At 38.2% G+C, this 57,671-nt stretch carries 47 protein-coding genes and 1 tRNA gene (2 of these 48 only partly in view); 20 read left to right on the forward strand and 28 right to left on the reverse strand.

The genetic code is table 11. The annotated features are described in order from the left end of the window. The 7 genes from rfbG to KGF34_RS07730 form a co-directional block, all read left to right on the forward strand. On the forward strand, nt 1-831 hold the 3' portion of the coding sequence (rfbG, locus tag KGF34_RS07700; protein ID WP_252558628.1) for a CDP-glucose 4,6-dehydratase. The gene continues 237 nt to the left of window position 1, outside the view; 831 of the gene's 1,068 nt are visible here — the last part of the coding sequence; the start codon falls outside the window, past its left edge; its stop codon occupies nt 829-831. Between the two features lie 28 nt (nt 832-859). After that, on the forward strand, nt 860-1,780 hold the full coding sequence (locus tag KGF34_RS07705) for an NAD(P)-dependent oxidoreductase (RefSeq protein ID WP_195410652.1): 921 nt from the start codon (nt 860-862) through the stop codon (nt 1,778-1,780). A gap of 111 nt (nt 1,781-1,891) precedes the next feature. Further along, entirely contained in the window at nt 1,892-2,464 is a 573-nt protein-coding gene (gene rfbC, locus KGF34_RS07710; RefSeq protein ID WP_117705301.1) for a dTDP-4-dehydrorhamnose 3,5-epimerase, read from the forward strand. A 30-nt stretch (nt 2,465-2,494) separates the two neighbouring features. After that, the gene (locus KGF34_RS07715) at nt 2,495-3,505 is read left to right on the forward strand and encodes a glycosyltransferase family 8 protein (protein WP_252558629.1); all 1,011 of its coding nucleotides are present in this window, start codon (nt 2,495-2,497) and stop codon (nt 3,503-3,505) included. Beyond that, on the forward strand, nt 3,506-4,759 hold the full coding sequence (locus KGF34_RS07720; RefSeq protein ID WP_252558630.1) for a glycosyltransferase family 4 protein: 1,254 nt from the start codon (nt 3,506-3,508) through the stop codon (nt 4,757-4,759). Continuing rightward, a complete protein-coding gene (locus tag KGF34_RS07725) occupies nt 4,756-5,241 on the forward strand; it encodes an acyltransferase (RefSeq protein WP_022234684.1) in 486 nt (161 codons plus the stop codon). The genes KGF34_RS07720 and KGF34_RS07725 overlap by 4 nt, the downstream gene beginning before the upstream one ends. Before the next feature lie 3 nt (nt 5,242-5,244). Continuing rightward, nucleotides 5,245-5,499 carry a hypothetical protein gene (locus KGF34_RS07730; protein ID WP_252558631.1) on the forward strand — a complete coding sequence of 85 codons (255 nt, stop codon included), beginning with the start codon at nt 5,245-5,247 and terminating at the stop codon, nt 5,497-5,499. Between the two features lie 15 nt (nt 5,500-5,514). Here KGF34_RS07730 and KGF34_RS07735 read toward each other — a convergent pair whose 3' ends face one another. Continuing rightward, complete coding sequence (locus tag KGF34_RS07735) at nt 5,515-6,720, reverse strand: ISL3 family transposase (RefSeq protein ID WP_252558632.1); 1,206 nt, start codon at nt 6,718-6,720, stop codon at nt 5,515-5,517. A 116-nt stretch (nt 6,721-6,836) separates the two neighbouring features. Here KGF34_RS07735 and KGF34_RS07740 point away from each other — a divergent pair, with 116 nt between their 5' ends. From KGF34_RS07740 to KGF34_RS07765, 6 genes are read left to right on the forward strand one after another with little or no spacing between them, the layout of a single operon-like run. Continuing rightward, nucleotides 6,837-7,766, forward strand: a complete 930-nt coding sequence (locus KGF34_RS07740) for a polysaccharide pyruvyl transferase family protein (RefSeq protein WP_289780786.1) — start codon at nt 6,837-6,839, stop codon at nt 7,764-7,766. Between the two features lie 2 nt (nt 7,767-7,768). Next, entirely contained in the window at nt 7,769-8,932 is a 1,164-nt protein-coding gene (locus KGF34_RS07745) for a Coenzyme F420 hydrogenase/dehydrogenase, beta subunit C-terminal domain (RefSeq protein WP_022234682.1), read from the forward strand. A 22-nt stretch (nt 8,933-8,954) separates the two neighbouring features. Further along, a complete protein-coding gene (locus KGF34_RS07750; RefSeq protein WP_252558634.1) occupies nt 8,955-10,091 on the forward strand; it encodes a glycosyltransferase in 1,137 nt (378 codons plus the stop codon). A 21-nt stretch (nt 10,092-10,112) separates the two neighbouring features. Then, nucleotides 10,113-12,458 carry a polysaccharide pyruvyl transferase family protein gene (locus tag KGF34_RS07755; protein ID WP_252558635.1) on the forward strand — a complete coding sequence of 782 codons (2,346 nt, stop codon included), beginning with the start codon at nt 10,113-10,115 and terminating at the stop codon, nt 12,456-12,458. Nucleotides 12,459-12,473: 15 nt separating this feature from the next. Then, nucleotides 12,474-13,712: an O-antigen ligase family protein gene (locus tag KGF34_RS07760; RefSeq protein WP_252558636.1), complete on the forward strand. Its 1,239-nt coding sequence runs from the start codon at nt 12,474-12,476 to the stop codon at nt 13,710-13,712. 7 nt (nt 13,713-13,719) lie between these two features. Then, the gene (locus KGF34_RS07765) at nt 13,720-15,120 is read left to right on the forward strand and encodes an oligosaccharide flippase family protein (RefSeq protein WP_252558637.1); all 1,401 of its coding nucleotides are present in this window, start codon (nt 13,720-13,722) and stop codon (nt 15,118-15,120) included. 73 nt (nt 15,121-15,193) lie between these two features. Here the strand turns inward: KGF34_RS07765 and KGF34_RS07770 are convergent, their stop codons facing one another. The 3 genes from KGF34_RS07770 to KGF34_RS07780 all read right to left on the reverse strand — a co-directional run bounded on the left by KGF34_RS07770 (nt 15,194) and on the right by KGF34_RS07780 (nt 18,856). Further along, nucleotides 15,194-15,334 (reverse strand): hypothetical protein, encoded by a 141-nt coding sequence (locus KGF34_RS07770; RefSeq protein WP_252558638.1) that lies wholly within the window; start codon nt 15,332-15,334, stop codon nt 15,194-15,196. A gap of 263 nt (nt 15,335-15,597) precedes the next feature. After that, nucleotides 15,598-17,592 carry a leucine-rich repeat protein gene (locus KGF34_RS07775; protein WP_252558639.1) on the reverse strand — a complete coding sequence of 665 codons (1,995 nt, stop codon included), beginning with the start codon at nt 17,590-17,592 and terminating at the stop codon, nt 15,598-15,600. Nucleotides 17,593-17,605: 13 nt separating this feature from the next. Then, nucleotides 17,606-18,856, reverse strand: coding sequence for a dockerin type I repeat-containing protein (locus tag KGF34_RS07780; protein WP_252558640.1), 1,251 nt, complete (start codon nt 18,854-18,856; stop codon nt 17,606-17,608). A 228-nt stretch (nt 18,857-19,084) separates the two neighbouring features. Between KGF34_RS07780 and KGF34_RS07785 the strand changes: the two genes are divergently transcribed. The 5 genes from KGF34_RS07785 to KGF34_RS07805 all read left to right on the forward strand — a co-directional run bounded on the left by KGF34_RS07785 (nt 19,085) and on the right by KGF34_RS07805 (nt 25,670). Next, entirely contained in the window at nt 19,085-19,240 is a 156-nt protein-coding gene (locus KGF34_RS07785; protein ID WP_252558641.1) for a hypothetical protein, read from the forward strand. A gap of 239 nt (nt 19,241-19,479) precedes the next feature. Further along, nucleotides 19,480-21,147: a biosynthetic-type acetolactate synthase large subunit gene (ilvB, locus tag KGF34_RS07790; protein ID WP_195410641.1), complete on the forward strand. Its 1,668-nt coding sequence runs from the start codon at nt 19,480-19,482 to the stop codon at nt 21,145-21,147. A gap of 147 nt (nt 21,148-21,294) precedes the next feature. After that, nucleotides 21,295-22,308, forward strand: a complete 1,014-nt coding sequence (fliB, locus tag KGF34_RS07795) for a flagellin lysine-N-methylase (RefSeq protein ID WP_022234302.1) — start codon at nt 21,295-21,297, stop codon at nt 22,306-22,308. A 150-nt stretch (nt 22,309-22,458) separates the two neighbouring features. Then, on the forward strand, nt 22,459-23,916 hold the full coding sequence (gene gltX, locus KGF34_RS07800) for a glutamate--tRNA ligase (protein ID WP_022234303.1): 1,458 nt from the start codon (nt 22,459-22,461) through the stop codon (nt 23,914-23,916). A 62-nt stretch (nt 23,917-23,978) separates the two neighbouring features. After that, a complete protein-coding gene (locus KGF34_RS07805; protein ID WP_252558642.1) occupies nt 23,979-25,670 on the forward strand; it encodes a glutamine--tRNA ligase/YqeY domain fusion protein in 1,692 nt (563 codons plus the stop codon). 182 nt (nt 25,671-25,852) lie between these two features. Here the strand turns inward: KGF34_RS07805 and KGF34_RS07810 are convergent, their stop codons facing one another. Both KGF34_RS07810 and metG read right to left on the reverse strand, forming a co-directional pair. Then, nucleotides 25,853-26,083, reverse strand: a complete 231-nt coding sequence (locus KGF34_RS07810; RefSeq protein ID WP_252558643.1) for a hypothetical protein — start codon at nt 26,081-26,083, stop codon at nt 25,853-25,855. Nucleotides 26,084-26,304: 221 nt separating this feature from the next. Continuing rightward, complete coding sequence (gene metG / locus KGF34_RS07815; RefSeq protein ID WP_186935599.1) at nt 26,305-28,251, reverse strand: methionine--tRNA ligase; 1,947 nt, start codon at nt 28,249-28,251, stop codon at nt 26,305-26,307. Nucleotides 28,252-28,492: 241 nt separating this feature from the next. On the opposite strand from metG, the gene KGF34_RS07820 reads away from it, so the two are divergent. Together KGF34_RS07820 and KGF34_RS07825 are read left to right on the forward strand one after the other, a co-directional pair. Then, nucleotides 28,493-28,569: transfer RNA gene (locus KGF34_RS07820), tRNA-Met, on the forward strand. Nucleotides 28,570-28,739: 170 nt separating this feature from the next. Then, nucleotides 28,740-29,054: a hypothetical protein gene (locus tag KGF34_RS07825; RefSeq protein ID WP_252558644.1), complete on the forward strand. Its 315-nt coding sequence runs from the start codon at nt 28,740-28,742 to the stop codon at nt 29,052-29,054. Here KGF34_RS07825 and KGF34_RS07830 read toward each other — a convergent pair. The 22 genes from KGF34_RS07830 to KGF34_RS07930 all read right to left on the reverse strand — a co-directional run. Then, a complete protein-coding gene (locus KGF34_RS07830; RefSeq protein ID WP_252558645.1) occupies nt 29,051-29,359 on the reverse strand; it encodes a hypothetical protein in 309 nt (102 codons plus the stop codon). The genes KGF34_RS07825 and KGF34_RS07830 overlap by 4 nt on opposite strands. Nucleotides 29,360-30,099: 740 nt before the next feature. Then, nucleotides 30,100-30,762, reverse strand: a complete 663-nt coding sequence (locus tag KGF34_RS07835; RefSeq protein ID WP_252558646.1) for a hypothetical protein — start codon at nt 30,760-30,762, stop codon at nt 30,100-30,102. A gap of 144 nt (nt 30,763-30,906) precedes the next feature. Next, the gene (locus KGF34_RS07840) at nt 30,907-31,683 is read right to left on the reverse strand and encodes a hypothetical protein (protein ID WP_252558647.1); all 777 of its coding nucleotides are present in this window, start codon (nt 31,681-31,683) and stop codon (nt 30,907-30,909) included. Between the two features lie 212 nt (nt 31,684-31,895). Then, the gene (locus KGF34_RS07845; RefSeq protein WP_252558648.1) at nt 31,896-33,476 is read right to left on the reverse strand and encodes a DUF3991 domain-containing protein; all 1,581 of its coding nucleotides are present in this window, start codon (nt 33,474-33,476) and stop codon (nt 31,896-31,898) included. 2 nt (nt 33,477-33,478) lie between these two features. Then, the gene (locus KGF34_RS07850) at nt 33,479-33,691 is read right to left on the reverse strand and encodes a hypothetical protein (protein ID WP_252558649.1); all 213 of its coding nucleotides are present in this window, start codon (nt 33,689-33,691) and stop codon (nt 33,479-33,481) included. 494 nt (nt 33,692-34,185) lie between these two features. Continuing rightward, nucleotides 34,186-35,085 carry a helix-turn-helix domain-containing protein gene (locus tag KGF34_RS07855; protein WP_252558650.1) on the reverse strand — a complete coding sequence of 300 codons (900 nt, stop codon included), beginning with the start codon at nt 35,083-35,085 and terminating at the stop codon, nt 34,186-34,188. A gap of 128 nt (nt 35,086-35,213) precedes the next feature. Beyond that, nucleotides 35,214-36,632 carry an Ig-like domain-containing protein gene (locus KGF34_RS07860; protein WP_252558651.1) on the reverse strand — a complete coding sequence of 473 codons (1,419 nt, stop codon included), beginning with the start codon at nt 36,630-36,632 and terminating at the stop codon, nt 35,214-35,216. 7 nt (nt 36,633-36,639) lie between these two features. After that, nucleotides 36,640-39,069: a VirB4-like conjugal transfer ATPase, CD1110 family gene (locus KGF34_RS07865; RefSeq protein ID WP_252558652.1), complete on the reverse strand. Its 2,430-nt coding sequence runs from the start codon at nt 39,067-39,069 to the stop codon at nt 36,640-36,642. Then, complete coding sequence (locus KGF34_RS07870) at nt 39,050-39,373, reverse strand: PrgI family mobile element protein (RefSeq protein WP_249377079.1); 324 nt, start codon at nt 39,371-39,373, stop codon at nt 39,050-39,052. Before KGF34_RS07870 ends, KGF34_RS07865 begins: the two co-directional genes overlap by 20 nt. Nucleotides 39,374-39,385: 12 nt before the next feature. Beyond that, nucleotides 39,386-40,822, reverse strand: a complete 1,437-nt coding sequence (locus KGF34_RS07875; RefSeq protein WP_252558653.1) for a type IV secretion system protein — start codon at nt 40,820-40,822, stop codon at nt 39,386-39,388. 59 nt (nt 40,823-40,881) lie between these two features. Next, nucleotides 40,882-41,220, reverse strand: a complete 339-nt coding sequence (locus tag KGF34_RS07880; protein ID WP_249377081.1) for a hypothetical protein — start codon at nt 41,218-41,220, stop codon at nt 40,882-40,884. Between the two features lie 82 nt (nt 41,221-41,302). Beyond that, a complete protein-coding gene (locus KGF34_RS07885; protein WP_252558654.1) occupies nt 41,303-42,280 on the reverse strand; it encodes a hypothetical protein in 978 nt (325 codons plus the stop codon). Next, on the reverse strand, nt 42,273-44,399 hold the full coding sequence (locus tag KGF34_RS07890) for a VirD4-like conjugal transfer protein, CD1115 family (RefSeq protein ID WP_252558655.1): 2,127 nt from the start codon (nt 44,397-44,399) through the stop codon (nt 42,273-42,275). Before KGF34_RS07890 ends, KGF34_RS07885 begins: the two co-directional genes overlap by 8 nt. A 58-nt stretch (nt 44,400-44,457) precedes the next feature. Next, nucleotides 44,458-45,213, reverse strand: coding sequence for a septation protein SpoVG family protein (locus KGF34_RS07895; protein ID WP_252558656.1), 756 nt, complete (start codon nt 45,211-45,213; stop codon nt 44,458-44,460). Between the two features lie 12 nt (nt 45,214-45,225). Next, nucleotides 45,226-45,549 carry a hypothetical protein gene (locus KGF34_RS07900; RefSeq protein WP_252558657.1) on the reverse strand — a complete coding sequence of 108 codons (324 nt, stop codon included), beginning with the start codon at nt 45,547-45,549 and terminating at the stop codon, nt 45,226-45,228. Nucleotides 45,550-45,559: 10 nt separating this feature from the next. Next, nucleotides 45,560-46,378, reverse strand: a complete 819-nt coding sequence (locus KGF34_RS07905) for a DUF6674 family protein (protein ID WP_252558658.1) — start codon at nt 46,376-46,378, stop codon at nt 45,560-45,562. A gap of 16 nt (nt 46,379-46,394) precedes the next feature. Further along, complete coding sequence (locus KGF34_RS07910; protein WP_354667458.1) at nt 46,395-52,604, reverse strand: LPD25 domain-containing protein; 6,210 nt, start codon at nt 52,602-52,604, stop codon at nt 46,395-46,397. A 575-nt stretch (nt 52,605-53,179) separates the two neighbouring features. Continuing rightward, complete coding sequence (locus tag KGF34_RS11830) at nt 53,180-53,596, reverse strand: TnpV protein (RefSeq protein WP_354667444.1); 417 nt, start codon at nt 53,594-53,596, stop codon at nt 53,180-53,182. Between the two features lie 880 nt (nt 53,597-54,476). Next, nucleotides 54,477-56,261: a relaxase/mobilization nuclease domain-containing protein gene (locus tag KGF34_RS07915; RefSeq protein ID WP_252558660.1), complete on the reverse strand. Its 1,785-nt coding sequence runs from the start codon at nt 56,259-56,261 to the stop codon at nt 54,477-54,479. A 3-nt stretch (nt 56,262-56,264) separates the two neighbouring features. Further along, entirely contained in the window at nt 56,265-56,702 is a 438-nt protein-coding gene (gene mobC / locus KGF34_RS07920) for a plasmid mobilization relaxosome protein MobC (protein WP_252558661.1), read from the reverse strand. Between the two features lie 257 nt (nt 56,703-56,959). Beyond that, complete coding sequence (locus tag KGF34_RS07925; RefSeq protein ID WP_252558662.1) at nt 56,960-57,226, reverse strand: hypothetical protein; 267 nt, start codon at nt 57,224-57,226, stop codon at nt 56,960-56,962. Nucleotides 57,227-57,295: 69 nt separating this feature from the next. Continuing rightward, nucleotides 57,296-57,671, reverse strand: the 3' portion of a protein-coding gene (locus tag KGF34_RS07930; RefSeq protein ID WP_249377091.1) for a hypothetical protein. Its footprint extends 26 nt past the window's final position; only the last 376 of its 402 coding nucleotides appear in the window; its start codon lies beyond the right edge, outside the window — the gene reads right to left on this strand; it ends in the stop codon at nt 57,296-57,298.

Below are 57,671 nucleotides of genomic sequence, written 5' to 3' on the forward strand. Positions count from 1 at the left end.
GAGGCACAGCCCGAAATTGTACTTCACCTTGCGGCACAGCCGATTGTGCGTGACAGCTACAAGATGCCTGCCTATACATACGAAACAAATGTAATGGGCACTGTAAACATTCTTGAATGTGTAAGACAGTCGGACTGCGTAAAATCATTTTTGAATGTTACCACAGACAAGGTTTACGAAAATAAGGAGTGGCAATGGGGCTACCGTGAGAATGAACCGCTTGACGGCTTTGACCCGTATTCAAACAGCAAGAGCTGTTCGGAGCTTGTAACTCACAGCTACAAAAATTCATTTTTTGCCGACGGCAGAGTGGCAATTTCGACTGCAAGAGCCGGCAATGTAATCGGCGGCGGCGATTTTGCAAACGACAGAATTATTCCCGACTGCGTTCGTGCACTTGAAAAAGGCGAAGATATAATCGTTCGTAATCCTCATTCAACAAGACCGTATCAGCATGTGCTTGAGCCGTTGTTTGCGTATCTTATGATTGCAAAGGCTCAGTATGAGGACATAAAATTTGCGGACTACTACAATGTAGGTCCCGACGAATGTGACTGCGTTACTACAGGCGAGCTTGTTGACTTGTTTGTAAAGTATGCCGACGGCAAAATCAATTGGATAAACAAAAGCGAGAAAAATGCCGTACACGAAGCGAATTTCTTAAAACTCGACTGCTCAAAACTCAAGGCTGTATTTGACTGGAAACCGCATTGGCATGTAACCGAGGCCGTTGAAAAAACTGTTGAATGGTCACGCTGTTATATGGAAAAAGGCGATGTCAGAAAATGTATGGACAAACAGATTGAGGAATTTTTAGCAAGCAGAATTTAAATATATCATCAACAAAAGAGGTTTAGTGATGAAAAAGGCGATTGTAACAGGCTCAAACGGCTTTGTCGGCTCAAATGTATGCAAAAGACTTTGCGCTGACGGAGTTAAGGTTTATGCCGTTGTAAAAGATAAAAACGAAAAAATCGACAACATAGAAAAACTTGACGGTATTGAAATTGTGTACTGCGAGCTTGATGAAATTGAAACTCTCTTTGATAAAATTTCAGACAGAGATGTTGATGTTTTCTACCACTTTGCATGGGTTGGCTCAGCAGGCCCGCTCAGATGCGACGAGAACATTCAGCTGCAAAACGCACTTTGGACAGCTCGTGCGCTCAGAACAGCCGACAAAATGCAGTGCAAAAAGTTTGTAAACGCAGGTTCGATTATGGAAAAGGAAACCTATACGGCCGTTTACACACAGGAAAGCAAACCCGGCTTGCCGTACATTTACGGTGCAGGCAAGCTCATTGCCCGTTCTATCTGCAAGCCGATTGCAAACAGCCTTGACATAGACCTTTGCTGGGCGGTAATTACCAACGCTTACGGCGCAGGAGAGTTTTCGCCGAGATTTGTTAATTCAACAATTCGCAAAATTATTGCAGGCGAGCCTTTACAGTTTACAGCCGCTACACAAAATTACGATTTCATTTATATAGACGATGTTGCAAGAGCCTTTGAGGCAATCGGCGAATACGGCATTGCAAACAAAGAGTACACAATAGGCAGTGGCAACGCAAGACCACTCAAGGAGTTCATTCTCGAAATGCAGAACGAGCTTGCACCTGAAGCAAAACCGATTTTCGGTGATGTGCCGTTTACAGGTGTAAATATGCCGCTTGAGGCATTTGATACAACCGACATAGAAACAGACTGCCACTTCAAACCTGAGATTTCCTTTGCAGAGGGCACAAGGCTTACTATGGAGTGGATTAAGTCCGTAGACTAAAAATCAGGGCGAAATTTATCTTTCGCCCTTTATATTCGTAATGCAAACTGCGTTTTTCTGAAAATTATGGGTTAATTTTCAGAATAGAAACATTTTAAGGAGATTATTTATATGATTCAGAAGTTTGAATTTTGCAATACCGATTTTGAGGGTGCATATCTTATTAAACCGTTTTGCGCAACAGATGTAAGAGGCGCATTTATTAAGGATTACTCAAAAGAGGTTTTCGAGGCTAACGGTCTTGAGCACAACCTTGCGGAAGTTTTCTATACAGTATCTCACAAGGGCGTTATTCGTGCGCTCCATTTTCAGCGTGTACACGAGCAGGCAAAGCTTGTAAGATGCATTAAAGGCAAGGTTTTTGATGTTATCGTTGACCTTCGTCCCGACTCCCCTACCTTTAAAAAGTGGCAGGGTTTCTACCTTTCCGAAGAAAATATGAACGAACTTTATGTTCCCGAACATTTTGCTCATGGCTACCTTGTGCTTGAGCCGTCCGTTGTTTCTTACAAATGCGGCGAAAAGTTCTACGGCGAGTATGATGACGGCATTATGTATAACGACCCAGACTTTGGCGTTGAGTGGCCGTTTGACGAAATCGGCGGTATTGAAAATCTTATTTTAGCCGATAAAGACAAAAATCTCCAGTCGTTTAAGGAATTTGAAGAAAAGTATCTTAAATAATGACTTAAAAATATTTTTACGGAGGGTAAAATGAACATAGTTTATTCAAGTTCTGACAGCTATGCACCGATTGCGGGTGTGTCGATAATGTCTTTACTTCATAACAATACAGACTCTGAAAGCATCAATATTTATATGATAGACAACAGTATTTCTGCCGAGAACAAACATCGCTTTGAAGAAATGGTCGGCAAATACGGACGCACCATTCACTTTATACCTCAGCCCGACCTCAACAAAAAGGCAGGCGTGGAAATTGAGGTTGGCAGATGGAATATCAGTACCTTTTTCAGACTTTTTCTTTGCACCATTTTGCCTGACGATATAGACAGATGTATTTATCTTGACTGCGACACAGTTATTCGCCACTCGCTAAAGGAATTTTGGGAAACAGACCTCGGTGACAAGGTTGTGGCGGCTGTTGACGACTGCCGAAGTGACCGCTACAAAACCGAGCTTAACCTTGACAGCAACAGCACCTACACAAACAACGGCGTACTGCTCATTGACCTTAAAAGCTGGCGTGAGATGAATGTTGAAAAGGAATTTCTCGACTTTATCATTGCGCACAACGGCGACATAACCTATGTTGACCAAGGTGTGCTCAACGGTGTTCTCTCCAAAAAGGGACTTGTAAAGGTAGTACATACAAAATATGACGCAATGACTGTATTCTTCGACTTTAATTTTAAAGACCTGATGAAGGTCAGAAAGCCTGAGCACCATCTAAGCGAACAGGAGTACAGCGAAACGGTAACAGACCCGTATATTATTCACTATACTTCGTGCTTTTTGTCGGGTACACGACCATGGAACGAAAACAACAACCACCCGTTTGTCGGCGATTACCTAAAGTACAAGACTATGTCGCCATGGAAAGACTTTCCGCAGTACCCCGATGACAGAAAAAAATCTAAAAAACTGATGACAAGTGTGTGCAATGCCATGCCAAAGGGTATGATGATTGCCGTAATCTCGCTTGTTCACTCAAAGCTCTACCCTATGGCACGAGCATTAAAACAAAAAGGCAGGGCCGAATAAATGAAAATTCTGCTTGTAAATAAATACCACTATGTAAAAGGCGGCAGTGAAACCTATCACTTCGGACTTGCAAAATTGCTTGAAGAACATGGCAACGAAGTAATATATTTTGCTATGCAGGACGAAAAAAATTACGATTGCGCACAGGCAAAGTATTTTTCAAAAAATGTTGATTTCAACAAGAGTATGTCGCCGTTTGAGAAACTCACAGCAGGTATGCACGCCCTGTATTCGTTTGATGCTAAAAAGAAAATCGAACAGCTTATTGAGGCAGAAAAGCCCGATATTGTGCATATAAATTTGGTTCACAGACACATTACGCTTTCTATTTTGAACGCAATACAAAAGTATAATATTCCTGTTGTGTTTACGGCACACGACCTCAACTGCGTGTGCCCTACACACACTATGCTTTGCGGCGACAAGGTGTGCGACCGCTGCGTGGCTGAGCACAGCTACAAGCCTGCACTTGAGCAGAAATGCGTAAAAAACTCCGCACTTCAAACCTACCTTGCTGTTATTGAGGCTAAGAACTACGAGAGAATGAAGATGTACGATAAAATCGACTTCTACATTTGTCCGTCTGATTTTTACAGAAAGCAGTTTGTAAAATCGGGCATCACAAAAAATCCCGTTGTGCATTGGGTGAACTTTTTGCCTGTCGGCACAGAATACAAGCTATGCAGCAACGCAAAGGACTATTTCCTTTTCTTTGGCAGACTTTCGGTTGAAAAGGGACTTATGTCACTTGTAAAGGCATACCACAAGGGCAACTTTAAAAACAAACTTTACCTTGTGGGTGACGGTCCTCTGCGTGAGGAGCTTGAAAACTATGTTAAAGAAAACAACCTTACAGAAAAGGTTATTTTTACAGGTTTTCAGAGCGGTGACGCACTGAAAAAATATGTTGAAGAGGCAAAGTGCGTTATTCTGCCGAGCGAATGGTACGAAAACGGGCCTTACTCTATTCTTGAGGCTATTGCACTCGGCAAGCCTGCCATTGTAAGCAACAACGGCGGTCTGCCCGAAATTGTTGATGACGGAAAAACAGGCTTTATTTGCGAGCCGAATAATCCCGACAGCCTTTGTGCTTGCCTTGAAAAGATGAACAATCTTACCGAGGACGAGTACCTTGCAATGTCAAAGGCGGCGCTTGAAAAGGCAAGGGATAACTGCGACTGCGAAAAATACTATGAAAAGCTGATGAACTGCTACAAAGATTTGATTAAAGCAAAGGGTGGCAAAAAGATATGACATTATTAAAAATATATTGGCGCTTAAAAGCCGTTTTTAAAAAGCTATGTTTTAAAATTATGTTCGGAAAAAGATTTTCTATCGGCAAAAACACAACTTTCCGCAAAAATTTTGGACTTTACCTTGAAAAGGGTGCGTCAATCAAAATCGGTAACGATTGCTTTTTCAATCGTGGCTGTTCTATCAACTGCCTTGAAAGCGTAGAAATCGGCGACCATACAATTTTCGGCGAAAATGTAAAAATTTATGACCAAAACCATAAATTCAGAGATAGAACAAAGCTCATTCGTGAGCAGGGTTACTCGGTGGGCAAGGTGAAAATCGGCAGTAACTGCTGGATTTGCACCAATGCCGTTATTCTTAAAGGCGTAGAAATCGGCGACAACTGCGTTATAGGCGCAGGCTGTGTAATTTATCGTGACATTCCCGCAAACTCTGTTGTGAAAAGCAACGGCGGAATCACTATTGAAACTTTGGAGTAACATATGGAAAAGAAGAAAACCGTTGCATATCTTACAAGACACGCCGTATCTAACTACGGCTCTGTACTTCAGGCATATGCAACACAAACCGCTCTTGAAAAGCTCGGCGCAAATGCCGTATGTATAGATTATTACAGAACAGACGAAAAAACCGAAAATCTTGTTGACACAAGGCTCAAAAGTGTGAGTGCAAAGTGGAATAAAAATGGGTTCTATGTCAATAGTTGGGGTAAACCCAAAAAAGAAGAATTGAAATGAACAAGCGATAGTAAATCAAGCTATCGCTTGTTTTTGCATTTGGTGAGAAAACATATGTAAAATACGGTTACGGAAACGCTTAAAATTTCTGTAACCATAAGCATTACGCTTAAGTACCTTAATCTTGTTGTTGCAGCCTTCGGTAAAGCCGTTGGTGATAGTGGAAGAAAAAGAATTCAGAATACCCGGAAGCCAATTAATCATAGTATTAGCACATTTTTTAAATTGAGGAATACCACAGTCTAAAGCAGAATTTATCCAATTAGAAAAAGCTGTTTTTGCAGACTGTCGGTCTTTGCAATCAAGGATTTTAAGGAAATCCTCTTTGTAAAAATGAGCAGTAGAAAGAGTTGGAGAAGTAAAAAGCATAACATTTACCTGTTGTTTTTGTTCGTCAGAAAGGAGGTCAAATCTTTTTAGTAAAAGCTGTCTTGATTGCTTGAAGTATCTGCGATGAGATTTGCTGAATTTCTTTTGTTCTTGTTTGCGAACAGCCTCAAAAGCCCAGATAACTTGCCGTATCCAATGGTATTTATCAACAATCTGTGAGGCATTTTTAAACCACACAGAAGAAATATTAGAGTAGGGTTTCCACATATCACTGACAAAAAACTGAACCTTGTCACGCTGTGACTTATCAAAATGGTTAAAATACTCAGTTAGGAAATGCGCATATCTTTTTGGAAGAATGTCCAAAACGACCTTGTTGACAGGATCGGTGAGAATACATTGATACTTTTCACTGTTCGTATTGCCTTTAAATTCATCAATAGAAATAGCAGATGGGAGCTTTTTAGGAGCGTAGGAAACTAAATCAAAAACCCTGATTACGGAGCTTACAGAGAGGTTAACCTCTCTTGCAACGCTTGAAAAAGAAACTTCATTTCTCAATTTGTCAATGATATACAAAGACAATCTGTTAGTCATACGATGATAACGAGGGAGGAAATCGACATTTTCAGGGAAACGCTTGCCACAGGAGCAACGATATCGACGCTTATAAAGATGAATAAAGATGTGCTTGCCAAAGGCAGGAATATCCTTTATAGGCTGTTCACGATAATCGTGAACCTTATCAGTTAAATTGCCACAGCAAGGACATTTGTGAGGTTTTCGTTTTAACCGGCAGTTAATATAGATTGAATTATCAATTTCTTCAATTTTTTCTATATCAACATCTTGCAATCCTAAGAGTTTTTCGGTAAAATATTTGTAGAGCATATTTGTTCCTCCGTTTCTGGTTTCTAGTCAATTCCATTTTAACGGATTTTAGACAAATATGCTCTACTTTTTTAAAATTATTTTTGTAGGATCTATTTGTTACCCCAACATTTATTATAGAGCCTAAAAATGCACTCACTCGTCTTGTTTTTAAAGCAACTCAAAATCCCGTATATAAATTTGCGGATAAGCGATTTGCAGAGTACAGAAAAATCGTTAAGGTGACCGACAAGGAATACAACAGCGAACAGGAGCTTGCCGCCGATATTCCTCAGGCAGATATTTATATGACAGGCAGTGATCAGGTGTGGAATACCGTTGTGTGCGGTGAGATTGACCCTGTATATTTTCTGTCGTTTTTGCCCGACAGTGCAAAGAAGATTGCATATGCCGCAAGTTTTGGCGGCAGTGAAGTTTTGCCAAATGACAAAGAAAACATTAAAAAGTGGCTTAAACGCTACGATAAAATTACAATTCGTGAAAACAGCGGTGTAAAAATCGCAAACGAACTCGGAGTGCCTGCCGAGCAGGTGCTTGACCCTACCTTTTTGCTTGAAAAATCGGAGTGGGAAAAGCTCATACCTCAGCGAGAGTGCATCGAAAAATATGTGCTTGTGTATCAGCTCCACCCAAACAAACAATTTGACGAATACGCAAAGCAGTACGCAAAGAAAAAGGGACTTAAACTCTACCGACTGAGCCACTGTTTCCACCATATTGTGAGGAGCGGCAAATTTGTTTGCTGTCCTCCAATCGGTGAATTTTTGTGGTACATAAAAAATGCCGAGCATTTCCTTACCGATTCTTTCCATGGCACTGCCTTTGCAATCGGTCTTAACACACAATTTACCGATGTTCTGCCAAAGAGTTACAGCGAAAGAATCTCAAGTATTCTTCAGCTTATCGGCTATGAAAACAGAATACTCAAAAGCTACAACGACTTTGACATTGACAGCGAAAAAATAGATTTTGAAAAGGTAAACGAAAAAATATCGGCAGAGCGTAAAAAATCGCTTGATATTCTTAAAAATATGATAGGTGATTAATTGTGAACAATATACTTCAGCTTGGCAAAAGCTGCTGCGGCTGCTCAGGCTGTGAGCAGATTTGTCCTAAAAAATGTATAACCATACAACCCGACAGCGAGGGATTTCTCTACCCTGTTGTTGACGAAAGCAAGTGCGTTGACTGCGGTCTGTGCGTAAAGCACTGCCCCATTATGACTGACGCAAAGCGTTGCGATGAGCCAAAGGTGTATGCGGCAAAGTACAAAGACCGCACCTCGGCTTTTAAAAGCACATCGGGCGGACTTTTTATTCCGCTTGCAAAGGAAGTGCTTGCAAAAGGCGGCGTTGTTTTCGGCTGTGCATATGACGAAAATCTTGTTGCAAGGCACATTGCCGTAAGCAATGAAAGCGAGCTTTACAAATTGCAAAGCTCTAAGTATGTGCAGAGCGACACCCGAGGTATTTATAAGCAGGTAAAAACCTTGCTTGCAGACGATAAATATGTTTTGTTCAGCGGTACAGGCTGTCAGGTCGCAGGACTTAAAACATTCCTTAACAAGGACTGCGAAAAACTGCTTACCGTTGACATTGTGTGCCATGGTGTGCCAAGTCCTGCACTCTTTAAAAATTATGTTGACTATATGGGCAGAAAGCTCGGCGGAAAACTCACCTCATACAATTTCAGAAGTAAAGAAAAACGAGGCTGGGACTTGTATTACAAGGCTGAAAACGGCAAAAAAAGCAAGTCGGACTACGGATTTTTTGACCCGTATTACAGCGCCTTTCTCTACTGCAAAACCTACCGAGAGAGCTGTTACGAATGTAAATTTGCCAATAAAAACAGAGTGGGCGATATTTCGCTTGCCGATTTTTGGGGTATTCAAAAATTTCACCCCGATTTTTATGACGAAAACGGAGTATCTCTCGTACTCGTAAATACCGAAAAGGGCAAAGATTATTTTGACCTGATAAAAGACAGGCTCGAAATTATAGAATCGGATTACGAAAAAGCCTCTGCCATGAACTCAAACCTTGTCGTGGCATCAGAAAGACCGGCGTGCAGAGATACAATTTATGACGGCTTTGACGGCTTAGATTTTGACAGCTATGTCAAAACAAAACTTGCGTTCAAGGTAAACCCGAAAACCAAAATCAAAAAAATGATACCTCTCGGCGTAAAGAGGGTACTGAAAAAACTGCATTAAGCAAAACAGGAAGGAAACGAAAATGAAAGTATTACAGATTGCTGTCGGAATCAACGGTGGCGGTGTGGGCGCTGTTTTATTGAACTTTTACACCCATATGAACCACAACGATGTAAAATTTGACATCATAATTGATGATTTGCCGTCAGTTAAAAACGGCAGTCTTAACGAGGACGCATTTAAAAAAATGGGCTGTAATATTTTTCGTGTTACTCCCAAATCGCAAAATATGAGCGAGAACATCAGGCAGGTCAGCGAGATTATGAAAAACGGCAATTACGATATTCTCCACTCAAATATGGAGGAATGGTCGGCGCTGTACTGCAAGCTCGGCAAAAAATACGGCATAAAAACAAGAATTGCCCACGCACACCTTGCGTATGTAAACAATCCGAGCTTTGTAAAAAGAATGTATAACAGTGTGCTAAAGGTAGGACTTCGCCGCTACGCAACAGACTTTTTTGCTTGCAGTAAGGACGCAGGCAGGTATCTTTTCGGTGACAAAATTCTTGAAAAAAGCAATTTCAGAGTTTTGCCGAATGCGATTGATACAAAAAGCTACTCCTACAATCCGAGCACAAGAAAAAGAATGAGAAACGAGTTTGGCATAGCCGACACCACCTTTGCGGTAGGCTTTGTAGGCAGACTTTATTATCAGAAAAATCCCGAAAGAATGTTGAGCATATTCAATGAAATTTGCAAGCTCCACCCCGATTCTCACCTTGTTATAGTCGGCGACTACAAAAGCTATGCAAAATTTGACGGACTTAAAAAATATGCCGAAGAGAACGGATTTTCCGATAAAATTACCTATACGGGACTTAGAAAAGATGTGCCCGATGTTATGCAGGCATTTGACGCATTTGTTCTTCCGTCAAGATACGAGGGCTTTGGCATTGTGTATATTGAGGCTCAGGCGGCAGGTCTTATGACCTTTGGTACGGCAAAGGTTGTGCCTGAGGAGGTTGACTGCACACCGCTTATGCACTTTATTGATTCTCAGTCAGAGGATAAACTCTGGGCAAAGCAAATTCTTGAAAACAGCCTTGACTACGAGCGAAAAGATACGGCTAAGGAAATAGAAAACTGCGGCTTTGAAATTTCTGTTGAGGCTAAAAAGCTGCAGCAATTTTATGAAGATAAAACAAAAGGCAACTAAACTTCGGAGGTTCAGAAATTTATGTTAGGTCTGGCAACCCCATTTAAAACTCAAAATTACGGTACAAAATTGCAGGCATATGCTATGCAGTCCATATTTACCGAAATGGGATATGATACCGAAATTATCAACTTTACATATACATCGAGCAAAAAAGACAAGCTCGCCACACTGCTCTCGCCCAAAAAACTTGCGGCAAAAATCAAATATAAAAAGTCGCAAAAGGGTACGGCAGGCAATGCGGAATACTCAAAGTGTATGGCTCAGAGGAACGCAGGCTTTGACAATTTTGTAAATCAAAATCTGCGCATAACCCGTAATTTTCTCAGCCTTGCAGCTCTAAAAGAATACAGCAAAAGATACGATGCCGTAATTTGCGGAAGCGACCAAATTTGGCTGCCTGTTCATATTCAACAGCAGTATTACACGCTTTCTTTCGTTCCAAAGAGAACTCGCAGAATTGCGTATGCGCCGAGTTTTGGCATAAGCTCGGTTGAGAAAGCCGATGAAAGCCTTTATAAATCAGCTATCAACGGCTTTGACAGCCTTTCCTGCCGAGAGATGAGCGGCTGCGACATAATAAAAAACCTCACAAACAAAGAGGCTCAGCTTGTTCTTGACCCAACCCTTATGGTTGACAAGAAAATATGGGACAAAATGAGCGGAAGTACACCGAAAGTTGACGGCGAGTACATATTCTGCTACTTCCTCGGCAAAAATCCTGAGCATAGAAAAAAGGTTAGAAAGCTCGCCGAAAAAACAGGCTTAAAGGTTGTGTGCCTGCCGTATATTGACGGCTATACGGAGTCGGACAACGGATATGCTGACCTTGCGCTTTACGATATTGCGCCCGACGGCTTTGTAAACCTTATTAAAAACGCAAAGTATGTTTGCACCGATTCTTTCCATGGCAGTGCGTTCTCTACCATTTTTGAAAGGCAATACTTTGTGTTCGAGCGCTTTGCTCCGGGCACTAAGGGTTCAACCAACACAAGGCTTGAGTCGCTTTTAAAAAGCCTTGGTCTTGAATACAGACAGATAAAAGACAGCGAGCTTGCCGACGAATGGGACGGCAAACTAAACAAAACTATTGATTATACACAGGTGCAGGCAAGGCTTGAAAAATTAAAGGCTCATTCTGCCGAATACATTACCGCTGCGCTTGACGGAATTTTGCCTGCCCATGAAAAACATATAAAGCTGTATGACAAGCACGATTGCTGCGGCTGTTCGGCGTGTGCCGACAAATGCCCTGTCAAAGCTATAAGTATGAAACCCGACAGCGAGGGATTTGTGTATGCAAATGTTGACGAATCGGCGTGCATAGGCTGCGGTGCGTGCATTAAAGCCTGCCCGATAAAGCAGTTTAAAAAGGGTACAGCTGAATTTTCGGCTGTTGCGGCATACAGCAAAGATGAGAATATTCGCCACGAGAGCACTTCGGGCGGAATTTTTACCCACCTTGCAAAAGCAATAATAAGCAACGGCGGCGTTGTTATAGGCGCTGCGTTTGATGAAAACTTCGGTGTAAGACACATTGCCGTTGATAATATAGATGACCTTAAAAAATTCAGAAGTTCAAAATATGTTCAGAGTAACACTCAGGGCATTTATAAGAAAACCAAAGCCTTGCTCGATAATAAGAAAACGGTTCTTTTCTCAGGCACTCCCTGTCAGATAAGGGCGCTAAAGAGCTTTTTGGGCAAGAATTACGAAAATCTTATAACGGTTGATTTGTTCTGCCATGGTGCTCCGTCACCGAAAATTTGGAATAAGTACCTTGAATTTGCAAATGCGAATAACGAACATATCGACTCGATTTCTTTCCGTGACAAAAGGATAAGCTGGGAAAATTATTCCCTCACCATTAAGTATAAAGACCACGAAAAATCGGCTTTTTGGAAAGACGATGCCTTCGCAAGAGGATTTGGTTTTTCACTTTTCAACCGTCCTGCTTGCAGCACCTGCCGACTAAAGTCTTTCCCACGAATCAGCGATATTACACTCGGAGATTTGTGGCTTATTCAGCAGATTTTCCCCGACCTTGACGACCACAAGGGAATTTCTTTTGTACTGCTAAACAACGAAAAAGGCAAAAGGCTCTTTAACAATATTAAAAGCGAAATCTTTTTCAGAGATATTCCAAAAGAAAAGCTCAGGCTCACCTATCCTGTTATGGGCACACCGACAAAGGCGCACCCAAACAGAGAGGCTTTCTTTAATCGGCTTGACACCGTTCCTTTTGACGAACTTGTGTTTAAATATGCAACGGTTGACAAAAAGAGGGAATTTAAAATTAAACGCAACAAAGTTTTAAGCAAACTCGGTATTTTACCCGTCCTTAAAAGGCTTAAAAAGATACTGTAATATAAGGAGGTTATAATGAAAAAGCTAATGAATCAACGCTGGTTTATCGCCCTTGTATTTATGGTGCTTTATAAGCCTGCAATGTTTTCTCAAATGCCTGCGCTGCACACATTCGATACCATATCAAATGTGTTTAAGGTTATGGTAATAGCCGTTCTCGGCGTATGGTTCGTTTACTTTTACCAAAAAGTGTCGCTGTTCTTTGTAGGAATAGTTTTCTTTGAGGTGTGGCGTGTACTTGCAACAATTTATTGCGGAGGTAATTACACCTCACTGTTCATCGCCATACTAAATGCCCTTGCAATCTGCCTTGTTGTGGAAATGGGACTGAAAACAGACCCCGACGCACTGCTTGACGGCGCATCGTTTACGCTCGGACTGTTTGTGCTTATAAATTTTGCAACTGTACTTCTGTTTCCGCAAGGTATGTACGAGTTTAACACATTTACGCAAAACTACTTTCTCGGATACAGAAACAACTCAATTATGCTGTTTTTCCCTGCGATTATCTTCTCAATAGTTCGCTCGCTGAGAAAGTACAACAAGCTGACGCTTTCGTCATTTGTAATTACTGCGGTATCGTTTGCCACTGTAATACTTGCGTTCTCGGCAACAAGTGTAATCGGTATGACTGTATTTACACTCTTCCTCTTGCTTGCACTCATAAACAAAATGCCGAATTTTCTCAATATCATTACCTATCTCGCAATAAATATTGCGTATTTCTTCGGTGTAATCATCCTCAGATTACAGGAGGCATTTGCGTTTATTATTGTAGATATGCTCGGCAGGGACCTTACCTTTACGGGAAGAACTAAGATTTGGGACAGTGCGCTTGCCGCCTTTGCAAAATCACCTGTATTTGGTGTTGGTGAAATTGAAAATCAGGCATCACGAGATCTTATCGGCGCTACCCATGCCCACAACTATTATCTTGACCTTTTATACAAAAGCGGCCTGCCGGGATTTTTAATCTTCTTTGCAATTCTTATCATCTGCGGTGTGGCGCTGTATAGAAACAGAAAAAACGGCAAAATTCCTTTTATTGTATCGGGCGCAATTTGTGCCTTTATGATTATGCTGCAAAGCGAGGCATACTACAACATTTACTACTTCTTCTCAATCCTTACTTTGGCCGCCTTTATTCCTTATGCTCTGCCAAAAAAGGACGAGGACGGAAACTTTATTTTTGAAGAAAAGGGAAAGCATTCGCTGAAGAAAAAACACAGCTATCATTATTATTTAAGGAAGTGACTTTCACTTGGCAAGTAAAGCGGAAAAGGGCAACAAAAGCCTTAAAGCGAGCGCATTTTACCTTGTAGGAAATCTTTTTAACAAAGCGCTTGCTTTCTTTACAATCCCTATATTCACACGACTTCTCACAACCTCTGAGTACGGTATATCGCAAACCTACCTTTCGTGGGTAAGCATACTTACACTCATAGTGGGTATGTCGCTCGGCAACTCAATAAGAACGGCTTACATTGACTTTGGTGACGATATCGAGGGATATATGTCCTCAATCTACGGACTGTCACTTCTCAGCTTTGTGGGTTCTTCGGCGCTCATAATTACAGGAATGCTCATATGGAGCGACATTGACATTGTGCTTGTAATCTGCTGTCTTATGCAGTCGTATTTTCAGTTTGTATCAACCGCAATGACCACCAAATATATGATGAAGGTTGACTACATAAAAAAGACCCTTTTGCTGGCACTGCCGAACCTTACGATACAGGTTGCCGCAATTATAACAATTCTAAATATGCATGGCGACAATAAGTATATGGGTTACATTATCCCATATGCCGCTGTTTACACCATAGTGGGCATATACTTTGTGATTGCGTCATTTATAAGGGGCAAAAAGGTATTTAACAAGTTGTATTGGAAATATGCCCTCACCTACTCATTGCCGCTTATTTTTCACGGACTTTCGCTTGTACTGCTGTCAAGCTCAGACCGAATTATGATTACCAACCTGTATAATTCTTCCGAAACAGGTGTTTACAGCCTGATTTATAATCTAAGTATGGTTGCGATGGCTGTTACCGCATCTCTTGAGGCGGTGTGGGTGCCTTGGTTTACACGAAAGCTGATGACCAATGAAAAGGATATCATCAACAAAAATATTACAAAGTACCTTGAAATCGCCCTTGTTGTAATGCTTTGCCTGATGTTTGTTGCGCCTGAAATTGTAAAAATCATGGCTACAAAGGAGTATTACAGCGGTATATATATGATTCCGCCGCTTGTATTTGCATCTTTTGAAATGTATATGTATACGGTTTATGTAAATGTAGAATATTACTACAAGTCCACAAAATACATAGCATTCAACACCATTGTGGCGGCAGTTACAAACATTGTGCTCAACTTTATTTTTGTGCCGATGTTCGGCGGTATGGCAGCCTGCTTTACAACGGTAGCGTCTTATATGGTTTCTTTTATAATGCACTCCCGTCACTCAAAAAAGCTAGACAAAGACCTCTTCCCTATCAGACAGTTTGCATTGCCGACAATAATATTTATAGTTGCCATCGTGCTTGCGTATCTGCTTATGGATTTGTGGCTTGTCCGCTGGATTATTGTAGTTGCAGGCTTTGGCTGTTATGCTGTATTTGCACTGGTAACAAAGAGATTTGCAACATTCTTAAAATAAAATTAAATGATTAACTCCCCTTGGCTAATGCTCAAGGGGAGTTTTTGTGTGAAATATTCTAAGCTCATTTTGCTTAGCTTAATTCGGGCAACAAAGTAAAGCAACAGCCAAACTTTCCGTTTATTGCAATCTGACGATAGCCAAATAGCAAGCTGTTTGGCGACTTAACGCAACGGCGAATGCCTTTAAATGCGAAAGCAAAAAGAAAAGACATTCACTATATAATGAAAAAAGTTAATTATTTCTTTTATAAAAGGCTGTCGCCTGTTTTTCAAACTATGTGCAAGCACGCAAACAGCGTGGCTGTTTGCGCCTGATAAATTGTTATATCGGAAGATTTTATGGGCGCTGCCCAAACCCGCAATTTTTGAAAAAATTGAGTAAACTTTTTTGTTTTTGGACGGATAATTTAGCGTTAGCTAAATTTCAATCCCTGAGCGACACTCCGCTAAACCATAATCTAATAAAATTATCCGATTACTTATTTGTAAGTATCATCTGCAAAGCTGTAACATCTCTTGAATCAATTGTGCCTTCATCTGTTATATCCGCATAGCCAAGGTCGCTGTCAGGAATAATCGGTGCACCGCTCTCATCGGTAAAGCCTGCAATATATCTCTGCAAATGAGTTACATCGTTTACATCTACTTTGCCGTCATTGTTGATGTCGCCGAATTCTCTCTCATCAAAAATCAACGAATAATTAATGCCGTTTGTTTTTGCGTATTCGTGAGCATATGAATTTTCGTAACATTTGATTGTTACATTATCGCAAAATTCAAACACATCATTGCCGATTGATTCAACGCTTTTCGGAATGTTAATTGATTTAAGATTTTCGCAGTTCATAAATACTGCAGAACCAATCTGTTGAATATTTCCGTTAACGGTTACTTTCTGAAGTAAAGTGCAGTTTAAAAATGCACTGTCGTCAATACCGAATTCCACGCTTTCCGGAATAACGATATTCTTAAGGCTTATACAATGTGCAAAAGCCGACTCACCGATATTTACAACATCGGGTAAAGTGATACTTTCAAGACTTTCGCAGCCGTAAAATGTTTCTTCACAAATTGTATATAAACTCTTCGGCAGTTTTACCTCTCTAAGATTTATACATTCCTCAAAAGCCATACTGCCTATATACTCTACACTGTCGGCTATATCAATGCTTGTCAGTTCCTCGTCACCGTAGAAAAGACCGTCAGCCACAACAACCGTACCGTCTTTTATAGTTTCGTTTGCCTTAAAGTCGCCCTTATATGCACAAGCTGATTTGCCGTGATATACAATACCGTCGGGCTGGCTGTTGTACCAAGCTGTTTCTACAAATGCAGACGGCGCTGTCCATACCGCAGTTTCATTATAATTTATGTCTGTAAGACTTGAACAACCGTAAAATGCCATTGCCTGCACTCCGCAGGAATCCGGGATTGTTACTGTTTTAAGTGCGGAACACCCCTCAAAAGCGGATACACCGATACTTGTAAGGCTGTCGGGCAAATTGATTTTTTTAACATATTCGTTATAAGAAAGGAAATCGTCATTAATTGCGTATGTATCATCTTTAAATGTCAATGTGCTGTCTGTAAAATCACCGATTATCTTGTATGCAAAGTCGCCTGCATAAAGCACACCGTCAGGAGCACTCTGCTCCCAAAGAGTGTATTCAAAGGCAGTTTGCGGAATTGAGTATATAGAGTCGGGAAATTTTATATTAATAAGGCTTTGACATACGAAAAACGCATTTTCGCCTATAAGCGAGCAGTTCGTAAGGTCAATATCATCGAGATTTGAACAATACACAAAGGCGCCTGCGCCAATCTGACTTACATTTTCAAGATTTATACTGTAAAGTGAGTCGCACTCATAAAAAGCACTATCGCCGATTGTTTCTGTATTTTCGGAAAGCGTTACTGAATTTAGGTTTGAACAGCCTTCAAATGCGCTTTCACCGACATAAGTAACCGACTCCGAGAGTTTTATATCTGTAAGCTGAGTACAGCCGCTGAATGTGTAATCATCAATTTCCTCTAATTTGGCAGGAATATTTACCGTTGTTAATTTTGAACAGCCGTAAAATGCAGAAGGTCCGATTTTGGTTACGCCGTCGGGCAGAGTAACCTTTTTGAGGTCAACAGAATCCTCAAAAGCACTTGAGCCGATGCTCTCGACTGACTCCGGCACAACAACACTGTTTAATTTTGCTTTTTTAGATAAAGCATAGTCGCCAATGCGTACGATTTTGCGGCCGTCTATCGTCTGCGGAATTACAAGTGCGTTTGCCGAGCCTGTGTAATCCACAATGGTAGCGACATTGTCCTCTACGGTATAAACAAAGTCACCGCTTGTTATTTTTGTGACAGTGCCAATGCTTTCTTGAGCGCCTGCTGTCAGCGATACTGCGCCGAGTGAGCCTAAGGTAAGAATTGCCGACATAAAGACGGACATTATTTTTAATGATTTTTTCATAACCCGCCCACTTTTATTGATTTATATATTTCCACAGCTTGTCTGCCGAGGTTTTCTGATTGCCGATAAAGTCAAGGTCTGTACCTTGCAACTTATTCATACTGTCGCCGAATACAAGTCCCGTGCCAAAATCGCCGTTGTCGTTTCTTCCGCTGTACAGCACTATATAGTTACCGTTTGTATAAATAAAAGCCGAACGGTACAGTCCGCCGCCGTCCCAATTTGACGGATCGGACGACGGTTTGAGCACAACCTGCGCTTCGCTCCAATCAAAGCCGTTTGACGATGTTGAGTGGTAAAGGCTCATATGCTTGCGGTCTGATTTATTTTGGGTCGAGCAAGCAAGGAGTTCGTATTTTCCGTTAATTTTTTCAACATCAATATGCCATGTATATGTCGTTGTCGGGTAAGTTAATGCAGTCACCGCACTGTCCGACCAAACACCGTCCTTATACTCCTTGTACCAAACCTTGTAGCCGTTTACATACCACAGCTCGTAAGTCCCGTTTTCGTAAACGATTGCAGGACTTACCATATCGTATTTTTTGCGGTTATCGGTTTCATACACAGGTGTACGGCCGCTCCATTTATTGCCGTCATATGAGTAACGCATATAAAGAGCCATATAGTTTTTTTCGTAATCTGTATATCGCCAAAAAAGTTCCAAACGGTTTTTGTCGGGATTATACACAAGCTCGGAGTCGGAATTAAACCTTACCCCTGCCTTGTAATCATCTCGAATACCCTCGCAAAATTTGATTTCCGAATAATTTATAAGGTCGTTTGAACCTACAATTGTCGGATTTTCGTACTTATCGTTTCCGTTCGGATACGGTGTGTATGACAGCCAATAGCGGTATCCGTTCCATTTTTTGCCCATATCCACAACCTTTGGATGGTAAGCATTGTTCGGATACTCACTGTCAGCGCCTATATACACGCTCTTTAAATTAAGTTTGCTCTTTGAATTTGACTGCAAATTAAAGTCAGGCTTTATATAAAAACTGCCGTTAATTATATTTTGGGCATAGGTAACATCGTTTATGTTTATAGAGCCCGAACCGTCAAAGTCTGCTTTGCCGTCAATATTATCGCCGTTTGCAATGGCGTTTTGCAGATAGGTGACATCTCGCACATCAAGAATTCCGTCACTGTTTAAATCGTATTTATTTATGTCATACGCAGACGCACTGATTGCAACAGACGAAACTGCAACAACCGCAAGCAATGCCGATACTGCTTTTTTTAACATCTTATTGTTCATTTGTTAAATACTCCTTTGTAAAATTTTGCATTAATATTTTCTCATATATTTACCATTATGTCAATAATAAACAAAATTGTTTGTGGGCGTTTTTATCAAATTTTGTAATTCATATTATAAAAATGTGGCTAAAAATAACCTTTTAATCTGTTTTTTCGTAAAATACTAATTTGTTTTATTTTGTTTTGTATGATACACTTTTTTTATTATCACTTTTAAAGAGCTTTTATGTTTAAAGAAACAGACTATTATGACCGGAAAATGAATATATGGGACTGCGACAAAAAGATTGACCTTGAAAAACCTGCGCCACAGAATCTCAGATACACAAACACGATTGATACCATTATCGAATTTTATAAACCCGTGCGAAGCCTATTATGAAGCCTATTATTTTTATCGGAATTTTAACATCAAACTTTTTGTCTTTATATTTTTGTCTTTATAAATTAATATTCATTTATCACCTCTTTGCAACAAACATCTTATAATTATAAAAATATTGACTTTTTTGCTGTTATTATGTAAAATAAAAGGTAACGTATATTTAAAGAATTTAAATCTGATGGCATTTTGATATAATAGATTTGTAAGCCATATAAAGAGGATTGGAGAGAGGTTAAATGCAGCTTTCAGGTGCAGAAATTATTTGTGAGTGTTTGTTAGAGCAAGGAGTTGATACCGTATTCGGTTATCCGGGCGGTGCGGCTCTTAATACATATGACGCTCTTTATAAGTACAGCGACAGAATCAACCATATTCTTACCGCTCACGAGCAGGGTGCGTCACACGCTGCCGACGGTTACGCAAGAGCTACAGGCAAAACAGGCGTTGTAATTACAACTTCAGGTCCGGGTGCCACTAATATTGTTACAGGTATTGCTACCGCAAATATCGACAGTATACCTGTTGTTGCAATCACAGGTAATGTTACTACCGACCAGCTTGGCAGGGACAGTTTTCAGGAAGTTGATATTGTAAACATTGTAAAGCCAATCACAAAAGCAAGTTTCCTTGTAGAAAAAGTCGAAGACCTTGCTCCTACTCTCCGTAAGGCTTTTGAAATTGCTCAATCAGGCAGAAAAGGTCCTGTTTTGGTTGATGTACCAAAGGATGTTACCGCAAACAAAACCGAATTTGAGGTTGTAAAGCCTAAAGAAGTTGAAAGAGTAAGCATTAAAAATCCCGAAAAAATCAAAAAAGTTCAGGATATGATAAGAAATGCCAAACAGCCTATTATATATGCAGGCGGCGGTATTATCAGCGCAAACGCAACGGAAATTTTCAAAAAATTTGCAGAGCTTACAGATATTCCCGTTTGCTGTTCGCTTATGGGACTTGGCTGTATTCCTGCCGACCACCCGCTTTGTATGGGTAATATAGGTATGCACGGAGGCTATGAAACAGGTATGGCTACCGACAAGTGCGACCTTATTATTGCGTGCGGTGCAAGATTTTCTGACCGTGTTGCTGGCGACAGAGATAAATTCGGCGCACAGGCTGAAATTGTACAGCTTGAAATTGACGAAAAAGAAATCAATAAAAATGTTAAGGTAAGCGAGTATGTGCTCGGTGACCTTGAATATATACTTGAGGCACTCTGCGACGGTATGGAACAGCAGAATCACGCAGAATGGCTTGAAACTCTCGGCGAATGGAAACATTATCTTGATAATAAAATTCCTGCCGACGACAAGTATCCGCAGCCGAAAGAAATTCTCGGCGCACTCAATGAAATAAAGAGTGACGATGACATTGTTGCTACCGATGTAGGACAGCATCAGATGTGGGTTGCGCAGTTCAATAAAGCACAGACACCACGCACACTCCTTACTTCGGGCGGACTTGGCACAATGGGCTTTGGTATGGGCGCAGCAATCGGCGCACAAACAGCTCATCCCGACAAGCGAGTTGTACTTGTTACGGGCGACGGAAGTTTTCATATGAACTTAAACGAGCTTGTTACTATGAAATCATACGACTTGCCTGTTGTAATCCTTGTTATGAACAACACAGTTCTCGGTATGGTTCGTCAGTGGCAGAAGTTGTTTTACGGCAACCGTTTCTCACAGACCGACCCGCACCGTGCAACCGACTTTGTCGCACTTGCCAATGCCTTTGGTATTGACGGTATGAGAATTAACACAAAAGAAGATATTAAGCCTGTACTTGAAAAGGCATTTGCTCTTAATAAGCCTGTACTCGTTGATTGCAGAATCAGTCCGGACCAGAATGTACTTCCTATGATTCCTCCGGGAAAAACTGTAAATGAGATAATCACAGAGATGTAATTTTTACTCCCGACTTTAACGAAAGTTACAGTCGGGAGTTGTGCTATAAGGAGTAATAATAAAAGGTTGACCAAACTTTTATTATTATCCGATAAAACACTCTGCCAAACTATAAATAAACTGACAATTTACAACGGGGTTGTTTTTATGAAAACCGCTTACCACGAATTTTACAAAGATTTTAAATGCATAGCCGACAAATGTCCCGACAGCTGCTGCAAAGAATGGGATGTTGTGGTTGACGATGACAGCTATATAAAATATAAAAACGCAGACGGGGCATTCGGAGAAAAACTAAGAAGTGTAATGACGATTGACGCTGACGGCGACAGAATTTTTACTCTTAACAACAACCGTTGCCCGTTCTGGAATAAAGATATGCTCTGCGATATTTATATAAATATGGGCGAAAACGCACTTTGCGAAACCTGCAAAAGATTTCCGAGGATAACGCTAGATTATTCGCAATTTCAGGAAAAAATACTCTCGCTTGCCTGTCCCGAAGCACTAAGATTAATGCTGAAAAACGGTGCAATGGATAAAATAATTACCGCAGACAACAGAGAAGATGCCGAGCCGTGCGATTATGATTTTTCGGTAATGCAATTGTTATTGGGTGCAAGGCAAAAAATATTTGCGGTACTGAAAAATACGGATAACGATATATTCGATTGCCTGAACGGCATATATCAAATTTGCTTAAAGGTTCAGTCCGAATTTGACGGAATCTGTTACAAATCCGCTGTGATTACAGAGGATAGTTTTATAAAAGAGTACGGTCAAACTGTAAATTTGCTGTTACAGCTTGACATAATGACCGCCGAATGGAAACATCTGCTTACGGGCGCAAGCAAATATAAGCCGAATAAAGACGATATTCTGAAATTCAGAGAATACATACACAATTACGAATACGAGTATAAAAACCTGATTTATTACTATATTTTCAGATATTTTTTAAACTCAATAGACAGCTATGATGTTACGGAATGTTTTGATTTAACGGCACTTGCGGTTAAATCGGCATATATTTTACAGATGTATAAATTTGCTGAAAAGGGCAGCTTGACTGCTGATGACAGACACAGAATAATCGGCTTGTACTCAAAAGAAGTTGAACATTCGTATGAGAATATTGAGTTTTTGCGAGATATTAAGTAAGGCTGTATAATTTTTAACTGTCAGCGTGCATTGCCTACACACATAACTTTTATGCATCAACCAAAAAAAGCGGTTAAAAATATTGAAAAGTACCGCCATTATTGATATAATAAAGAATAAAGCTAATTTTTATAGAGAGAGGGTAAAACTATGCCTGAGCTTACAGTTCGTACAAGATATGCTCCAAGTCCTACAGGATTTATGCATGTCGGCAACCTGCGTACCGCTCTTTACGAGTACCTTGTTGCAAAATCCCAAAACGGCAAATTTATTTTGAGAATCGAAGATACCGACCGTGAAAGACTTGTTGACGGTGCGGTTGATGTTATTTATAATACTTTAAAACTTGCAGGACTTCAACACGACGAAGGTCCTGACCTCGGCGGCGACTTTGGCCCTTATGTTCAGTCAGAGAGAAAGGATATGTATCTTCCTTACGCCGAACAGCTTATAAAAGAGGGCAAGGCTTACCGTTGCTTCTGCTCAAAAGAGCGCCTTGAAAAAATCCAGAACGAAACAGTCGGCGGCGGCTATGACAGACATTGCCGTGATCTTCCGCAGGAAGAAATCGACAGACTACTCGCCGAGGGCGTTCCTTATGTAATCCGTCAGAAAATGCCGATTGAGGGCAGTACAACCTTTACTGACGCAGTATTCGGTGAAATCACCGTTGAAAATACAGAGTTGCAGGATCAAATTCTTATTAAAACAGACGGCTACCCGACATACAACTTTGCAAATGTAATTGACGACCACACAATGGGCATTACTCATGTTGTCCGTGGCTGTGAGTACCTTAGCTCAACACCTAAGTACAACCTCCTTTACGAGGCATTCGGTTGGGAAATTCCTACTTATATTCACCTCCCGCTCATTATGGGTAAGGACGCTGACGGCAATGTATCCAAACTTTCAAAGCGTCACGGTGCAACAGGCTTTTATGATTTGATTGACGAGGGTTACTTACCGGAAGCTATCATTAACTATATTGCACTTCTCGGTTGGTGCCCGAAAGACAATCAGGAAATTTTCACTCTTAAGGAGCTTGAAAAGGCATTTGACATAAGCGGCATCAGCAAGTCACCCGCTGTATTTGACTACGATAAACTCTCTTGGTTTAACGGTGAATACATCAAGGCTATGACCCCTGAAAAATTCACCGAGGTTGCAATGCCTTACTATAAAAAGGTATTTGGCGACAAACAGATGCCATACGAAAAGTTTGCGGCAATTCTCCAAAAGCGTACAACACAGCTTACACAGATTCCTGAAATGCTCGATTTCTTTGCAGAATTGCCGAGTTACACAAAGGAACTTTTCGTAAATAAAAAGAGCAAGACAAATCTTGAAAATTCACCCGTAGTTTTGAAAGAGGCTTATGACAGATTAAAGGCTATGCCTGAATGGAACGAAACTTCAATTCACGATTGCCTTATTAATATGGCTGTCGAAAAAGAGCTTAAAAACGGCACGGTAATGTGGCCTGTAAGAATTGCGGCCGCAGGCAAAACCGTTACACCGGGCGGTGCTGTTGAAATTCTTGACATTCTCGGCAGAGATGAGTCACTTGCAAGACTTGAAAAAGGTATGGCAATACTTGCAGAATAAAACGACTTTTGCTTCAGATTAATTAAAAATCTTGCAAAATTGAGTAATACAGAGGGATATATATGGCAGACGAGATAAAAAACACAGAGGCTACCGAAACACCAAGCGGTAACTTTATTCATACATTTATTGAAGAGGATATTGCCGAGGGCGGCAGATTTGAGGGCAAAAAGGTACACACCCGTTTTCCTCCCGAGCCAAACGGCTACCTCCACATAGGTCACGCAAAGGCTATTTGCATTGACTTTGGCACAGCCGAGAAATTCGGCGGCATATGCAATCTTCGTATGGACGACACAAACCCTACAAAGGAAGATGTAGAGTATGTTGACGCTATCAAAGAGGACATCAAGTGGCTCGGCTTTGACTGGGAAGACCGTTTCTACTTTGCATCGGAATACTTTGACCAAATGTACGATTACGCTGTTGAACTTATCAAAAAGGGACTTGCATATGTATGCGAACTCACACCCGAACAGATGAGAGAAAACAGAGGCGATACACAAACACCGGCAAAGAGCCCGTATCGTGACAGACCAATTGAAGAAAGCCTTGACCTTTTTGCAAGAATGAAAGCAGGCGAATTTGAGGACGGCAAAATGACGCTCCGTGCAAAAATTGACCTTGCGTCAGGCAACTTTAATATGCGTGACCCTGTTATTTACAGAATTAACCGTCTTACTCACCACCGTACAGGCGACAAGTGGTGCATCTACCCTATGTACGATTTTGCGCACCCGATTGAAGATGCTATCGAGGGTATTACACACAGCCTTTGCTCACTTGAGTTTGAAGCTCACCGTCCGCTTTACGATTGGGTTATCAATAATATTTCCGTTCCTAACAAGCCTCGTCAGATTGAGTTTGCCCGTCTTGGCATTAACAACACAGTTATGTCAAAGCGTAAACTCCGTGAACTTGTTGAAAAGAATTATGTAAGCGGTTGGGATGACCCAAGAATGCCTACGCTCTGCGGACTTAGAAGAAGAGGTTATACCCCTAAGTCTATCCGTTCGTTTACGGAGCAGATCGGCGTATCAAAGGTAAATTCTATCGTTGAGTACGGTTTTCTTGAGCATTGCCTGCGTGACGATTTAAATGAGAACGCAAAGCGTGCAATGTGCGTACTCCACCCTATAAAGCTCGTTATCACAAACTATCCGGAGGGTAAGGTTGAGGAGTTTGAGGTTGAAGACAACCCGAACCGACCGGAGGACGGTACAAGAACGGTTACTTTCTCAAGAGAATGTTTTATTGAGGCAGACGACTTTATGGAAGAGCCGATTAAAAAGTACCAGCGCCTTTATCCGGGCAATGAAGTAAGACTTAAGTCAACTTACATTGTAAAATGCACAGGCTGCAAAAAGGACGAGGACGGCAATGTGGTAGAGGTTTATGCCGAGTATGACCCCGAAACCAGAGGCGGCAACACACCTGACGGCAGAAAAGTAAGAGGTACAATCCATTGGGTTGACGCAAACAACTGCGCAGATGCAGAGGTAAGACTTTACGATAACCTCTTTACAGTACCCGATCCCGATACAGGCGACAGAAACTTCCTTGACTACCTCAATCCGAAGTCACTTGAAGTTCTTACAGGCTGTAAGGCAGAGAAAAACCTTGAAACCGCTGTTGCTCCGCAGAGCTTCCAGTTTATGAGAATAGGCTACTTCTGCGTAGACAATAAGGATTCTTCACCCGAACACCTTGTATTTAACCGTAGTGTGTCACTTAAAGACGGATTTAAAAAGTAATTTTTAATAAGATTATATGATAAAACACCCGATTACACTTTTTCCGTAATCGGGTGTTTTGATTCGTTGAAGTTTAAAATTCGGTTTTATAATAAAAATTCGGGAAATTATGGTTTAGCGGAGTGTCGGTCGGGCATTGAAATTTAGCTAACGCTAAATTATCCTCCAAAAAACAAAAAAGTTTACTCAATTTTTTCAAAAATTGCGGGTTTGGGCAGCGCCCATAAAATCTTCCGATACAACAATTTATCAGGCGCAAACAGCCACGCTGTTTGCGTGCTAAAACTAAGTTTGTTAAAACAGGCGACAGCCATTAAAAAATATATTTTATTAATGAAATAACGAATTTCTTTTCTTGTTGCTATCGCATTTTTAAAGGCTTTCGCCGTTGTGTTCAAGCCGCCAAACAGCAAACTGTTAGGCTATCTGAAAATTGCGTTAGCAAAAAGTATTTGTGGGCTTTGCCCACACCCACGACCTTTGAAAAGGTCGACCAAACTTTTATAATTGCTTGGCTAAACTGTGAGTTAAACCATAATTTGTTAATATTACCCCCAACATTAGAATATAAATGCACAAAAATGCCCGACTACGGAAAATCCGTAATCGGGCAACAATTTTAATTTAAAACAAATCAGCTGATTTTTGAGCCGGGTTCCATATCGTCTACAAAGATTACCTTTATTTCTTCTCCGCAAGTTGCGGCAAGAATCATTCCGCAGCTTTCAACACCGCAGAGCTTTGCAGGCTTGAGGTTTGATACAAGAATAATCTTTCTTCCGATAAGGTCGTCAGGTGTATAGAATTTTGCGATACCCGAAGCAACGGTTCTCTCTTTTACACCGTCAAAAATTGTGAGTTTCAAAAGCTTTTTAGCCTTTTTAATCGGCTCGCAAGCCTTAATTTCGGCAACTCTGAGGTCAACCTTGCAGAAATCGTCAATACCGATTTGAGCAACGCCCTCAATTTCTTCTTTGAGTTTCTCTGTCTTTTCGTCAACCTTTTCGTTATTCTTGATAATTGCGTTGAGTTCTTCGATTTCTTTCTCAACATCAATTCTCGGGAACAGAGCCTCACCTTTCTTGACTGTCACATCAAGCGGAAGAACACCGAATTTATCGGCATTTTCGTAAGTAGCGCACTTCTCGCAAGCGCCAATCTGCTCAAGTGCCTTTGGCATTGTAGTCGGCATAAATGCAGAGAGAAGTGTGGCTGTGATTCTGATAGTTTCAAGCAAATTGTAAAGAACAGTTGCAAGTCTTGCTTTCTTTGTTTCGTCCTTTGCAATCACCCACGGTGCTGTTTCGTCAATGTACTTGTTAGCACGGGAAACTACCTTGAAAATCTCGGCGAGCGCATTGTTAAGCTGGGTTTTATCAATAAAGTCATCAACGCTCGACTTAAGTGCGGTAGCGGTTGCGATGAGGTCATCGTCAAATTCTCCGCCTTCACGCTCTGTAGGAAGTGTGCCACCAAAATATTTTTCAACCATTGCAACGGTTCTTGACACAAGGTTGCCAAAGCCGTTTGCAAGGTCGGAGTTAATACGGTTTATCATAATTTCGTTAGAGAACGAGCTGTCTGCGCCGAGTGCCATTTCACGAAGAATGTGATAACGGATAGCGTCTGCGCCGTATCTCTTGCCAAGTACAAACGGGTCTACAACATTGCCGAGTGATTTACTCATCTTCTGACCGTTAAAAGTAATCCAACCGTGAACCGCAAGGTGCTTTGGAAGCGGCAAATCGAGAGCCATAAGCATTGCAGGCCAAATGATAGCGTGGAAACGCATAATATCCTTTGCAACCATATGCACATCGGCAGGCCAGAATTTATCAAAATCATTATAAGCGTCGTTATAAAAGCCAAGCGCAGAAATATAGTTTGAAAGTGCGTCAATCCACACATATATAACATGCTTATCGTCAAAAGTTACAGGAATACCCCACTTAAAAGAAGTTCTCGACACACAAAGGTCCTCAAGGCCCGGCTTGATAAAGTTGTTTACAAGCTCTGTCGCACGGGTTTTCGGCTGTAAATAGTCGGTTTCCGTAAGTAATTTTTCAATTCTGTCGGCAAAAGGTGCCATTTTGAAGAAATAAGCCTCTTCCTTAGCCTCTGTAACCTCTCTGCCGCAATCCGGACATTTGCCGTCAACAAGCTGGCTTTCTGTCCAGAAGCTCTCACAAGGAGTGCAGTATTTACCCGAATACTCGCCCTTATAAATGTATCCCTTATCGTAAAGTTCTTTAAAAATCTTCTGAACAGTCTTGATGTGGTAATCATCGGTGGTTCTTATATATCTGTCATAGTCAACATTCATAAAGTTCCAAAGGCTCTTGAAGGTTTTTACTACTTCGTCAACATATTCCTTGGGAGTCACACCCTTTTCGGCAGCTTTCTGCTCAATTTTAAGACCATGCTCGTCAGTACCCGTAAGAAACATTACATCATAGCCCTGCATTCGTCTGTAACGAGCGATAGAGTCGCAAGCAACAGTTGTATAGCAATGTCCGATATGCGGATTGCCTGACGGATAGTAAATCGGTGTCGTGATGTAATACGGTTTTTTCTGACACATAAAAAATTCCTCCCTTTTCAGCAAATGAGCTGTATTTTTATTATACCAATATCATACAAAAAATGCAATAATCAAAGTAAAACTAAACAACAAAAAGCCCGAATAATATTGCCGATATTACAAAACATTTACGGCTTGCAAATATATTTTTGATTTTTTAAAAATATATTATAAAAAGGCTTGACAAATTTGATAACAAGGTGTATTATAATATAGCTGTAAAGATACAGGCAATAAATATCGCGGGATAGAGCAGCTCGGTAGCTCGTCGGGCTCATAACCCGAAGGTCGTCGGTTCAAATCCGGCTCCCGCAACCAAATTGAGTAAAGTGATTTAAATAGCCGCAAAGCTACTTAAATCACTTTGCTATATCCATATTATCAGTGCGATGGACTTGTTTACCTAAGATGTACTACAGATGTTTTTTATGCTACCAATCTGATAATTATAATATTTTCATCTTATTATAATTATTAGGGGGAATACTATGTATCAAAAACTCGAACACAAGAGGCAGTTACTGATTGAACAATCTCTTAATGATAGAGGAAATATGTATAAATATTTAAAAGGTTTATATAACCTCTATCTAAAGAAATCCCAAGAGCAAGGCAGAAACTATGCGGTTGGGGTAAAGCTAAAAGAAGAACAAAAAGTATTGACCGACTGTGATAAAGCTGCATATAATCATTATACGATAATTCCATATTACCGTGGTCTGTTAAAAGATTTAGGTTATATTTCTGTTAAAAAAGTTGATAACGAGTGGAGAATTTATATCTTGAAAGAATTAGATTTTTAATCTTTTTTATATAACTCTCTTAACATTTCAGTAAACGATTCTTCAACTTTTAAAGTACAGCTTTCGGTAAATTCTTCGATATTGTATTCATACGAAAGAATAAATATTAGAAGTCCTTCTCTGACAATGTTGATAGTGCCGTAGACTGTACCTAAAAAATCTTCGTTTTCGTTGATTTTCTTATAGCCGTTTATACTGCATTGTGTTTCCTGATATTCAGGAGTACAAATATTGATGTTTAATAGTTTGGTTATCTCTTGAGGTACTACTATATCAAAGTAGCGTCCCGGTGGTGTGATAATCATATTTATTCATCCTTTCTTTTTGTAAATTAATTAGAACAGAAAACATCAAACATCTTTCCTTTGGTCTTAGATTATGCTAATCACTTAGTAATCGTGTGTGGCTCACGCAATGCTGCGATTTATGAGTTTTGCATACTATATGTTGTAAGCGGACAAATTGTCCGGTTATGAACATACGGTATTTGCACAGCCAAGTATTGAACAGGGAATATTATCTCCCTTTCACCCTTTTATTTAACATTGTTCTAGGCAACATTGTAGCAATAATGGTACTGACAATATTGGCTCGCTTCTCGCAAGAATGTTTCGCAACATTCAAAAGTGCATATGGTCACGGCGTAACTCTGAGAACAATAGGTGTACTGATGTTCGAAGTTTTGATTTATTTAGTTTTGAGTATAAAAAAGACCTGCGTCCGACCGTTGTCAGAGCAGGCAAGTAAAAGTTGACAGTTTGCTTATTTTGTGTTATAATACACTATAAATAAGCCATAACGCCACTGAGTACTTCCAATACTCTGTTAGCGGGACACCAAGATATTTGCAGATATTTTGGTGTCTATGGACTTTTATGTCCTTTTTACAAGATTCATTATACCATATATTTCCTGTAATGTCAATGTTTAAAGTATATTTTATTATAGTATTTTTGTATGAGTAAACAGTTTTGTTTACTTTTTGCTTTTTAGAGAAAAAAAGGCTTCACCTGTTTTAGGTGAAGCCTTTTCTGTTTATATTACCTTATGTTGAAGGGTAAACTTTTGTATCTAATACTTCTCCTTCGCTATTCTTTACTATATATGTACAGGTTATAATTTCGCTGCCATCATTTTTCTTTAGTAGTGCTTGATAATATACACTCTCATAATTGATTTCTTGGTTATGCGAATAATCTTTATACGGTAAAGTAAACACCTGAGCACGATTTTGGTCATCGTCAGAACTGTGCTCAGGCTCAGTTTCTTCAGGAACTTGATACTCAATAATTTCCGAAAAATCATCGTTGTACTCTATTCTATCTATATACATACCGGCTTGTTCACGCTCTATAAGCTTACACAACTTATTCTTTTGGTGTTCCAACAACTGGTCATACTTGTCTTTTTCGACTGTAATAATCATACCTCCGGTTGACACTTTTTCTTTGCTTATTATGCCACACTCACTATCTTCGTTAGTAAGGATTAAGTCACTATCTGTAGGTAACCCTCCTGCCGGAAAGCACGAATACGGCAAATGAATTTTATACTCTGTTGCTTCTGTTGGTGCTTCCGTTGGAGCAGCTGTTGTAGCAACAGCTTGAGTTGCTGCATCGATTGAAGATGGTACGGTATTTGTTCCACTGCAAGCTGTCAGTGAAACAGCAAAAATTGCTAAGATACATAATGCTAAACATTTTTTCATTTGACAATATTCTCCTCTATAAACTAATATTAAATTAAGATTAGCATAATTATAAACCATTGTCAAGCAAGATATAACAATTTGTGAAAAAATCGCAACAAGCAATTTTGTTTGTTGCGATTTTTCTGTAAACTTAGGTTAATATTATTTTTGTTTAATTATTTTAGCTCCAGCAGGGGGCTCATAGTTAGCTTCGTAATTAGTATCGCCTTGTACATATATTGAAAAGTGTCCGATAGTAGGAGCATTCATATAATCTGATTCATTTAATACTTGGTTAGCTTGCGTTTGGTCCAATATCGGGGTAACTTGATGCTTTAATACAGTGTTAAAGTTTGACCATTTCATAGTGCAGAGATTGTTTATATAATGTATGTATTCGGTATCATATTCATTTGAGTACTTTTTGTTACTAAAAAAAACGAAATGGGGGATCGTAACATTGAAATGTTTTTTCCCAAAAACTTCAGAATTGCGACACTCAACAACCCCGGCATATTCCATATTTTTAGCTTCTTCTGGATTTAGCACTATCCAATCTTTAGGACAAATCAATACACCGTTTTTAATGTCATATTTTTTGTACTCTTTTTTTTCATCTTCTTTAACTATAATGTCTTTGCCTTCGTTTAAAAAGTTTGCTATGTTACAATAGGCGTTATAACTTTCAATCAAACTTTTTTTATAGAATTCTTCGTGTGGAGATAATAATCGTATTTCCTGTTCAATACTCGAGATTCTCGACTTTATAAAATCAAGAAGTTCTGCTTTTACTCTATCAGGAATATTGAGAAAAGTATCCATTGTATGATTGATTATCTTACCCAAAGAAGTCGGTTTATCCAACTTTATTCTATCAAGTAATGCTTTGTTTTCTTCGCTAAGGTTAATAGTTGATTTATAAGTTATTTTAGAATTCATATATATACCTCCTTGTTGCTTTAATAATAGCATACATTAATATTCTTGTCAATACCATATTTTTATTTTTTAGCATATATAAATATTCTTGCAAAAATATTAAGAGCATATTTTAATATTGCCTAATATGAAATGCTTACGGTATGTATGCAATTCATTCGCTTTTTAGAGAAGAATAAAAAAGTATATAATTAATAATAAATACAAAAAACTTATTTCTTTAATGTATTACAGCGAATGTTTTGTTGTATCATTGCCGATAATTCTTCCGTTATACTCTCCCCAACAGACTCAAATCTTGTACAGGCATAGCCTTTTTCACTATACTTCTGCAAAAAATGTCTGCTCGTTTCAATGTCTATCTCCTTTCCACCAAATGAAAAGCATACCTGTTTTACCTCAGGGTTTTCGGACAGGAAATTCTGAAGTGCTTTATCATCAGTTCCGCAAAGGCTCAAGCGTGTGGAGTTGAGCCATTCACGCTTGCTGTTATAAGCGATATTGCTCATAGTTGCGTCAGCCAATAAGTCAATCGGAGATTTATATACAATAACTTTACTTTTATCGTAACCTTTTAAGTAGAAGCTATTTTTTGTTGACCCCGATACACTAACGGAATTATCGTTAATGCTTACGCTATAAGAATAAACAGGTGATCTACCTCGATTATGACCAACAAAAGAAATATTCTCTGCATCTGAGCAAATATAATTCTTGTTAATCAGCGTAGTAACAATTTCGGGTGCTATACCGAGCTTCTCCGTTAAGTAAGTATAAGCTGCCTGATTTTCTTTTTCTGTTGGTAGCTGTAAAGGCAAGTCCGGCATATTGTGTAGTTCAGCATATCTGCACAAATCTTCGTTGTAGTCTTTTGTGCGTGGCAGGATTGTATCAACACGATAACCTTGATTTTTGTATTTTTCGGAAATGACCTCACAAGCTTTTCGGCCTGCGAGGTCATTATCTAATCGTAAGTTTATATGTCTGACTGTCTGATGATTTTGCAAAAAAGTTTCTAATGCTCTGTCAGATACACCGGCAAGACTTAAGCGTGTGGCGTTAAGCCATTCTTGCGGATTACCTGTTTCGATATTGCACATTGTTGCGTGTGAAAGCAAATCAATAGGTGATTCAAATACATCTACCGTTGTATTATCCTTTCCCATAACAGAAAATGATATACTCTTATCTGAACCGGGAGAGTCTTTTCTGTACTGCACTTCCGTTAAAGTGCCACGCACAGTAGCATATGCCGGCAGTTTATTTGTTCCGTAACCGACAAACACACAGTTGTGCATTACATCCTCGTATAAATACTTTTTGTGCATAAGCTCATTGACTATTTCAGGAGCTATGCAGCGAGTTTTCGTTAAATAAGCAAATACTCGTTTGTACTTACCTTGTACAGCTACCGGCATTTGCAAATTTTTTTTTAGTTCTTCCGGAGGAAGCTGCTCCGCTTTTTTGTATTGCGGTACTGCAACGGAATTACTTTTGTTCACATTAAAAAGTGTCATCAGGGCTTCTTCATATGACTTGTTTTCCACTTTCATCATAAATTCTATAACATCAGAACCACCAAATCCTCTGCTGTTCCAATACCAACCTCGTCCGTCAGCACGCACAATAAAGCTATCGTGTTCCCTGCAACGCATCATAGTGCCTGCTTTCGTAAAATGATAGCCATATGTTCTTTCCAAGTATTCGAGCGTGGACATCTGTTTTGCCTGCTCCTTTTCCTCCCTTGTGAAATTGTAATATTCCTGACCGTCACGGCTTTTTATAACCTTCATAATTAGTCCTCCTTGTTATTATTTCTGTCAGCTTCGGCAATTCTTTTACGCATTAAATGTAAATGAAAAGTCAGTGCTATGACAGGTAATGTGTTTATTAAAATAAGTGTGTTGTTTCCAACACATAAGCCGACAACCGTAATAATTGCAACAATAATTGCAGAAAAAAGCACCAACTTCTTAATTGAAATCGGTGCTTTATCTTTTCCTGGCATTTTGTTGTACGCAATAAATCTGAAATGCAGCTCTCGCCGATAATAATTAACTGCAATCAGATAATAAATGTAGAATATTGAAATTATAATTATACTCAAAACTAACTACCTCCAAAGCGGACAATTTGTCCACTAACAAAAAACAGCCACAGAAAAGCTCTGCGACTGTTGACATAAATTTTTGATTGTGATAATATAATAGTGTAAAGAAACGGTTTTAGCTGTTTCGCTTACAAAATGGTTATATTAAATGACAACCGCCTTGTATTCGCAGTACAGGGCGGTTATTTCTTTCTTATGTTCTTTATGATTTCATTTACTACTGTCAAAGCAATAGCAAATGTGAGTAATAAAATTACATCAGTCATTAAGATACTCACCCCCTTTCGCAAGGGAGCTGAAACAGCCGCCACCGTTTCCTTACTTGAACATTATATCAGACAATCAGCATATTTGCAAGATAACCAGCAGAATAAGAAAAACGCAATACAAGTTCATTTTTTGCGCTTGCTGTGCGAGTCATTGCATTTGAACGGATTTTTTAAGTGATATAAGGTTAAATTACATCTATACTTTAAGTATAATCTAATTCTATTCTTTTTTCTGTTGGTATAAAAGTGGGTACTATCATATGTACTGCAAAAAAATGGACTACCCCTTGTTACAAAAAATAAATTTTTCCTACTTTTCCTCTTGACAAATGCAACCGTTTGTTTTACACTTGTAAGTGAAGATGCATATGCTAATTTATAGCATATATTTAGACCTTGTCGAAGTAGTGAGCGGCAAGGTCTTTTCCTTTTTCTCCTAAATTTATAGGTATATTGCAAAGGAATAACCTTGTAATGATTATCAGAAAAGCTGCCGTCACTTTTTTTAATTCTATACTTCCTTACGAGCTTCATTGAAATAAGCTCCTTTACAGTCTTAACTACAACTGTACGCTTAATTCCTAAAGCGTTGGCAATATCATTAAAGCTGTTCCAACAACGCTTATTAGATGGATTCGCAGCCTTGCAGAAGAATAAATACATTCTAAACTGAGCTGATGTAAGTTTATGCTTAAATATTTTACGGTCAACAAAGAAATAGTTTTTTCTCATAACCGGCAGGGTATATACATATGCGTCCAGCTTATGGTAATCGGCATAATAGCGTCTAATAGCTCGAATATAGCCGTATAAGGAAAGTTTGGCAATAGCCGATGAAACTGTTCGTGCAGAAGAAAAGCCGCAAATACGGGCAATTGTGGCTTGATTTACCTTGATATACTTCTGCCCTCTGTATATCGATTTAGAGCGTAGCGAATGGAGAGCCGCAAGGACTTTGATTTCTCCGGCAGAGAGCTTACCGCCAAAAATATCGTTAGGCATTTTAAAAAGATTTCTGTTCATAAATTCACCTCGTTTCATTAATACAATAGGCTTTTTTAGTTGTTCTATATCAGAGCAATTAAAAAAGCCTGTTGTTTTTTCAACAGACTTTTTGACTTACTTCGCATTAGGAAATTCAAAATGCAACTTTATTCAATAATTAATTTTGCTGTATATTCTCTGCCTGTGCTGTTATTGGTTGCCGTAATAGTAACCGTTGTTCTTGATTTTGCTTTAATTTGTATTCTATTTGTTCCTCCGCCTATTATTTGAACTGCACTTGGGTTGCTAATATTGAATGAACAGTTATTTGCATTAATAAGAGTAAAGGTGATCACCTCATTAATATTACAATACTTTTCAGCCGGTGTTATGTATACACTGTCTTGAGTTTCCTTTTCTTTGACTACAACAGTGCAAGTTGCAGAATGATTACCGGCAGTTGCAGTTATATAAGCTGTACCCGCAGAATGGGAAACTACATAGCCGTTATTTACTGTAGCTACATTAGAATTTGATGTGCTCCAGCTGACTGACTTATTTGTTGCATTTGAGGGAGTTATATTAGCAGATAAGTTTATACTTTCACCCGCTGTTAAAGTTTTTGAAAGATAATTAAGTGATATACCACTTACCTCTATATCCTTGCTCTGATTGCTTGAGTAATTATATTCAGGCTTGCTTACTGTAACATAACTATGAGAACCTGCGTTGTTTCCACCGTTGTTATTCTGATTATCATTTGAGTTGTGATTGTTGTTGCTTTGATTATTATTATTTCTACTCTCGCTCTTGAAACGACTTTCTTCTTTTGTGTCGTTCTGATGGCTATTGCTTACGGTAGCAATGGCAGCAGTTGCAGGTTGAGTATTGTCGGCTGCAACAGTTGCAACGGACACTGTTGCCTGTGCAGGAATGGTTACACTTTGGATTGATACAGGTTGAGTTTGATTAGCTGTAGTAGTAACAACTTCTTTAATACTTGATGTTGTTTCTGCTGATGGTTTATCCGTTGCTTTATTACAGGATTTGACACACAGTGCAACAACAATCAATACCACAACAGCTACAAAAGGAATTAACAATAGCGGATTAAATTTAAAGTCTTTCCTCTTTTTCTTGTTCTTAATTTTTTTCGGCTTTCGAGTCGGTGTTTTCTTAGGTGCTTTTTCTACAGGCTTTGGAACTTCTTTGCTCTCATTGTCAATGCCGGTCACAACATTATCCCCTGTTGATTCAAGTATCTGAGCGAGCTTAGCACTTGATATTGCACCTTTAATTACAGAAGCAGACGGGAATATTCTGCTCTCGTCTGCTTCTGCCAATACTACTATTTTGATGTAGTTGTATGTATTGCCTATCTGTTCGGTTATCTGCGGCAAAAGATTATTATAATCTACTGCCGTATCAATAATTATTGCATTAGGTGTATAGCGAGTTCCAATTTCTGTAACTAATGTTTGAGATACTGTATTAATTACACCTATGGTTTTAGTATTTTTCAGCTTATTAATAATATCCGTATATGCTTTGCCGTTGACCCTGTCGGCTACAATTAATACATTCATTGTATCATCACTCTTTCTTTTGGTCAGCCATTTTGGTTGAGAACAACTTGTACACAGCTGAATTTTTATTAATCTGATTATCAAATGGGATTATCTGCTTACCGTTCTTAATCAGACCTTTGCCGGGCTCATCAATATCAAGATAAGCCGCCTGTTTTTCTGATAATTTGAACATACTCTTAATCTTATCTAAGTCTGTTTCATTCTGAGCCAACATAATGCAAAAATTGCTGTTTTGTAGCATTTTTGTTGCCTGCGGGCTTTCCATAACTTCTGACATATTTTGTGTGTAACCTGACGCTACACCTCCATACTTACGAATTCTTTTATACACGTTTTCGAAGAAATCGCCTGTTCTAAACACACCGTTTGTATCTCGGAAGAACATAGAAAACTCATCCGTAGTAAACCAAGTACGAATACCTCGTTTTCGGTTTTCAATAACCTTTTGCCAAATACTTTCAAGAATTACAAGAGAGCCAATGTCAGAGAGCTGCTTGCCCATTTCTTGTACATCATAGATAATAATTCTCTTGTTAAGGTCAACATTGGTATGATGAGCAAATGTGCTGAAGTTACCTTTAACATACAGTTCAAGTTTAAGTGCCATATCCTTTGCTTCCTTTTCGGTCTGGGCAAGCAAAATGTTGTAGAAATCTACGAGCGTTGGCAAATATTTTTTGTCACCATCATTAGCCAAGAAATCTTGATACACTAAGTTTACACATCTGTCAAGTACAGTTTTTTCGTTTGCAGTAAGCCCAGAGCCTTTTACACATTCGCAAAATGTCATTATAAAGTCTGTCTTGAGAGCGACGGCGGATTGACCCTCGTCTGTATATGTTATATCAGTATCAAATAAGTTTATATGCGTATTTGTGTTTGGCGAAACAGTAATCACCTGTGCGTCAAAAGCATTATTCTTAGTCATTGCTGCCATATATTCCCTCTCAGGGTCAAGAAAAATAAATACATCATCAGGATACTTCAATGCTCCGTTCAGAAACTCCAACTTGCCTGCCATTGATTTACCTGCACCCGAAGTGCCGACGACAAAGCCGTTAGCGTTAAGTCCCTCACTTCTGTCTATAATAATCGGCATATGCGTAATCTGATTAATGCCGTAGCATATTCCCGACTGGATAATATTGTTTTGATAAGTAAAAGGAATGAGATTCGCTACCTCATCAGTAGCGAAGTAAAACGGTTGCCCCAGCAAAGTTTTATCATCGGACAAAGCCGGCTGAGCAAATGGCAATATACACTGCAAACCTTTTTCTTGAATTGTAGCGCCTGTCAGTACATCAAGTGTAACCTGATGTCTGCGAGCTGTTTGCTTAATATAATCTCTTAGGTCATTGAGTTCTTTAAGGCTGTTAGCTGCAACATAGATATACATAGCAAATTCAAACAAATCACAGTCTGTAGATGATAATTTTTCCTCAAGAGCTTCAAGCTCTTTTTTTCTCCTCTGCAAAGACCAAGGAATGAAACTACTACCACCACTTGCACCACTACGCTTATAATTTATCTCAAGTCTACGGTCAATTCTACCCTGTAGGTCATTCATCTGCTCCTTGAGAATGTCAAGGCTCGTGTCCTTTTCAAGTCTTGAAAAATGCTTACTGACAATGATTTTAGAAGAATTGTCAAGCAAGTCCATAACAAACTCATCATCACAAGTTCTTGAAAACCTTTTTGCGAACATCACACAAGAATAATCTAAGCCGACTTCATTGTATTTGGAAGCAAACTTAAATGATGACGGTGCAAGATAATCTTTAAGATTTACATCTACATTGAAAAAAGATGTAGGGAGTAAAAACTGTTCAGGATTAGAAAAGTGGTAAATGCGATGAATGATTTCAAAACTTTTCTCAGGCGGGAGAAGTTCAGTCTTGATATTAATCTCAGCAAACTGAGCTGCAATTTCATTATAATGCTTAAAAAGTACATTGATACTATCCATTTTCACAACAGGCTTAAATGAAAGAGCACCATATATTTGCTGTTCACAAGAACTGTTCTCGGCTTCTGCGATGATAGCTTTTTGCTTCTCAACAAAGCTATCATATATTTCTTGAGTACAAACACCATTGTATTGCGGAACTAAAGCATCTACATAATTATTAATGTCAATGTCTGTATTAACAATAAATTCTTGATATTTAACCTCAGACGGCAAACAGTTAAGAAGTTTTTGATACCTTTTGTATATGCCGTTACGCTCATTATCTTTAAACACCTTATAATCAATGTTTGGAATATAAAAAATCAGGGAATATGTATCACCTATACGAAAAATGCCATTATCATAAATCTCGTCAAAAGGAATAGTATCCTGAGCGGTTTTCTTTACTTTTTTAGACTGTGACTTTTTTCTCTGCGGGTTTTCTTTTTCCTGTTCAACATATATTTTACTCGTCGTTTTCTTCATAGTATTTAGCTCCTTTGCTTTGGTAAGGTCTGTAAACAGGACCTTTCATACACACAATAAAATGTTTGATAAGGCTCATACCGTTCACTCTTACTATACTTATAAGAATTGTAGAAACTACTTCTACAAAAATCAATGCCATAACTAATTCCGTCGGTAATTTTAAAACGAATAACAGTATAACAAGTGTAGCTATTACCGTCACTCCACCTATAACTATTCCTATAATTTGCTTAATTGTCAATCCAAACATTTTTTCATAAGGTCTGATAGTTTGTTGCTTCGTCATCTGTACTTTTCTCATATTAACCTCCCACTACACTGAAACTAAATCTGTCAAAACTTTTGGTGGCTTTCTAACAATATGACAACAAGCTATAAGAATTAAAGCTGTTGCAAAATTTTTACCGAACCAAGATAATACGCCCTGTGCAGTTGAAGCAGATGTAAGGCTATCACTTATCCATACAGTGCCGACAGCATATACTGCTGCTACAAAAAGCAAATAACAACAAGTAGATAAAAACGCTGCCATAAATTTTTTAAAATAGGGTCTTGTTTCTTCTCCAATTAAAGTAGAAAAGAATAATGGCGAAATAGTAACTAATGCTGTTATTTCAAATCCTCTCGCAATAAGTTTAATAACAACGCTAAGTATGCAGAATATAACAGCACCTTCAAGTATTAGTTCAGGCAAACTGTGTGAAAAAGAAGTAATAAGATTAATAATAGCTCCTATTCCTCCAAAAGCATCGTTATCGACCACAGATTGATTGCTGCTCGCATTATATGCATCAAAAATAGTCTGACTGTATGTAAATGTATTTATAACTTGAGAAGTTAAACTATTAACTATTGCTAAGACATATATACATATGTTTATAGATAAGTCTATCCAGACTTTAATAAGCAAGACTCTTGCAAATATTTTAAAAAGCCCTTTAGCTTCCATTAACTCAAACTGTAAAGCCGAACGAGATACATTTATACCAAATAGCACACCAGCCAAACCATATGCAAAAGCCTTAATAATAGGACTTACCGTATTAGCTATATCTTTAATATTATCCGAAGTCCAGGAAACACCGAATAAATATGATGTAGATGTAGAACCTGTACCGATTGCTTTAATCAGCACACCGAGTTCATTCCACAAAGTTGTAAATATCTCATATCCGTTTTTTCCAAGAATTTCAACAGTATCGGAAGCAGTAAATTTTGCTGATGTATAAGATGAATAAATTTTAGTAGTTAATTGATAAAGTTCATTGTATTTATCCGTGATGTTACTAATCATATTTTGATATACTTCAGTTGTAACTTCTTTACCATTTACAACAGGAATATTACTACCTCCACCACAAATTTGATCCACATCATCTATTAAATTGCTTATTTCTGAATATAAATTATTCCATTCCGAGCCATAGTTCGCTGCTAATACTTGGTCACCGTTCGCACGAATATAATTAAGTTGATTAACAATATTCTGTTCGGGATTGGTATTTACCAAATAACCATTGAACTTAGACGATAAATCATCAGCATTGTTATAACATCTTTTTCTGACTTCTGACCAATCACTTTTATCTACAAACGAATGAAAATAGCTTGTATCAACTCTATCAAGAACAAGTCCCCAGGAAGTTGATACCGCAAAAGCCGAAATGGAAGATATTGATAACAATGTAATAACGATAAAAACTATACCGATTATTTTACGATTTGTTTTTTTATTAATACGTTTTTTCAATCAAAAATGCACCTCCATTGTGGCCATACATAAATGTACAGCCACAATTTTTTTGAAAATCAGAAAAAGATATATCGCACAGCAACACACGCGATACTACAAACAGCACCGACAATTACAGCTGTAAGACCGGAGTTAAATCCTCTCTTATCTTCATTAGCTTTACCTTCGCTCATTGCGTGAAATCCGGGAACCATAGAGGCTGAAGCAATAATAATACCGGCTGCCCAAAATACAATACTTACAATTGCATCATAACTGCTTGTATCAACATTATCAGGCATACCCTCAGGAAGTGCGGACGCCGAAACATTTAAAGCAATTGTATTAGCAATAACAGCTACCGTTGCATATGCTTTAATAATATTTTTTCCTGCTTTCTTAACATTGATTTTCATTTTTGAAAACCCCTTTCTAAAAAATTAAGCGGACAAATTGTCCGCTTTTATAAAATAAAAAAGAGAGCATTAAAACTCTCCTTTATGACTTATTTATGTGATTTTGTGTACTAAAACTGTTGCTTGATTTTTTTAGTAACTCAAAACCTTTTTTACTAATGTCAACAGCAATAGAAACCCCGGCTGTAGCTGTTGCCGCTCCCGTCTTAGCAGCCGCATTTACCGTTGTTTTAGCAGCCTTAGTAGCTACTTCGGCATTCTTTTTTGTTGCTTGTGCTGCTTGTTTCGCTTTTTGTATTTTATCTGCCGCTTGCTGCATATTATCAGGTGTAACTTTTGTAATTTTGAGATTTGTCTTAATACCTTTTCTGTCCTGCTGGGCAAAATAGGTATTAAGTTTATCAGTCGGCTTTGCATTGCCGTTCTCATCTACGCTAATAAACTCATACTTTTTAAGCATATCAAACATTTTTTTCATAACGGGGTTATTATCAAAGGATTTGATATTGAGTGTATCTACATACCTAAATACATTTACATCATCTTTAGTTCCGGTAAATTCTACCACGGCTGTATTTTTAAAGTTTTCGTTGTACAATGTATTCTTGATGTTTTTTTCGAGCTGCTTTTTAAAATTCTCTGAATTGACCAGCTCTTTGCCTTTGTCGGTAAGAGTATAGATTACATCACTCTCGGTTTTCGACCACTCACGCTTGAGCAAGCCGTCGTTAACAGCGTTGTTGTATGTATCCATTACATTATTTAAGAGCTTTTCGTCATCCTTACACAGTTCAGATATAGCTTTTTCAGTGATTTTGTCTGTGTCAGCATAAGCAATATCAGTGAATTGCCCTGTTAGCTTAATATTGCTTGACAATTCATTTACATTATTGCTTTTCTGTTGCACGGATTGTTGTGCTGTTTCGGTTACAACATTATGATTTTTTCCGTTGTTGCCGTAAATTGATTTATTAATAATGATTGATGTTGCTTGTTGCACTATGCCTTTAACAGTTTGTGTAGCAAACATTGTCTGAGCAGTATCTTCAACACTATTCATTTACTTGTTGCATCTCCTTTATTTTTTCAACTACAGGACTTATGTCAAACATAAAATCGTCCTCATAAGGCTCATCTGAAAAATCCTGCACAGGAGGTAACTCTCCGTTGTCAACACTTTCGCAGTATTCCTCATATTCTTCTTCTGACGGTTCTTCATTCGCAGGAAGTTCAATCTGAACATTATTACGTTCAAATTCAGCTTCAAGCTCTGCTTGCTCCTGCTCTTTCTGTATTTCGACTTCTTCTTCATATGCTTTTAGCTCTTCTTTAGATTGTGTATTATGCTTATCATACATTTTATGATATTCAATTAATCGTCGCTTCCATATCGGCATATACACAACAGAAACATCTGTACAATTATGCACATACTCTTTGTATTTCGAGCCACACTCGGCAAAGCGTGGGTGAGAGGGAGTATCGAATTTTGGCAAATAAACAGGGTCTTCATATCCAACAAAAACTATGCAGCTTCCGCCATATTTTCGAGTCTTGCCTTTAGGCTTAATTGCCTTTTTGATTTCGTTAGGATAGAGCAGAGGTCTTTCAATATACGCTTCGGTATCCTGACCACCTCCACCATTTGACATTCCTCTGTTAAAACTTCTGCTATCACCACGAACAGTAATTTTATCGAGCTTAGCGGATACATATTCGAGTGTATCCTTATCCTTTGAGCCAAGCAAAGTGAAAATATCACAGTTACCGATGATAGCTTCGTATGTTTTTTCGTAGATAGCCTTAAGCTGTGCAAGACCTTGCAACACAATACATATTCTTATGTTGTAGCTTCTTACAACAGAAAGAATTTCATTGAAGGAAGGTACTTCACCTATGTTCGCAAACTCGTCCATTTCACAGCTTACAAGCAATGGTAAACAGCCGTTGTACTTCGTATCAGCTATATACATAAGTCGCTCAAACAGCTGAGTATAGAAGATATTTGAGATTGCCTTGTATGTGTTTCTTGCTGCGGGTAAAATAAGAAATATTACAGTTTTTTCGACACCGACCATATCAAAGTCCATCTCATCAGTTGATGTGATTGCGTCCAAATCGGTAGTAGCAAACAGCGTGAGTCTGTTAGATAATACTTCAAGAACCGAAGCCATTGTTTCCTGTGGAAGTCCCTGAAAGCCTGTCCAGCTTATTGTTCCAAAATCATTCGGGTACTTAGCAGCGTGCTTGTTCATACATCTTGCAAGTTCACAAGACATATCAATCTGATTATTGGAATACGCTACACTATTTACTAAACGAACCACTCTGCCGAACGATTTTATTTCTGTATCGTCTTTAAAAAGGTAAAGCATAAGCATTGAAAGAATTTTTTGAGCGTCACCGCTCCAAAAATCATCTTTTTCGCCCTCACCTTTTGTATTTTTCATAAACAGGTCAGACAATGAAAAAACATCTTGTTCTGATTTAAGATACACGAAAGGATTGTAAGAATTACTGTAATGCAAGTCTTTGAGATTTAGCACTCTGACCTTGTAGCCATTTGCAATAAGCATACGGGATAAGTCACGATACAACTCGCCCTTTGGGTCGGTAACTACATAGCTACCGAGCATTTGCATTATATGCGGCTTAATACCTCTGAACGTCTTACCCGCACCTGAACCACCAATCATAAGCTCATTGAGATTGGCAGTTTTTGAACCGTCGATTGGCACATAAAAATCTTTTGCAACAGGAATTGCTTTTTCAGGATTTGAAAATTCTTCTATCATCTCATCATCAGCCCATTTGGCAGAACCGTGTTCCATTCCCTTGAAATCATTTCTGTCTGCTGATAAAAGCATTACCCATATTAATGCAGCAGCTATAAGATAGACCCACCATAGCGAAAGATGTATCTTTAAAATTTGCTTAATTATCTCAATTCCAAACGGCAAAGAAAAATCAAATGAAAACATATTGCTGATAGCTGTCAGCAACTGAAAAGCCTTCATATCTTGAACAGTGATATGATTCGTATAAGCGTAATTAAGAACCGAATAAATACCTAATGACACCAACAGAAAAAAGATAACAAACATAATGCTTAGCATAATAATCATAGGTTTTTTGCTTTTCTTACGATTACGCAAGATATTTTGACTTGGTTGTGACAATATGACCATCTCCTTAAACAACAAAAGAGGGAGCAATCAATACTCCCTCTTTAAAAATTTATCCTATGATTTTTGGTGCTGAAACTGTTGCCTGATTTATAACTGACATTACCTTATTGGCATCAGTAGCTTTAAATTTAATGAGATTGTCAGTTGCTGACTTTGCAAGCTGAAACTCTACACCAGCTTTTTTTAACCGCTTAATATTATCATCAGTTGCTCTTTTGTACATATACTCAGTGTTGTACTCATTGATGTATGCCTTATTAAGCAACTGATAAGAATTTTTGCTCTTTGGCACTACAATTGAGCGGTATTCACCGGTAGAAGATAAGTAAGCCGGCATACTGATTGTTAAATTACCATTGTCTGTATGCCTAAGTTTTACATTATGCACCACAAAAGAAGATACTACTAAATCCGCACGAGCAAGAAAGGTGTTTCCCTCACTATATTTAGAGCAATTTACAATTCTTACTTGCGGTGAATATTTCTTGTTGCTTGTAGCATTGTCAATATAAGTAAATTGACCTGTTTCGTACATATCAATCAGCTTATCATTAAGCGTCTGCCTGACCTTGCTGTTAAACGGATGTGCAACGTCAATGTATGTACCGTCTGTAGTTAGCTTTGCAGGCATTTTTACATACAGACCACCATATTTGCTTTCTTTGAGAGCAATGCTGTTAATAGTGATAGTATCATCAACAGTCACATTAGCAAGAGCAACCGTTCCTCTTCGTGCTTGCTGAAGATGAGTTATTATAACTTGCGACAGCGTATTCGGTGGCTGAACGGTAAAGTTATCACTCATTATGTTCACCTCTTATGTCATTGGCATTGAATGTTTTACAGTTCTGATTAACCTTACGACTTCATCTTTGTTAGCTTCACTACATTTAACTATGTAGTGATCACCGGACTTGCGTGTATTGCTGATATATTCGTCACGCTTTGTTTGCAACAAGCGTTGATACTCTTCTTCGCTAAGTTTCAAGTAAACATCAGAAGGTTTATTGTAATTATTATCAACAAAATCGCATCTTCCGTCACCGTCAGTATCTCGGTTGCGGAGTTTTTCAATTGCTCCAACAGATTTACGAGCATTTTCAATCGGTATATCCTGATAAATTACTTTTTTGTTTGTCATATCAATTACCTCACATTTTCATTGTATTATTCTGATTATTTACAATTTTAATAATATTGTTTTTTTCTTCTGCCGGATACTTAATAATATAATTTCCATCATCAGACTTTGAAAACTCTTTGTATCCCTCGGAGGAAAGAACATCCTTTTGTTCTGCTGAAATTTTCATATATCTGTAACCGATTTCATCGGACAAATTGTCCGCACGAGAGCCAAGTTTATCACATTTCTGTGATAAACCTGTAAAACCTTTTTCAATAAGATGAAGCAAGCCTTTATCATTATCAAGGTGCTTTGGAGCTTCGGTTACATCTTTACCGGCAAGCACTGCTACCGCATTTGCGGCGGAATGCCTTACTCCGCCCAATTCCTTAGAAAGCAACTTAGTTCGTTCCGCACTTGCTTTGAATGTTTCCGAAGCTGAATGATTGAGTTTTGCACCTTCTTTTACAAGCGAATCAAATTTTGTTGCCTTCAAAGCTATTTTGAAAGCATTACTACCTTTCAGTCTGAAAGTCATAAGAAGTGATTTTAATGTGCTGCTACATTTTTTTCCATATGATTTTAAATTTGAAACTTTATTTTTGCTCTCATTAATCATTGTTTTCTGAGCATCTTTAATCTTTTCGTCTTGAAGGTTTTCAAGACTTTTATTCATAGCTTCAATTTGCTTTTCTAAAGCAATAATTTGAGTCTGAAGTTCTGCAACATATTTGCCAAACTTCTCTATGTCGTTACTGTCATTGTTCATACCCTCAGATTTAGCAATTCTGATAAGCTGACTTACAAATTCCGGTAACATTACCTCGTTTTTTACTGTTGTATTCATATTTACCGACCTTTCATTATAATTTAATAGCATTATTGTTGAGTAACTGTTGCACTTTGACTTTGTCAGCAGCAGGATATTTTACGATAAATTTTCCTCCGTCATCCGAGGGTGCAAAATCTTTGTAACCCTCAGAAAAAAGAATGTCTTTTTGCTTTTCGTTGACCTTAGCATAGTAATAATCATCTTCGTTATTATCTGCGGTATCTTCATTCTTTTTAATAGACGAATTGTCCACTTCAAGGATAGTGTTAAGCTCTTTCAGACGAGCAAGCTTCGTATTAAGCTCTTCTTCTTTGTCAAAAGTGGTATTGACAGCTTCTTTTGCTGAATCACAGTCGCTCTCAACCTTTGAAAGTTCATTTTTTGCTTTTTCAAGCTCACCGGGCAAGGATTTAAGTACATTATCAATTCTCGTCACATTGCCGAAAATATCCTGACCTAATTCAACATCATAATGAGCAGAGCCATTAAGCGTTAAAATATATTTATTACTATGGTAAGCATCAAATCTTAGGTCGAGAATAAAGCCTTTATATTCACCAATTCTGACTTTATCAGAGCCAATGCTTTTATCACAAGCAAGAAGCAGTTGTTGTCCTGCTTCTTTTTTGTCATTATAAGTAATGCCTTTAATTTTAAGTTCAAAATCATCGGTAATATGACTTTGAGCAAGAGCTATGTCTTTTTCTATCTTTTCGACTTTGTATTTAGCCTCAGCAATCTTATAAGGGAATTGTTTAGCAATTTTATCCTCAAGTTCGTACTTTACAGTTAAAAAGTTTGCTTTTAAAATTTTGAGCTTTGACACCTGAACATCTAAATCCATCTTCTCTTTTATCAGCGGATTACCACTTGCAAGAGCCTTGATTTCAGAGTAGGATAGAGCCTGCTCATCAACATCTTCTGCAGAACGAACAGGTGATTTACTCGTCATTATCTGACTTATAAACTTTTGCTTGTTTTCAACAAGCTGATACAAATACGCATCAAAAGTATTTTCAGTTACATAGCTATAGATATGTACCAAAGAATTTTTATTGCCCTGTCTTATAATTCTGCCTTCACGCTGCTGTAAATCTGCAGGACGCCAAGGGCAATCGAGGTGATGTAAGGCTATAAGTTTATCCTGACAGTTAGTACCCGCTCCCATTTTACTGGTAGAGCCGATAATAACCCTTATTTTGCCACTTCTTACTTGACTGAAAATATCTTGCTTCTGCTGATTAGTCTTAGCATCGTGAATAAATGCAATTTCGTTTTCGGGAACACCTTTTGCTATGAGTTTTTCTTTTAAATCGTCATATACATTAAATTTTCCTGCGCCGTTGGGAGTAGATATGTCACAGAAAACCATCTGTGCAAGTCTATCTTCTTTTGTTTTATCCCACAGAGAAAAAATATTATCCGCACAAGCATTCAATTTACTTCCCTCAAAATCAGGCAGCATAGGATTGATAAGGCGCTGGTCAAGTGCAAGTTTTCTGCCGTCATTAGTAATCTTGAGCATATTATCTGTCGAAGGGTCAACAGCACTACTACGAACATTTTCCGCTCTTTCTGCAAGTCCGGCGAGAATATCTTTTTGTTGCTCTGATGGTTTGGTAAGAACATTATGTCGTTCTACTTCAGGAACATCTAAATCTAAAACATCAGCGGTTTTAATGTCTGCAATTTCCCTAAAGGTACTCATCAGTTCAGGCAAATTAAAGAATTTAGCAAATCTTGTCTTGGCTCTGTACCCATTGCCTTCCGGGGAGAGTTCGAGTGCTGTTACCGTTTCACCAAAGGTAGAAGCCCACGCATCAAAATTACTCAATCCTAAATCAACAAGTTTGTTGTACTGCAAATACCTCTGCATTGTGTATAACTCTGTCATTGAATTGCTTATAGGAGTACCTGTTGCAAATATAATACCTTTACCGTCTGTAATCTCATCAAGATAACGGCACTTCATAAAGAGGTCGCTTGACTTCTGTGCTTCGGTCTGACTTACACCTGCTACATTTCGCATTTTAGTGTAAAGGAACAAGTTTTTGTAGTAGTGTGCTTCGTCAACGAACAATCTGTCTACACCAAGCTCCTCAAAGGTAACAACATCATCTTTCCTTGATTGGTCGTTGAGCTTTTGTAGTTTGTTTTCCAAATTCTTTTTTGTTTTTTCGAGCTGTTTTATTGTAAAGTTTTCAGCGTTGTTGTCTTGTGCAAACGCAATGCTTTCAATAACATCATCAATCTGCGTTTCGATAATCTGACGCTGCCTTTCAATGCTCATCGGTATCTTTTCAAATTGCGAATGACCAATGATAACTGCATCGTAATCTCCCGTTGCTATACGGCTGCAGAATTTCTTTCTGTTCGCTGTTTCAAAGTCTTTCTTTGTCGCAACCAAGATATTAGCGGCAGGATAGAGCTGCATAAATTCAATACCCATTTGCTCAGTAATATGATTTGGTACAACAAACAGCGACTTATTGCATAAACCTAAACGCTTACTCTCCATTGCGATAGCGACCATTTCAAAGGTCTTTCCGGCTCCGACGGTATGTGCGAGTAATGTATTTCCGCCGTATATTGCGTGAGCTACTGCGTTTCTCTGATGTTCTCTTAACTGTATTTCACTGTTCATTCCATCAAAAATGAGGTGACTGCCGTCATACTCACGAGGACGAACAGAGTTAAATTTTTCGTTGTAAAGACGGCAAAGTCTTTCTCGTCTATCTCTGTCTGAAAAAATCCAACTTGCAAAGCGACTCTTTATAAGCTCCTGCTTACTCTGAGCAATGGCTGTTTCCTCCTTGTTCAGTATTCTTTTTTCCTTGCCGTCCTCAAAAACATTATCAAATATTTTTACATCTCTTAAATTGAGTGTATCTTCAAGTATTTTGTAAGCATTGATTCTCTTAGTACCATATGTGCTGACTGCATTTACAGATTTATCGAAGCTCTTATGTGATATTCTCCACTCGGAATTATATTCAGAATACGAAACATCTATCGAATCCCTTATGTATCGGGGAGTTCCTATAGTTTCATACATAAAGTCCCTTACCACATCAACAGGCAACCAAGTTGCACCTAAACGAACATCAATCTCAGTTGCAGTTAAGTCAACGGGCTGAACAGCTTTAAGTGCGGTTATATTGCTGTCATATTGCTCCGGCTTATCGTAACTATATGATAAAGCTGTTCTGAGTTTTTCTCTTACATTGCCTGACAGATACTCATCAGCAGTTTGATAAACGTCCGTTCCGGGTACATTAAATATTACCCCCTTAAGCTCATCAATAATATCATCAACAGATTTGCCGTAGAGTTGACTCATATATTCCAAGTCAATCTTTGCTTTTTCTGAAATTGATACCGCAAGTGCGTCAGATGCTGTATCGACTTTATCAACAGCTTTATGCGGTTGAATTGTTCGCTTGCTAAAAATATCCGATTTGCCTTTATAATTCTTTTCACTGTCAAATTTTTCGAGTGATGCAAGCAAATTGATTGAGTTATCTTTTTCGAAAGCCTTCATATTTGCTTTTGAATTAATATAACCGTACTCATTGACGAACTTATCATAGATAATATTGAGCTTTCGCTGAGAGTTTGCAATAACCTCATCAGGCATATCCTCAAGTTGATTATTAAGAACTTCTCGAAGAGCCTCTCTTACTTTAACAAGAGCTTTTATTCTTTTTTCGGCGGTTTTATTAGGCTTCTGTTTCTCCATAATGCTGTTTTGACGATAATATATATCACCGTCAACAACTGTATAAGAGAAATTTTTAACATCAGGAGTAGCAGGAATTAAGTCTGCGTCCTCATCATCTTCCGTATCTTCAAAGAGCTTTTCAATTGCCTGTGCTTTATACTCTCCGTCAATATTAGATACAGCTTCATTCAGCAAGTCCTCAAGATTTGCATTTTCATAAGCAATGCACTCTGCTTTTGCTCCGAACGGTCCTGAAACTTCTTGCATTTCGCCGAGTATCATTTCCGGGTGTTCGACAAAGTAGCTGTTAATTGTAATACCGTTATCATCTTTGCCAAGATGTACCCAATCAGGCTCAATGTCAATCATTCTCTCACGCTTTTTCAGTATCAGAATATCGGAAGTAACCTCCGTTCCGGCGGTCTTTGAAAAAGTATCATTTGGAAGTCTGATTGCTCCGAGAAGTTCCGCTCTCTGTGCTATGTATTTTCTTACTTTAGAGGACTTTTTGTCCATTGTACCCTTAGAAGTAATAAAAGCAATTATGCCGCCCGGTCTTACCTTATCCAATGTCTTTGCAAAAAAGTAATCGTGAATAAGGAAATTATATTTATCGTACTTTTTATCAAGCACTTTAAGCTGAGCAAACGGAACATTACCGACTGCAGCGTCAAAAAAATTATCGGGAAGATTGGTTGTTTCAAAGCCTTGCACCGCAATATTAGCCTGCGGATACAGCTTACTTGCAATTCTGCCGGATATATCATCAAGCTCTACTCCGTAGAATTTGCTGTCTGACATATTGGTCGGGCATAACCCCATAAAGTTGCCGACACCGCAGCTTGGCTCAAGGATATTGCCTGTTTTAAATCCTAAGTTATTAAGTGCATTATACACTGCTCGGATAACTGCAGGAGGTGTATAGAATGATGTAAGTGTGCTTGCTAATGCAGCTTTATACTCATCATCGTTTAGTAGAGCTTTTAGTTGTGCGTTGTTTTCAGCTTTGAAGTAGCTGTCAAGACCTCCCCAACCTACATACTTTGCAAGTATTTCTTGTTCTGCTGGTGTAGCCTGTCTGTTGCTGCTTTCAATTTCCTTAAGCGTTTTTATTGCGTTAATATTATTGGCATAACGCTCACTTTTTGTACCATCGGCAAAATTATCATCTGTGATTACATAGTTTTTACCATCAGAAGAAAAAATAACATCTTCTCGCTTTTGCTGAGCGGACAAATTGTCCGATTGCTCTTCCACTTCTTTTACAAATTCTTCCCCATAAACAGGAGTTAAGAGTGATGGTTCGTTATCTCTTTCCTGTTCAAGTATTGGCACAAGATTTTTATAGTTATCATACTGCCTTAAAAAGTCAATAACACCGCCGTCACCGTCGCCTATATCCTGCCGCTCTGTGTATTTTGTGCCGTCGGGCATATTGATAATGAATTTTGTTTTGGCATAGCCTTGATGAACTCCGTCAATTTCACCATCTTCGTAAGCTTGATATATTGCGTCCATATCATTGCCATATGTGTCTTGCTCATACTGTCTGAGTCTGACCCATTCATCATCGGCAGACTTCATAATTCTGTCAAAATCTGCTACCGAATAAGTCTTGCCATCTTCAAACGCAGAATGTTCGCTCCAGTCGCAAGTGATTGTCGGACGGTCGGCTTTTGGTTCGATGTCAGCTTGCTGTAATTTTTCATAATCATCAGCTGACATACTTCCGTCATAAACTGCCGTATCGAAATCATCTTCGAAACCCATACTGAATTTATCGGAAAAAGGCAAATTATTTTGCTTTGCAACTTCCTGTGCTTTGTTACGCAAGCTTGCTCTTTCCGCTATATCCTCCGGCTCAACGGTCAATATTTTATAACCGATTTCAACAAGCAAGTTTTCGTTATCTTCAAGATAAGAGGACGGAAATCCGACCATTGGTATCTTTTCTCCGTTAATTGTTCGTGACATAAGCGTTAAATTAAGTGCCTCGGCTGCTTCTTGAGCATTATCACATAACACCTCATAAAAGTCACCCATACGGAATAGTATTATCGCATCAGGATGTTCTGATTGTATCTCTGAATAAGAGTCATAATAACCCTTTTGGTTGAAATCGGTATCGCCTGACAAAGCAATATTTGTAAGCTGATTTTTTACATCATCAGTCAGACCTTCGGCGAAGTGGCTGTTACTGTTGTATTTGTCGAGTGAATCACGGAAGAATTCACTGTCAACATCGACTGCAGTTTGTCTTCCTACTGAAACAATATAGTCAAAAAATTCAGATGTGTTATCAGGGTATTTTTTTGATGCTTCAATAACTTGTTCGTAAGGTATTTCTGTAATAACAAACTGACCGCCTGAATCTGCATCAGGATTGTAATAAATGTATGTAAACGATTCTTTGTCTAAATTATTGAAAAATAAATCTTTATCAAGCGATTTTTTAACAAATAAATGTTCATTAAACTGCCTATTTTCTGTAATCTTTTTTTCAAACTCTTCTTTGCTCATATCTGTACTGAGCAAAGGATAACGGCTGTCAAACAATGATACAGCATTATCGGTTATACCGATAATCTTATACTCATCAGCTCCGATGTAACACTTTTTCCCTACAGAATATGCAAGTTCTAACTCCTCAGCAGGGATTTCGGCTTCTTTTTGTTTCTCTGCGGGTAGTTCTTTTGCTTTCTTATAGTCAATGTAACCTTGTTTTTCAGCTGAATTTAGGTATCCGTCGGTTTTGATGAGATAGGATATAATCTTAGCGACTTTTTCCCATTTGAGTAATATTTTATTTTCGGTGTTTTTCTTAGCTAATAACAGCCCTTTTCCATCCCAATCGACACCAATATGGTTATAAGTTGCGGCACTTGACTTACCGCCAATCCCATACTCATTTTTCAAAAATTGAGCATTATCTTTTAAAGTTTCGTCTTTCGCAAATTGCTCGTATATTCTATATTTTCCGTTTACAACGCCACTTCCCTCAGTAATAATCTTATTGATTTGCTCCTGAGAAATAGAAAAAGCAGAGGAATTATCAATTACCTCTGCTTCTGTATTGCTTTTTAAATTTTCTTCATTTAGATGTAAATCATTTCTTCGAGAACTTCCTGACGAGCTTCCTCCTGAATGCTGTTGGCTAATTGTACCCACTTGAGCCAGTCTTTCTCCTTGAGTTCCTCGGTTACTCCCAATGCTTTCCTCTTCTGCTCTATCAATGTTTCGTACCTCTCCTGAGCCTGAGTTTGAACTGTTTCGAGGTGCTGAAGAATCTCTCCCGTCATCATCATTTCTTCGAATAGCATCTCGTCGTTGTTCTTCAAGTAATCTCTCCTTGCTACTCCCCAATTGTTCAACTCGAACTCCGGAAGTGGAAGGTCCGGATACCAAATCTCGTCCTCGCCCAGAATATAATCTATTCCATTGACTGTTTTCCTTGTTTCGCTCATAACTTTTCTCCTTTTCAATTTCTTTGTTAATGGTATATGATATAACATTTAAAATTTCTTTTGCGGTATTTAATGTTGCGCTGCCAAGAGCCAGTGTTGTTTTTGAGCTATCAAACATAGTTACATCTTGAAAATCATTTGCATTAAACAATTTTGTAATATCATATCCGCAACGAGAAACCACTACAGCCATTGCACTTTTTGCAATCATATCACCGTATATTTTTTTTGCAGTAGCTCCGAATTTAACCAAAGGTGTATTATTATAAACTTTTTGCAAATAATTGTAATTGCTGTCAAGACTTATTAAAGTAAGTTTGTTGATAGCTCCTGAAATTGCAGTTTCAAAATTGGAACATTTTAAATTAAATTTTGAGTTCAGAGCTTTAACCACATTACTTTCGTGTTTATTGTTGTATCTCCATAATGGCACAGGCTTTGAATTTTCGGTTTCAACGGTTTGCGAAATATCGAAATAGTATTTCACCCTTATTCTTTTGCCTTGTGTAAAATCCAAAGAGGGAATACCGGTTTCTTGTTTTTTTACTTTCCTGCCAAATTTACTATTCCAGTCTTTAAGCTGCAACAACGCCGTTGCATTTGGAAAAGTTGTATTGACTAAAACAAGTTCTCTGAAATCAAGTTTGTAGTTATTGCAAGATGTATGCAAGAATTTGAGCCAATCTTCGGGTGTTGCTGTAATATATCTTGTTTCATTTTCAAGCATACGAAGATAATTTTTTACTTTGTTTTCATATTCTATTGACATCATTATTCTCCTAACATTTTATTACTTTAAAGCGTAAAAGTCAAGCCTAACTTGAACTTTTTTTGATTAAGTAATAAAGTCCATCGCACTTATATAAGTTTGGTAGCATATAGAGTCCTCCTTTTCTTAAATGTCAAATTGAATTAGCTCGCAAAACTATTATTGCAAGGTTACCTTCTTTCCGGGATATAATATATTATTTATATTGTTGCTGTCGCTCTCAAGAAAAACAAGATTGTAAGTTCCGTTTTCTTTTTTAAACACAGCAAAATCAATATCTGAGTTTTTAATAAGGTCATATTGCTTTGAGCTTATAACCTTGTAACAAAGTTTTTCTCCTGTTTCTTCTGATTGTTTTTTCAATCTTCTGTTAATCTGAGCGTTGACCTGCACAAATGTTGGTGCAGTTGGCTCTGTTGATTTATTCGGATATAGTAAATTCAATATTCTGTCTTTATCATTTTCGAGAAAAACGATATTGAACTTATCTTCTGATTTTTGAAATTTTGCAAACTGAACACATTTTAAATTTAAAATTTCAATTTGCTTTTTGTTTACCATCAGATACTCAAGTTCTTTGCCTGACTTTTTAAGTCTTGCATATGTTTTTTTGTTTCTGATGGTGTCAGCTTGTGAAATAATAGAGTCAGCATTTTCAAGACCGAGAACATTTGCTATTCTTTTAAGATTGTGTTCTTTAACCGTAACCATAGCAATACCTGTTGTCATATCAACATTTGCATAACACAGTATCCCGTCATTGAATAGTTTAGCAAGCTGGAAGCTGTATAACTTAATTTGTGCCGTATTACCAAGTGTACCTGTTAATTCCTTATACGGTACATTTGATATTCTTTTTTTCATCTTTGTATAATCTGTAGTTTGTCTGACTGTATATTTTAAATTTTGCTTGATTACATTTTTGTGAACTGATTTTTTAGAATTTGTAAATATGTGCTTTATTAATTTCAGAGTAAACGCAAAAGGATTTTTAAAAAAGCGTAAGTTTTCGAAATACTTATGATTTGTTACTTTAACTTTATCAGCGTAACGCTTTTCGTAACGCTCCCATTGTCTTTTAGCTTCTTGTTCCATTTCCTCTAAAACTTTTTGTGTATTTTCTTTTCTGTAGGTTTTCTTTTTCTTCTTTTCGGTTTGCAAACCTAATGCTTTATCAATATTGGCTTTGCAATATTTATTGCCAAATTGTTTTGCAAGTGTGTCGGCTCTTATCGATTTTGCTTCGCCGTTTTTGTGAAACACAATATGTGCGTTGCCGTATTTAATTTCATAATCGTTGCTTTCAAAAAAGTTTATAAACTCTTCTTTTGTTTTGCAATCTTCAAGTGCTTTATCAATATCATTGACAAGATTAAATTTCCAACTTTTGCCCTCAATGGCTTTGCGAAACGTAGCATCATCAAGTCTGCACGTTTGTTGCGGATTTTCAATTACATTTAAACCGTACTTGTAGCACAGCTCATCCGAAACTCGTCTAATCATTCTGACGGTTTTCATATTGTCAAGAAATTTGTGTCCGTCGATTGGTGATACTGAATTAATAATAAAGTGATTATGTAAACACTTACCGTCAAGGTGAGTAGTCATTACAACCTGCATATCAGGGAAACATTTATGAATTAACTCTCTGCCTATTTTGTTTGCAAGCTCAGGTGTTAATTTATCATTAACCGCAAAAGATTGCACAAGATGATGTGCAAGAATTTTATTATCCTTATCATACATTTTTCTTGTTTGTTGAAAAAATTTTGTTGTTTCCCAATTTGTAAAATTTGAATTTGTTAAATTGCAGTAAGTAAGTTCAGGAGTTGTTTTATCTTTGCGAGTTATGTAGTTCAACGCATTAAAGATGTGTGCATTTGATGTCATTCGATTAGACATTTGCTTTTTAGGGTCTTTGTTTATTGTTTTAACTACTGCCATTAATTACATTTCCTTCTTTGCTGAATTCACTCGACTGTTTATAATTGCCAAAGCATTGTTGATTTCTTCAACGACTTCTTCACTCAGCTGATTGTGAGAATTTTCTGAATCAGATTTTGGCTCACAGATATACGAAACGAATTCAGACATTTTATCGTAACAGTCGGATAGAATATTTTTTGCTGATTCTATTTGATTTGAAGAAATGTATTTGTTTGTGTTTGCGATTGCTGCAATCTGATTGAGGTTATTGCCAAGTGCGGATAATTGATATAGCAGTTCGGGAAAATTCTCGCATACTACTATTCGCTTTCGTCTTACACATTTTAGAATGTACTCCGAAATTGACATATTGTTGAGTGCAGCCTGATATGCTATTTCCGCTTTTTCGGCTTCTGACACTCTTATATATATCCTATAGCTTTTAGCTTCCTTTTTCATTTTGTCCTCCCAAAACTGCAAATTTGCCTGATTTTTGCCTTTCTTTTTCTGAGGGCTTTTGTATCATCATTTCGGCACGAAATGATGATACGCCAGCACAGATTTTGTACGCACAAAATCCGATTTGTGCGTACAAATCGCTGGTCAGGTGTATACCCCTGAAACCCCATAGTTTTTATTTTTATAAAAACTAAATCGCATACGCTCACCAACAGAAAAAGAAACTTTTTCTGTACAATCCGAAAATTGATTTATAATCAATTTTCTCCATTTGCATTTTCGTCAGCACTTGCTTCCGATGTATACTTTTCCAAAAAGTCCTGAAAATCATTTACGGATTTAATTCCGTAGTCCGACAAAACCGAGCACAGCTCGTTGTGCTTTTCTTTTTCAATTTGCAACTCAAGCTTCTTTTTTTGTGCGTTGAGCTTTTTAATTTTTTCTTTTAATTTTTCAATTTCAGCTTTTGTGTTTTCAATATCTGTAATTACCTTTTCTAATTTTTCATTAGTTGTTGTTCTCATTATTTTTCCTCCAACAATTTATTATTTTGATTTTTCAATTTCGGCTTTTGTGTAAGCGTTCTTATTTTGCTATTTACTGTCTATTATATTTAAAAAGCTATGTAAGAAAATACAATTCCATACGCTGACTGTTGAAACTATTGCTATTGCCTCAAAGATTTCTTTATATTTTTTTGATACTCTAAATCGAATACCCATAATAAAATCATAAATAACTAAGATTATATTAATAAGTAATGATAAAAGGAAAATAAAAAGAATTATGTTTTGTATAGTCAACATCACATTAAAAAATTCAGAATCTGATTTAGTTAATATTTCATCAGGAGTAATTGCTATATGAGGCATTGCCAATGCAAATAAATATATAGGTATAATGGAAATCGTAATATAAATTGAAAATTTAGTTGCTTCAATTAATTTTTTTTGAATACTATAATTTTTA

Source organism: Ruminococcus sp. FMBCY1, assembly GCF_023921805.1.
GTDB lineage: Bacteria > Bacillota > Clostridia > Oscillospirales > Acutalibacteraceae > Ruminococcoides > Ruminococcoides intestinale_A.

Bases quoted from the DNA above. Each gene is read 5' to 3' on its own strand.
- KGF34_RS07860 (WP_252558651.1), bottom strand. From the start codon at position 36,632: ATGAATGTATTAATTGTAGCCGACAGGGTCAACGGCAAAGCATATACG.
- KGF34_RS07715 (WP_252558629.1), top strand. From the start codon at position 2,495: ATGAACATAGTTTATTCAAGTTCTGACAGCTATGCACCGATTGCGGGT.
- KGF34_RS07780 (WP_252558640.1), bottom strand. From the start codon at position 18,856: ATGAACAATAAGATGTTAAAAAAAGCAGTATCGGCATTGCTTGCGGTT.
- KGF34_RS07845 (WP_252558648.1), bottom strand. From the start codon at position 33,476: ATGAAGGTTATAAAAAGCCGTGACGGTCAGGAATATTACAATTTCACA.
- KGF34_RS07725 (WP_022234684.1), top strand. From the start codon at position 4,756: ATGACATTATTAAAAATATATTGGCGCTTAAAAGCCGTTTTTAAAAAG.
- KGF34_RS07750 (WP_252558634.1), top strand. From the start codon at position 8,955: ATGAAAGTATTACAGATTGCTGTCGGAATCAACGGTGGCGGTGTGGGC.
- KGF34_RS07885 (WP_252558654.1), bottom strand. From the start codon at position 42,280: ATGAATAGTGTTGAAGATACTGCTCAGACAATGTTTGCTACACAAACT.
- KGF34_RS07720 (WP_252558630.1), top strand. From the start codon at position 3,506: ATGAAAATTCTGCTTGTAAATAAATACCACTATGTAAAAGGCGGCAGT.
- KGF34_RS07755 (WP_252558635.1), top strand. From the start codon at position 10,113: ATGTTAGGTCTGGCAACCCCATTTAAAACTCAAAATTACGGTACAAAA.
- metG (WP_186935599.1), bottom strand. From the start codon at position 28,251: ATGTGTCAGAAAAAACCGTATTACATCACGACACCGATTTACTATCCG.
- KGF34_RS11830 (WP_354667444.1), bottom strand. From the start codon at position 53,596: ATGTTATATCATATACCATTAACAAAGAAATTGAAAAGGAGAAAAGTT.
- KGF34_RS07905 (WP_252558658.1), bottom strand. From the start codon at position 46,378: ATGAATACAACAGTAAAAAACGAGGTAATGTTACCGGAATTTGTAAGT.
- KGF34_RS07870 (WP_249377079.1), bottom strand. From the start codon at position 39,373: ATGAGAAAAGTACAGATGACGAAGCAACAAACTATCAGACCTTATGAA.
- KGF34_RS07705 (WP_195410652.1), top strand. From the start codon at position 860: ATGAAAAAGGCGATTGTAACAGGCTCAAACGGCTTTGTCGGCTCAAAT.
- KGF34_RS07785 (WP_252558641.1), top strand. From the start codon at position 19,085: ATGTTTAAAGAAACAGACTATTATGACCGGAAAATGAATATATGGGAC.
- KGF34_RS07830 (WP_252558645.1), bottom strand. From the start codon at position 29,359: ATGATTATCACACCACCGGGACGCTACTTTGATATAGTAGTACCTCAA.
- KGF34_RS07915 (WP_252558660.1), bottom strand. From the start codon at position 56,261: ATGGCAGTAGTTAAAACAATAAACAAAGACCCTAAAAAGCAAATGTCT.
- fliB (WP_022234302.1), top strand. From the start codon at position 21,295: ATGAAAACCGCTTACCACGAATTTTACAAAGATTTTAAATGCATAGCC.
- ilvB (WP_195410641.1), top strand. From the start codon at position 19,480: ATGCAGCTTTCAGGTGCAGAAATTATTTGTGAGTGTTTGTTAGAGCAA.
- mobC (WP_252558661.1), bottom strand. From the start codon at position 56,702: ATGAAAAAGGAAGCTAAAAGCTATAGGATATATATAAGAGTGTCAGAA.
- KGF34_RS07835 (WP_252558646.1), bottom strand. From the start codon at position 30,762: ATGAAAAAATGTTTAGCATTATGTATCTTAGCAATTTTTGCTGTTTCA.
- gltX (WP_022234303.1), top strand. From the start codon at position 22,459: ATGCCTGAGCTTACAGTTCGTACAAGATATGCTCCAAGTCCTACAGGA.
- KGF34_RS07825 (WP_252558644.1), top strand. From the start codon at position 28,740: ATGTATCAAAAACTCGAACACAAGAGGCAGTTACTGATTGAACAATCT.
- KGF34_RS07735 (WP_252558632.1), bottom strand. From the start codon at position 6,720: ATGCTCTACAAATATTTTACCGAAAAACTCTTAGGATTGCAAGATGTT.
- KGF34_RS07850 (WP_252558649.1), bottom strand. From the start codon at position 33,691: ATGCCAGGAAAAGATAAAGCACCGATTTCAATTAAGAAGTTGGTGCTT.
- rfbC (WP_117705301.1), top strand. From the start codon at position 1,892: ATGATTCAGAAGTTTGAATTTTGCAATACCGATTTTGAGGGTGCATAT.
- KGF34_RS07840 (WP_252558647.1), bottom strand. From the start codon at position 31,683: ATGAATTCTAAAATAACTTATAAATCAACTATTAACCTTAGCGAAGAA.
- KGF34_RS07775 (WP_252558639.1), bottom strand. From the start codon at position 17,592: ATGAAAAAATCATTAAAAATAATGTCCGTCTTTATGTCGGCAATTCTT.
- KGF34_RS07730 (WP_252558631.1), top strand. From the start codon at position 5,245: ATGGAAAAGAAGAAAACCGTTGCATATCTTACAAGACACGCCGTATCT.
- KGF34_RS07760 (WP_252558636.1), top strand. From the start codon at position 12,474: ATGAAAAAGCTAATGAATCAACGCTGGTTTATCGCCCTTGTATTTATG.
- KGF34_RS07910 (WP_354667458.1), bottom strand. From the start codon at position 52,604: ATGAGCAAAGAAGAGTTTGAAAAAAAGATTACAGAAAATAGGCAGTTT.
- KGF34_RS07900 (WP_252558657.1), bottom strand. From the start codon at position 45,549: ATGACAAACAAAAAAGTAATTTATCAGGATATACCGATTGAAAATGCT.
- KGF34_RS07855 (WP_252558650.1), bottom strand. From the start codon at position 35,085: ATGAACAGAAATCTTTTTAAAATGCCTAACGATATTTTTGGCGGTAAG.
- KGF34_RS07770 (WP_252558638.1), bottom strand. From the start codon at position 15,334: ATGTCTTTTCTTTTTGCTTTCGCATTTAAAGGCATTCGCCGTTGCGTT.
- KGF34_RS07925 (WP_252558662.1), bottom strand. From the start codon at position 57,226: ATGAGAACAACAACTAATGAAAAATTAGAAAAGGTAATTACAGATATT.
- KGF34_RS07865 (WP_252558652.1), bottom strand. From the start codon at position 39,069: ATGAAGAAAACGACGAGTAAAATATATGTTGAACAGGAAAAAGAAAAC.
- KGF34_RS07895 (WP_252558656.1), bottom strand. From the start codon at position 45,213: ATGAGTGATAACTTTACCGTTCAGCCACCGAATACGCTGTCGCAAGTT.
- KGF34_RS07805 (WP_252558642.1), top strand. From the start codon at position 23,979: ATGGCAGACGAGATAAAAAACACAGAGGCTACCGAAACACCAAGCGGT.
- KGF34_RS07880 (WP_249377081.1), bottom strand. From the start codon at position 41,220: ATGAAAATCAATGTTAAGAAAGCAGGAAAAAATATTATTAAAGCATAT.